The 56,233-nt window shown below is 71.0% G+C and carries 51 protein-coding genes (1 of these 51 only partly in view); 12 read left to right on the top strand and 39 right to left on the bottom strand.

From position 1 onward, the window contains the following. Nucleotides 1-454, top strand: the 3' portion of a protein-coding gene (locus tag ACO0E0_RS04215; RefSeq protein ID WP_422870152.1) for a DNA-formamidopyrimidine glycosylase family protein. The gene continues 326 nt to the left of window position 1, outside the view; 454 of the gene's 780 nt are visible here — the last part of the coding sequence; the start codon falls outside the window, past its left edge; its stop codon occupies nucleotides 452-454. A gap of 73 nt (nucleotides 455-527) precedes the next feature. After that, a complete protein-coding gene (locus tag ACO0E0_RS04210; RefSeq protein WP_422870151.1) occupies nucleotides 528-1,340 on the top strand; it encodes a DUF4184 family protein in 813 nt (270 codons plus the stop codon). A gap of 610 nt (nucleotides 1,341-1,950) precedes the next feature. On the opposite strand, the gene ACO0E0_RS04205 is transcribed toward ACO0E0_RS04210, so the two are convergent. From ACO0E0_RS04205 to ACO0E0_RS04175, 7 genes are all read right to left on the bottom strand, one after another. After that, nucleotides 1,951-4,191, bottom strand: a complete 2,241-nt coding sequence (locus tag ACO0E0_RS04205) for an alpha/beta hydrolase (RefSeq protein ID WP_422870150.1) — start codon at nucleotides 4,189-4,191, stop codon at nucleotides 1,951-1,953. 86 nt (nucleotides 4,192-4,277) lie between these two features. Further along, complete coding sequence (locus tag ACO0E0_RS04200; RefSeq protein WP_422870149.1) at nucleotides 4,278-4,526, bottom strand: hypothetical protein; 249 nt, start codon at nucleotides 4,524-4,526, stop codon at nucleotides 4,278-4,280. Then, nucleotides 4,523-6,556: a bifunctional lysylphosphatidylglycerol flippase/synthetase MprF gene (locus tag ACO0E0_RS04195; RefSeq protein ID WP_422870148.1), complete on the bottom strand. Its 2,034-nt coding sequence runs from the start codon at nucleotides 6,554-6,556 to the stop codon at nucleotides 4,523-4,525. The genes ACO0E0_RS04200 and ACO0E0_RS04195 overlap by 4 nt, the downstream gene beginning before the upstream one ends. A gap of 131 nt (nucleotides 6,557-6,687) precedes the next feature. Next, nucleotides 6,688-7,860, bottom strand: coding sequence for a sensor histidine kinase (locus ACO0E0_RS04190; RefSeq protein ID WP_422870147.1), 1,173 nt, complete (start codon nucleotides 7,858-7,860; stop codon nucleotides 6,688-6,690). Beyond that, entirely contained in the window at nucleotides 7,850-8,485 is a 636-nt protein-coding gene (locus ACO0E0_RS04185; protein WP_422870146.1) for a response regulator transcription factor, read from the bottom strand. The genes ACO0E0_RS04190 and ACO0E0_RS04185 overlap by 11 nt, the downstream gene beginning before the upstream one ends. A 224-nt stretch (nucleotides 8,486-8,709) precedes the next feature. After that, complete coding sequence (locus ACO0E0_RS04180; RefSeq protein WP_422870145.1) at nucleotides 8,710-9,600, bottom strand: hypothetical protein; 891 nt, start codon at nucleotides 9,598-9,600, stop codon at nucleotides 8,710-8,712. 100 nt (nucleotides 9,601-9,700) lie between these two features. Beyond that, a complete protein-coding gene (locus ACO0E0_RS04175) occupies nucleotides 9,701-10,741 on the bottom strand; it encodes a hypothetical protein (protein ID WP_422870144.1) in 1,041 nt (346 codons plus the stop codon). A 506-nt stretch (nucleotides 10,742-11,247) separates the two neighbouring features. On the opposite strand from ACO0E0_RS04175, the gene ACO0E0_RS04170 reads away from it, so the two are divergent. Next, nucleotides 11,248-12,474 (top strand): cobalamin-independent methionine synthase II family protein, encoded by a 1,227-nt coding sequence (locus ACO0E0_RS04170; RefSeq protein ID WP_422870143.1) that lies wholly within the window; start codon nucleotides 11,248-11,250, stop codon nucleotides 12,472-12,474. Between the two features lie 80 nt (nucleotides 12,475-12,554). Here ACO0E0_RS04170 and ACO0E0_RS04165 read toward each other — a convergent pair whose 3' ends face one another. Further along, complete coding sequence (locus ACO0E0_RS04165; RefSeq protein WP_422870142.1) at nucleotides 12,555-13,067, bottom strand: methylated-DNA--[protein]-cysteine S-methyltransferase; 513 nt, start codon at nucleotides 13,065-13,067, stop codon at nucleotides 12,555-12,557. After that, the gene (locus ACO0E0_RS04160) at nucleotides 13,064-14,671 is read right to left on the bottom strand and encodes a DNA-3-methyladenine glycosylase 2 family protein (RefSeq protein WP_422870141.1); all 1,608 of its coding nucleotides are present in this window, start codon (nucleotides 14,669-14,671) and stop codon (nucleotides 13,064-13,066) included. Before ACO0E0_RS04160 ends, ACO0E0_RS04165 begins: the two co-directional genes overlap by 4 nt. A 135-nt stretch (nucleotides 14,672-14,806) precedes the next feature. Between ACO0E0_RS04160 and ACO0E0_RS04155 the strand changes: the two genes are divergently transcribed. Continuing rightward, the gene (locus tag ACO0E0_RS04155) at nucleotides 14,807-15,451 is read left to right on the top strand and encodes an MOSC domain-containing protein (protein ID WP_422870140.1); all 645 of its coding nucleotides are present in this window, start codon (nucleotides 14,807-14,809) and stop codon (nucleotides 15,449-15,451) included. Nucleotides 15,452-15,470: 19 nt separating this feature from the next. Here the strand turns inward: ACO0E0_RS04155 and ACO0E0_RS04150 are convergent, their stop codons facing one another. From ACO0E0_RS04150 to folE, 5 genes are all read right to left on the bottom strand, one after another. After that, nucleotides 15,471-16,034: a DJ-1/PfpI/YhbO family deglycase/protease gene (locus tag ACO0E0_RS04150; protein ID WP_422870139.1), complete on the bottom strand. Its 564-nt coding sequence runs from the start codon at nucleotides 16,032-16,034 to the stop codon at nucleotides 15,471-15,473. A gap of 117 nt (nucleotides 16,035-16,151) precedes the next feature. Continuing rightward, nucleotides 16,152-16,844: an HAD-IA family hydrolase gene (locus ACO0E0_RS04145; RefSeq protein WP_422870138.1), complete on the bottom strand. Its 693-nt coding sequence runs from the start codon at nucleotides 16,842-16,844 to the stop codon at nucleotides 16,152-16,154. A gap of 31 nt (nucleotides 16,845-16,875) precedes the next feature. Further along, complete coding sequence (locus ACO0E0_RS04140; protein WP_422870137.1) at nucleotides 16,876-17,643, bottom strand: pyrimidine reductase family protein; 768 nt, start codon at nucleotides 17,641-17,643, stop codon at nucleotides 16,876-16,878. Further along, entirely contained in the window at nucleotides 17,640-18,575 is a 936-nt protein-coding gene (gene folP / locus ACO0E0_RS04135; protein ID WP_422870136.1) for a dihydropteroate synthase, read from the bottom strand. The genes ACO0E0_RS04140 and folP overlap by 4 nt, the downstream gene beginning before the upstream one ends. Further along, the gene (gene folE, locus ACO0E0_RS04130) at nucleotides 18,572-19,168 is read right to left on the bottom strand and encodes a GTP cyclohydrolase I (protein ID WP_422870135.1); all 597 of its coding nucleotides are present in this window, start codon (nucleotides 19,166-19,168) and stop codon (nucleotides 18,572-18,574) included. The genes folP and folE overlap by 4 nt, the downstream gene beginning before the upstream one ends. A 60-nt stretch (nucleotides 19,169-19,228) precedes the next feature. Here folE and ACO0E0_RS04125 point away from each other — a divergent pair, with 60 nt between their 5' ends. Then, a complete protein-coding gene (locus ACO0E0_RS04125; protein ID WP_422870134.1) occupies nucleotides 19,229-20,092 on the top strand; it encodes an NAD-dependent epimerase/dehydratase family protein in 864 nt (287 codons plus the stop codon). 3 nt (nucleotides 20,093-20,095) lie between these two features. Here the strand turns inward: ACO0E0_RS04125 and ACO0E0_RS04120 are convergent, their stop codons facing one another. From ACO0E0_RS04120 to ACO0E0_RS04095, 6 genes are all read right to left on the bottom strand, one after another. Next, nucleotides 20,096-20,572 carry a hypothetical protein gene (locus ACO0E0_RS04120; protein ID WP_422870133.1) on the bottom strand — a complete coding sequence of 159 codons (477 nt, stop codon included), beginning with the start codon at nucleotides 20,570-20,572 and terminating at the stop codon, nucleotides 20,096-20,098. Between the two features lie 9 nt (nucleotides 20,573-20,581). Continuing rightward, on the bottom strand, nucleotides 20,582-21,112 hold the full coding sequence (locus ACO0E0_RS04115; protein WP_422870132.1) for a DUF1697 domain-containing protein: 531 nt from the start codon (nucleotides 21,110-21,112) through the stop codon (nucleotides 20,582-20,584). A gap of 4 nt (nucleotides 21,113-21,116) precedes the next feature. Next, nucleotides 21,117-23,627, bottom strand: a complete 2,511-nt coding sequence (locus ACO0E0_RS04110; RefSeq protein WP_422870131.1) for a glycoside hydrolase family 65 protein — start codon at nucleotides 23,625-23,627, stop codon at nucleotides 21,117-21,119. Beyond that, nucleotides 23,624-24,397, bottom strand: a complete 774-nt coding sequence (locus ACO0E0_RS04105; protein WP_422870130.1) for an HAD family hydrolase — start codon at nucleotides 24,395-24,397, stop codon at nucleotides 23,624-23,626. The genes ACO0E0_RS04110 and ACO0E0_RS04105 overlap by 4 nt, the downstream gene beginning before the upstream one ends. A 92-nt stretch (nucleotides 24,398-24,489) precedes the next feature. After that, a complete protein-coding gene (locus tag ACO0E0_RS04100) occupies nucleotides 24,490-25,575 on the bottom strand; it encodes a glycerate kinase (RefSeq protein ID WP_422870129.1) in 1,086 nt (361 codons plus the stop codon). Further along, on the bottom strand, nucleotides 25,575-27,008 hold the full coding sequence (locus ACO0E0_RS04095) for an LCP family protein (RefSeq protein ID WP_422870128.1): 1,434 nt from the start codon (nucleotides 27,006-27,008) through the stop codon (nucleotides 25,575-25,577). Before ACO0E0_RS04095 ends, ACO0E0_RS04100 begins: the two co-directional genes overlap by 1 nt. A 1,428-nt stretch (nucleotides 27,009-28,436) precedes the next feature. On the opposite strand from ACO0E0_RS04095, the gene ACO0E0_RS04090 reads away from it, so the two are divergent. After that, a complete protein-coding gene (locus ACO0E0_RS04090; protein ID WP_422870127.1) occupies nucleotides 28,437-30,854 on the top strand; it encodes a hypothetical protein in 2,418 nt (805 codons plus the stop codon). A 1,153-nt stretch (nucleotides 30,855-32,007) separates the two neighbouring features. On the opposite strand, the gene ACO0E0_RS04085 is transcribed toward ACO0E0_RS04090, so the two are convergent. The 4 genes from ACO0E0_RS04085 to ACO0E0_RS04070 all read right to left on the bottom strand — a co-directional run bounded on the left by ACO0E0_RS04085 (nucleotide 32,008) and on the right by ACO0E0_RS04070 (nucleotide 35,443). Continuing rightward, nucleotides 32,008-32,379, bottom strand: coding sequence for a DUF1016 N-terminal domain-containing protein (locus tag ACO0E0_RS04085; RefSeq protein ID WP_422870126.1), 372 nt, complete (start codon nucleotides 32,377-32,379; stop codon nucleotides 32,008-32,010). Between the two features lie 203 nt (nucleotides 32,380-32,582). After that, nucleotides 32,583-33,212, bottom strand: a complete 630-nt coding sequence (locus ACO0E0_RS04080; protein ID WP_422870125.1) for a transglycosylase family protein — start codon at nucleotides 33,210-33,212, stop codon at nucleotides 32,583-32,585. A 432-nt stretch (nucleotides 33,213-33,644) separates the two neighbouring features. Beyond that, nucleotides 33,645-34,445 (bottom strand): glycoside hydrolase family 16 protein, encoded by an 801-nt coding sequence (locus ACO0E0_RS04075; RefSeq protein ID WP_422870124.1) that lies wholly within the window; start codon nucleotides 34,443-34,445, stop codon nucleotides 33,645-33,647. A 176-nt stretch (nucleotides 34,446-34,621) separates the two neighbouring features. Next, entirely contained in the window at nucleotides 34,622-35,443 is an 822-nt protein-coding gene (locus ACO0E0_RS04070) for an aldo/keto reductase (RefSeq protein WP_422870123.1), read from the bottom strand. A gap of 200 nt (nucleotides 35,444-35,643) precedes the next feature. Here ACO0E0_RS04070 and ACO0E0_RS04065 point away from each other — a divergent pair, with 200 nt between their 5' ends. Continuing rightward, nucleotides 35,644-36,315 carry an SDR family NAD(P)-dependent oxidoreductase gene (locus tag ACO0E0_RS04065; protein WP_422870122.1) on the top strand — a complete coding sequence of 224 codons (672 nt, stop codon included), beginning with the start codon at nucleotides 35,644-35,646 and terminating at the stop codon, nucleotides 36,313-36,315. Nucleotides 36,316-36,358: 43 nt separating this feature from the next. Further along, nucleotides 36,359-36,661 (top strand): DUF1905 domain-containing protein, encoded by a 303-nt coding sequence (locus ACO0E0_RS04060; RefSeq protein WP_422870121.1) that lies wholly within the window; start codon nucleotides 36,359-36,361, stop codon nucleotides 36,659-36,661. A gap of 4 nt (nucleotides 36,662-36,665) precedes the next feature. On the opposite strand, the gene ACO0E0_RS04055 is transcribed toward ACO0E0_RS04060, so the two are convergent. The 4 genes from ACO0E0_RS04055 to ACO0E0_RS04040 form a co-directional block, all read right to left on the bottom strand. After that, nucleotides 36,666-36,929: a hypothetical protein gene (locus ACO0E0_RS04055; protein ID WP_422870120.1), complete on the bottom strand. Its 264-nt coding sequence runs from the start codon at nucleotides 36,927-36,929 to the stop codon at nucleotides 36,666-36,668. A gap of 72 nt (nucleotides 36,930-37,001) precedes the next feature. Then, complete coding sequence (locus ACO0E0_RS04050; protein WP_422870119.1) at nucleotides 37,002-37,439, bottom strand: SRPBCC family protein; 438 nt, start codon at nucleotides 37,437-37,439, stop codon at nucleotides 37,002-37,004. A gap of 11 nt (nucleotides 37,440-37,450) precedes the next feature. Then, a complete protein-coding gene (locus ACO0E0_RS04045; RefSeq protein ID WP_422870118.1) occupies nucleotides 37,451-38,944 on the bottom strand; it encodes a phytoene desaturase family protein in 1,494 nt (497 codons plus the stop codon). Between the two features lie 134 nt (nucleotides 38,945-39,078). Further along, the gene (locus ACO0E0_RS04040) at nucleotides 39,079-39,846 is read right to left on the bottom strand and encodes an SDR family NAD(P)-dependent oxidoreductase (RefSeq protein ID WP_422870117.1); all 768 of its coding nucleotides are present in this window, start codon (nucleotides 39,844-39,846) and stop codon (nucleotides 39,079-39,081) included. A 179-nt stretch (nucleotides 39,847-40,025) separates the two neighbouring features. On the opposite strand from ACO0E0_RS04040, the gene ACO0E0_RS04035 reads away from it, so the two are divergent. Beyond that, on the top strand, nucleotides 40,026-41,051 hold the full coding sequence (locus ACO0E0_RS04035) for a LacI family DNA-binding transcriptional regulator (protein WP_422870116.1): 1,026 nt from the start codon (nucleotides 40,026-40,028) through the stop codon (nucleotides 41,049-41,051). A 74-nt stretch (nucleotides 41,052-41,125) separates the two neighbouring features. Here the strand turns inward: ACO0E0_RS04035 and ACO0E0_RS04030 are convergent, their stop codons facing one another. From ACO0E0_RS04030 to ACO0E0_RS04005, 6 genes are read right to left on the bottom strand one after another with little or no spacing between them, the layout of a single operon-like run. Then, nucleotides 41,126-41,752: an SGNH/GDSL hydrolase family protein gene (locus tag ACO0E0_RS04030; RefSeq protein WP_422870115.1), complete on the bottom strand. Its 627-nt coding sequence runs from the start codon at nucleotides 41,750-41,752 to the stop codon at nucleotides 41,126-41,128. Continuing rightward, nucleotides 41,749-41,988 carry a hypothetical protein gene (locus ACO0E0_RS04025; RefSeq protein ID WP_422870114.1) on the bottom strand — a complete coding sequence of 80 codons (240 nt, stop codon included), beginning with the start codon at nucleotides 41,986-41,988 and terminating at the stop codon, nucleotides 41,749-41,751. The genes ACO0E0_RS04030 and ACO0E0_RS04025 overlap by 4 nt, the downstream gene beginning before the upstream one ends. Next, on the bottom strand, nucleotides 41,985-43,310 hold the full coding sequence (locus ACO0E0_RS04020) for an ABC transporter substrate-binding protein (RefSeq protein ID WP_422870113.1): 1,326 nt from the start codon (nucleotides 43,308-43,310) through the stop codon (nucleotides 41,985-41,987). Before ACO0E0_RS04020 ends, ACO0E0_RS04025 begins: the two co-directional genes overlap by 4 nt. After that, nucleotides 43,307-44,224 carry a carbohydrate ABC transporter permease gene (locus ACO0E0_RS04015; RefSeq protein WP_422870112.1) on the bottom strand — a complete coding sequence of 306 codons (918 nt, stop codon included), beginning with the start codon at nucleotides 44,222-44,224 and terminating at the stop codon, nucleotides 43,307-43,309. Before ACO0E0_RS04015 ends, ACO0E0_RS04020 begins: the two co-directional genes overlap by 4 nt. Beyond that, entirely contained in the window at nucleotides 44,221-45,198 is a 978-nt protein-coding gene (locus tag ACO0E0_RS04010; protein WP_422870111.1) for a carbohydrate ABC transporter permease, read from the bottom strand. The genes ACO0E0_RS04015 and ACO0E0_RS04010 overlap by 4 nt, the downstream gene beginning before the upstream one ends. Then, nucleotides 45,195-48,290 carry an alpha-mannosidase gene (locus ACO0E0_RS04005; RefSeq protein WP_422870110.1) on the bottom strand — a complete coding sequence of 1,032 codons (3,096 nt, stop codon included), beginning with the start codon at nucleotides 48,288-48,290 and terminating at the stop codon, nucleotides 45,195-45,197. Before ACO0E0_RS04005 ends, ACO0E0_RS04010 begins: the two co-directional genes overlap by 4 nt. A 123-nt stretch (nucleotides 48,291-48,413) precedes the next feature. On the opposite strand from ACO0E0_RS04005, the gene ACO0E0_RS04000 reads away from it, so the two are divergent. From ACO0E0_RS04000 to ACO0E0_RS03990, 3 genes are all read left to right on the top strand, one after another. Beyond that, nucleotides 48,414-49,886 carry a hypothetical protein gene (locus tag ACO0E0_RS04000; protein ID WP_422870109.1) on the top strand — a complete coding sequence of 491 codons (1,473 nt, stop codon included), beginning with the start codon at nucleotides 48,414-48,416 and terminating at the stop codon, nucleotides 49,884-49,886. A gap of 106 nt (nucleotides 49,887-49,992) precedes the next feature. Further along, nucleotides 49,993-51,252: a Gfo/Idh/MocA family protein gene (locus ACO0E0_RS03995; protein ID WP_422870445.1), complete on the top strand. Its 1,260-nt coding sequence runs from the start codon at nucleotides 49,993-49,995 to the stop codon at nucleotides 51,250-51,252. Between the two features lie 60 nt (nucleotides 51,253-51,312). Next, nucleotides 51,313-52,323: a LacI family DNA-binding transcriptional regulator gene (locus ACO0E0_RS03990; RefSeq protein ID WP_422870108.1), complete on the top strand. Its 1,011-nt coding sequence runs from the start codon at nucleotides 51,313-51,315 to the stop codon at nucleotides 52,321-52,323. A gap of 10 nt (nucleotides 52,324-52,333) precedes the next feature. On the opposite strand, the gene ACO0E0_RS03985 is transcribed toward ACO0E0_RS03990, so the two are convergent. The 5 genes from ACO0E0_RS03985 to ACO0E0_RS03965 form a co-directional block, all read right to left on the bottom strand. After that, nucleotides 52,334-52,969 carry an LppP/LprE family lipoprotein gene (locus ACO0E0_RS03985; RefSeq protein WP_422870107.1) on the bottom strand — a complete coding sequence of 212 codons (636 nt, stop codon included), beginning with the start codon at nucleotides 52,967-52,969 and terminating at the stop codon, nucleotides 52,334-52,336. Nucleotides 52,970-53,006: 37 nt separating this feature from the next. Continuing rightward, entirely contained in the window at nucleotides 53,007-54,272 is a 1,266-nt protein-coding gene (locus tag ACO0E0_RS03980; protein WP_422870106.1) for an aspartate carbamoyltransferase, read from the bottom strand. A gap of 186 nt (nucleotides 54,273-54,458) precedes the next feature. Next, the gene (locus ACO0E0_RS03975) at nucleotides 54,459-54,998 is read right to left on the bottom strand and encodes a DUF805 domain-containing protein (RefSeq protein ID WP_422870105.1); all 540 of its coding nucleotides are present in this window, start codon (nucleotides 54,996-54,998) and stop codon (nucleotides 54,459-54,461) included. A 7-nt stretch (nucleotides 54,999-55,005) separates the two neighbouring features. Next, nucleotides 55,006-55,455, bottom strand: coding sequence for a MarR family winged helix-turn-helix transcriptional regulator (locus ACO0E0_RS03970; RefSeq protein WP_422870104.1), 450 nt, complete (start codon nucleotides 55,453-55,455; stop codon nucleotides 55,006-55,008). Beyond that, entirely contained in the window at nucleotides 55,452-55,808 is a 357-nt protein-coding gene (locus ACO0E0_RS03965; protein WP_422870103.1) for a VOC family protein, read from the bottom strand. The genes ACO0E0_RS03970 and ACO0E0_RS03965 overlap by 4 nt, the downstream gene beginning before the upstream one ends. Nucleotides 55,809-56,233 lie beyond the last annotated feature (425 nt).

The following is a 56,233-nucleotide window of genomic DNA, read 5'->3' as shown; positions in this document are numbered from 1 at the left end:
CGTGCCGCGCGACCAGGAGGACGACATCGTCGGGTACCTCGGCCCGGACCTGCTCGGACCGGACTGGGACGCCGACCTCGCGCTCGCGAACCTCCTCGCGGTGCCGGAGCGTCCCGTCGGGCTGGCGCTCCTCGACCAACGGGTGCTCGCCGGCCTCGGCAACGTGTACCGCGCCGAGCTCTGCTACCTCCGCGGGGTGCTGCCGACACGACCCGTCAGCGAGGTGTCCGACCCGGTCCGGATGATCGACCTCGCGAAGCGGCTCATCATGGCGAACCGGGACCGCAGCGAGCGGATCACCACCGGGAACTCCCGGCCGGGACAGCGCTTCTGGGTCTACAACCGGGCGGGCAAGCCGTGTCTCCGGTGTCGGACCCGGATCCAGCACGGGCAGCTCGGCGACACGGAGCTGAGCCTGCGCGACACGTACTGGTGTCCGAACTGCCAGCACTGACCGGTCAGTCGTCCGGATGATTCCTCGGGGAACCGGGGGGTGTTCGTCAGGGCGCGTGTGCCAGCCTTCGAGCATGCCGTTCACCGTGAGCCACACGATCGTCGCGCTGCCGTTCCGGCGGACGCCGATCCCCGCGGCTGCCCTCGCCGTGGGGTCGATGGCACCGGATGCCGTGCTGTTCGTACCGGCACTGCCGCCGTACGGCGTGACCCACTCCGCGCTCGGTGCCCTGACGGTGTCGCTCCCCGTCGCGGTCGTCGCCCTCGTCGTCTGGACCTTCGGCCTGCGCTGGGCGTGGACGGCGATCCAGCCGAGGGCCGTGCACGATCGGCTCCCACCCGCCTGGGATGACCCGTCGTCCTCGTGGCGGGCGTTCGTCGCGCGGACGCCCGCAGGCCGGGTCGGTGATCTGGCCCTGACGCTCGGCACCCTGATCGTCGGCGTGTACAGCCACATCGCGTGGGACTCCTTCACGCATGCGCACGGGTGGTCCGTGGCGCGCATGCCGTTCCTCCGTGGCGACCTAATCGGGCATCCGCTGTACGACTGGATCCAGAACGCGTGCTCGTTCGGCGGGATGGTCGTGCTCGCGATCGCGTTCGCGCTCTGGTTCCGTCGGACGCCTCCGGTGCCGCACGGCCGTGAGGTGTCACCCCACGCGGCCCGCCGCATCCGCATCACACTCCTGGTCGTGCTGGTCGTCGTCACGGCCGTCGGGGCGAGCCCGTTGCTGCTCATCGGCGCGGGCCCGACCGGGGTGCTCGGGTGGGCGGCCATCCTGGCGATCCGGGCGGCGGCGGTACTGCTCGTCGGGACCGCGATCGTCCTGGGGGTGCGCGAGGTGGTGCGAGCGCGCGAGGTGGTGCGAGCGCACGAGCGGGTCTGACGCGGCTCGGACCCGCCGGTGTCGTCGAGGTCGCACTACACGCCGCGTCGGGGTCGTCGAGGTCGCAGAACACCCCGCGTCGGGTTCGTCGAGGTCGCAGAACACGCCGCGTCGGGTTCGTCGAGATCGCAGAACACGCCGCGTCGGACCCCTGCCACGCGGCGTGTTGTGCGATCTCGATCGATGGGGTCGGGCGGGTCGGGAGTGCCGGCAGCGTCCTCGCGGCGGCGAGCGCGGTCCGGGCGTCGGCGGCCGAGGCCAGGGAGCGGTACATGAGCAGGGCGTCGCCGAACTGCACGCCGTACCCGATCGGGGTCGCCGCTGCGACGAGCGCACAGAGGTGGTCCACACCGCCCCCGGCCGTGCCGCCGATGTACGACGCCGCCGCGGGGGTCATCGGGATGAGCTGGATGCCGATGACCGCCTCGGGCAGCGCGCTGAACCACGTCCCGAAGTCCCGCTTGCCGCCCAAGTCGAGACGGACGAGGTCGTGGTCCTACGCCCGCACGTCCACGCTCCCGCACACCGGGAACGATGCCATCGCGATCGGTGCGGCGATGTCGGCCGCCACGAGGGTGATCGTCGACCGGCACCGGCGGACGGTCCTGCGTCAGCCGACCCGGAGCCCGATCTTCGGGAGCAGCCACTGCATCCCCGCCGCCAGGGCCGGTGCGGCGGTGCCCCAGCTGTGTCCGCCACCGGGGACGACCCACGTGGTGACGTGCATGCCCGCCTTCGTGGCCGCCGATGCCACCTCGGGCGTCGCCGCCCCGTAGCGCGCGTCGTCCTGGCCGACGGCGAAGTACGCGTCCGAGTGGGCGTACGGCGCGTGCGCGTGGAGCTCGTTCGCCGGGATCGCCGCCTCGTACCGCACCCGGCTCCCGCCGAAGCCGTCGCGGATCGTCGTGGCGACCGTGCCGAGGGACGGCGCCCGCTCACCGGACACGTCGATGAGGTGCTCGAACCGCTCCGGGTGGCCGGCCCCGATCTGGATCGCGCACGTGCCGCCCTGCGAGAACCCGCCGATGGTCCACGCTGCCGGGTCGGTCTGCACCGCGTAGTGCGCCGCGACCCAGGCGGGGACGTCCCTGGTCAGGTAGGTCAGGCTGTTGCCGAGCGCACCGTCGACGCACATCGGGTTGTGGTCCGACTGCCCGAGCTGGTCCGGGACGACGACGATCGGGGCGAGACCGCGACCGAGGGCGGCGATCTCGTTCATCGTCGTGTCGAGGTGCCCGAGTCGCTCGAGGTCGTCCGGTCCGGCATCGCGGCTCTGCCCGGAGAGCAGCACGACGACCGGGAGCCGCGGCGGGTGCGCGACGAGGGCGGCCGGCGGGAGCCACACGAGTCCGGGCCGGGCGGCGAAGTGCGAGACGGTACCGGGGATGTCCTCATGGAGCAGCCGCCCGGCCTTCGGCAGCCCGTCCGGCGGCACCCACGAGGAGGCGAGGTCGACGACGCCCTGCGCGGCCGTCCCACCATGACTCACACCGGACGCCGGCGCGGACGCGGGGGTGCCGAGGAAGTCCGCGATCGCGGGGAGCTCGTGCTGGAGGCTCCAGAAGACGGTGTTCCAGTCGTGTCCGCTCCCGGGTGCCTCGGCCCGCTGCACCCGGATGCCGGCACCACGGGCGTCCCGCTCGAGCGCGCGGGCGTTCCTCGTGAACTCGTCGTCGTTCTGGCCGGACGTCAGGATGAGCATGTGGTCCCGGTACGGGCCGTGCGCCTTGAGGAGCGCACCGGGTGCTGCGGCCCGCCAGCGCCGGAGCGAACCGCCGAACGCCTCGTCGGCACTGTTCTGCGGTGTGCGGTCGATGGGGGCGAGCTGGCTCGAGATCGCGAGGCCCGCCGCGAACTCGTCCGGGTGTCCGGCGAGGAACTGCATGGTGCAGGTCGCCCCCTGCGAGAACCCGACGAGGCCCCAGTTCCGTCCGGGTGTGGGGACGTTCAGGTGCGCCGTGATCCAGGCGGGGACGTCCTGGGTGATGTAGGTCCCGGACCGCCCCACCGACGAGTCCACGCACATCGGGTTGTGCCCCGGGACGGCCAGCTGGTCCGCCGCGACGACGATCGGTGCGAGGCCGCCGTGCTGCGCGGCGTAGGCGTCGAGGACCTCGGGGAGGTGCCCGACGGCGAACATGTCGCTCGGCGTCCCCGGCTGCCCGGACAGCGAGATGATCACCGGCAGCACCGGGGGGTGGGCCGTGCGCGCCGCCGGCGGCAGGTACACGACGGCGGGTCGCGCGGGGAACCCCGACTCGCGGCCCGGGATCTCGACGGAACCCACGACACCCTTCCGCGGCATCGTCGTCGGGGGGTGCCAGTCCGTGCCCGACACGACCCGGGCCGTCGGGTCGGCAGCCTGCTCCGCTCCGAGGTGCAGGTCCGGGTACGGGTTCTTCTGCAGCAGGGCGTTGATGGTCGGGTAGGCGGCGTAGTCGACGTTGATCCCGAGCCCGGAGACGACGAGGGCGACGACCATGAGCACGCCCCCGATCACCCGGGGCACGACGCCCGGCCCGGTGACGACGCGGAGGACCCCGAGCGCGACGCCGGCGAACGCGAACGCGACCCACATCCGCGTGACCGTGGTCAGGTGCGTGTCGAACGCGTTCGCGAGGTCACCGACGACCCAGCACGCGAGGAGTCCGACGAGTGCTCCGGCCGCGATGACGACGCCGGAGACGAGGACGGATCGCCGCCGTGCCCCGGGCCGGAGCGGGAGCTGCCGCCCGGGACGGCGCCGCAGCGGCAGCAGGACGGCGAGCAGCACCAGGACCGCGAAGACGACGTCCGCCGGGACGAGTTTCGTCGGCACCTCGAGTCGTGTGCCGAACAACCAGTGGATCATTCCTCAGTCCCAGAGACTCGTGTCGTCGAACAGGTACGCGCGGAGTCCGGGCGAGAGTTCGTCGACCAGGCGCAGGAGCCGGGCGATCACCTCGCACGACCCGCGGTGCCCGCGACGGCACCGTCACCGGATCCGGTCTCGACGCCGCCGCCGATGCCGCTCTCGCCGGCGAACGCCGACTCTGCGATCGTGGCAGCTTCTCGCAGCGAGAGAGCTGGGGAACCGCCGAGCAGGAACCACACGACGGTCCCACGCTCCACCGGACGGGTGGACGATGCGAGGAAGGACCCGAGCCGCGCTCGGACGTGTGCGTCGGGGATGTCGTCGAGGCTCATCCTCGTGCTCCGACGAGGACCGACGCCTCCGGTCCGCGCGTGGCGGCCCGCCGCTGGGTGAGGCGCAGGACGTGTCGGACGCGGAGGTCCGGGACGTAGGCGCGGACGATCGCCGCGGACGCGGCCGGGAGGTGGGCCGCGGACGGGATCGCCATCCAGAGCGTCTCGTGCCGCGGTTCGAACTTGTCCTTGAACCGGCGGAGGGACCTGAAGCCGTAGACCGGCTCGAGGGCTCGCGCAGCGCAGCGCAGGACGACGTCGTGCCAGGACCGCCGGTCGTCGTCCGCGGTCATCAGCGGCGTCCCCGACAGGCTGACGGCAGCCAGGCCGGCGTCCTTGGCGGCGAGCACGGCACTGGCGATGAGGAACTCGACCACGCCCGGCATCGCGTCGTCCGCGCGCCGCATGACGTCGAGGGTGATGCCCACCTGCTGCCCACCGCGGTACACCGGCAGCCAGCTCGTCACCGCGAGGACCCGGCCGCCGTTCCGGTCGTCGACCGCGAGCACGAGGGCGACGTCCTCGTCGTCGAGTTCGCGGACCGACCCGAGCGTGAAGCCCATCTCGGGGAGCTGCCGGCCGTCGGCCCAACGGACGCAGAGCATCTCCACCGCGTCCCGGTGCGCCGGGCTGAGCTCGCGGAACGTCGTCCGGACGGCTCGGATGCCTTCACGGCCCGCCCGGTTCGTCGCCGTCCGGAGGTCCTGGCGGCGCTTGCCGGCGAGCGAGAACTCCTGCGCGTCGATGACCGCTTCCGCGGCGACCGGGGCGGAGGCCCAGCCCTCCGCGTCCAGCAGGTCGCGGACGTGCTCGTGGACGCTGTAGAACACCGGGACCCACCCGTTGTGCTCGCAGTGCGCGACGAACGCGCCGATCACACGCTCCCGGTCGGCGTCCTGACAGGCCGGGTCCGACACGGTGATCGCCATCCCGCCGACCACGCGGAAGGCGACCGCGCCGGAACCGTCCGGGACGAACCAGACGTCGTTGCCGCGCCAGAGACCCATGTGGCCGATCGAACCGGCATCCGTCGTGCGGACCAGCTCACGCAGGGCGCCGTGGTCGTCGTCGCGCGGGAGGAACGCCCGGCGGAGCAGACGACGCCGGGACACGACCAGGGCGATCGCGACCGCGGCCGGCACGGTCCACGCCGCGATGAGCGTGAGCTGCCACTCGATCACCGCCGGGTCCGCGCCCGCCCACTGGAAGTCGTCGTCGAGGATCGGGTCGATCACGAGCTGGGTGGCGAGGACCGCGGCGATCAGCACCTGCAGCGCGATCGAGAGCAACAGCCCGGAGCGCCGTCCTCGGGCGATGAGCACGGCTGAGACGAGCAACAGGATCGCGATGAAGACGGTGAGCCGGTCCGGGAACGCGAACGCCCAGGTCGACAGCACGCCGTCCGGTTCGTGCACGACGAGCGTCGCGAGCGCACCGAGGCCCGCCGCCGCCTGGATCGCCGCGAAGGTGTCGCGTCCGAGGACCCGGCGTCGGGGCGTCACGGTCGCACGCGGGCCGATCGCCGCGCCGACGAGGGCACCGATCGTCACGGCGAGCAGCCTCGCGAGGTCCGACGCGTGGGCGGCGAAGAGCACCATGACGAGGCTCACGGTCCACAGGGAGACGCGGATGTGTCGTCGTCGGCCGGCCGGGAGGAGCGGCGCCGTCGCGGCGAACAGCGCCGCGGCGACGAGCGACGGCGTCCAGACCGGTTCGCCGCTGGCGATGTCGGCGTGCGCCTCGCCGACGGCGCTCCCGACGGCGATCACCCCGATCGAGGCGAGCGACGCCAGCGCCGGGACGAGGACGGCCACGAGGAGCGTGGTGACGATCCCGAGGGCCCGCTCGGCGAACCAGAAGGCGATGACCGTCAGGACCAGGACGACGGGCGGCGCGATCGGCATGTGCAGGTCCGGCTCGCGACTGACGGCGGTCGCCCCGACGACGAGCGCCGTGCCGGCGACCGCGACGATCGTGGTGAGGGGGCGCGCACGGAGCATCGCGACGACGGGCTGCACGGAGAACTGCATGCTCCCATGGAAGGGCACGGGACCGGGCCGGGACATCGCCCGTCGGTGTGATCCCGCTCGCCCGGGTCGACGTCCGGGTCGTCCGATCGGACAGTGCGGTCACCCGATCGGATGAGGCCCGGCCGCGTGGCTCAATGCGGGAGCTCGATCGACACGGCGTACCCGCCGTCGTCGGTGGGCCCGGAGCGCATCCGACCGCCGAGGAGCGCCGCACGCTCGGCGAGGCCGACGAGCCCGAGGCCGGACCCCGGGAGGTCGAGCACGGTCCCGGAGTCGTTCTCGACCGTCAGCGTCACCGTCTCGGCGTCGGACCGCGACCGGATCCGGACGGCGGCCCCGGACGCGTGCTTGCGCGCGTTCGTGAGGGCCTCCTGCACGAACCGGTAGAACGCCCGCTGGATCGGCTGCGGGAGGTCCTCGGGGAGAGCGACGTCGACGTCGACGTCGAGCTCGCTCGCGACGATCATCGCGTCGAGGTCGTCGAGCGTCGGCTGCGGTTCGAAGCTCCGCGCGTCGCCGCCGGCCGCCCGGAGCACCTGGACCATCTCGCGCAGCTCCTGGAGCGTCGTGACGCAGAGGCCCCGGACGGTGCGGGCGAAACCGCGGGTGACCTCGTCCTCGCTCGCGACCTGCATCGCGCCGGCCTGGACCGCGATGAGCGTGACCTGGTGCGAGACGACGTCGTGCATCTCGCGCGCGAGGATCGCCCGTTCCCGCGCGAGCGTGACGACCGCGGCCTGCCGCTGCTCGGTTCGACGCAGCTCCTCGACCTCGCCGAGCCGCTCAGCCAGCCGGACCCGGGCCTGGTGGAGCAGACCGATGGCGACCGGGCCGACGGTGAGCAGCGCGCCGTAGAGGACGTTGATGACGACGGTGTCGAGGCTCGACGCGACGAACGTGTACCCGGCGTAGGCGATGAACTCGCCGAGCGACGCCAGGGCGATGAGCCAGGACCGCCGACTCACCGAGGCGAGCGTCCCGAGTGCGATCACCGACCCGACGACCGCCGACCCGGTCCAGAGGCCGGGCAGGGTGAGGACCCAGGCGACGAACGGCCACCGACGGCGGAGGAACATCGCGAGCACCGCGAGCACCGCACCGATCAGGGACCACGCGTCGGTGTACTGGTACCCGACGAACGCGTCGGCCGCGGCGACCGCCGCGAACAGCAGGTCGGCGACGAGCCCCGACAGCCGGATGCGGCGCACGCGACGCAGGAGCTGGTCGGTGAGCCGCTCGGCCCGCTCGTCGACGGTCCGGAGCACCGACGACGTCGTGGCGCGTGCGCCGGCGTCAGATCGCATCGAGCAGTCCGGCCTCGGCCGCACGGAGCGCGACCTGCACCCGCGACGCGACGCCGAACACGGACTGCAGCGCCCGGAGGTCCTCCTTCACGGTGCTCGTGCTGACCTCGAGGTGCTCGGCGATCTCCGCGTTCGTGGCACCGGTCGCGAGCAGTTGGAGCGTGGCGTTCTCCCGGACCGTCAGCGGGCGTCCCGGTCCCCCGGCCGGCGCGGTGCGGAACAGGGAGCGTCGGTCGATCCCGGACGCCAGCACGACACCCCCGCGAGCGAGCACGACCGCGGCCCGGGCGAGGGCATCGGGGTCCATGTCCTTCAGCAGGAACCCGCTCGCACCGAGGTGCATCGCATCGGAGAGGTGCTCCTCCACGTCGAAGGTCGTGAGCATCGCCACCGGCGGCGGGTCGTCGAGGGCGAGCACGTCGCCGAGGACCTCGAGCCCGTTCCGGCCGGGCATCCGGATGTCGAGCAGCACGACGTCCGGGCGGGATCGGCGGACCTCGTCGAGCGCACCGTCGCCCGTCGTGGTCCGGACCTCGCCGATCTCGGGCGACGCGCGCAGGATCAGCTCGAAGCCGAACCGGACCAGGGTCTCGTCGTCGACGATCAGGACGCTGACCGGCTGCATCGTGGGCTCCTTGGACGAGACGACATCGCCGGTCGGCGGGGCAGGACCGAGGCGAGGGGACGTCCAGGAGAGTAGCCCACGCCCGTGCACTCGCGGGGGATCCTGCGACGAGGCGCTTGTGGCGTCGAGAATGCGGGGACGGGCAGTGCGGGACCGTCCGCACTCCGGGTTCCCGCATCCTCGGTAGGCGCTCCGAACTCGGCGCCCGGGAGACGCCCAGTCGGTCAGGGACCCGTGCGCCGCCACTCGGCCAGGAACCGGGCGCCGGCGTCGTCGTGGATGACACCGTCCGGCGCGGTGAGCACCGGGTACGGCGTCTCCGGGACACCGTCCGCCGGGCGGACGTCGACGTGCGCGACCTCGTGGCCGTTCGCGTGCAGCCAGTCCGCCATCGCGTAGTCGCTCCGCGAGTCGCCGACCGTCCGCCAGACCTGCGGGAGTTCGCCGTCGGCGGCGAGCAGCTCGAGGGCGCGCTCGGCGCCCATGTCCTTGCCGCTCCGGTCGGACTCGACGTCGGTCGAGATGATCGTGGGGTCGATGCGCCAGTCGACCGCGCCGTCGGCATCGGGATGTGCGACGCCGAGCCGCCGGACCCCGAGACCGCGCCGGACGAGTGCGTCCATCGCGAGCGCGTCGAACTCCGGCTGGCGGGCCAGGTACGTCGCGTTCCCCACGTCGACGCGCTGCTCGATCGACACCATCGCGCGCTTGGTCTCGTCGAGGAACATCAGGTCGGCGAACCGGTCCCGGACGAGGTCGCGCATCTCGTCGGTGAAGTCGGTCGGCAGCGCCAGGTCCGGCTCGACGTGGACGTCGCCCATGCCGCCGTCGTGCTGCGGGCCGATCGTGCACCAGACGGCGCCCTTCTCGCACACGGCGTGCACCCGCCCCGCCGCCGACAACCCGCCCGCGATGAGCGGGCCGACGACCTGCTCGCGGATGAACGCGTCGCTCCGGCCGGTGTTGAAGACGATGGGGACGCCCTGGGCGGCGAGCGCGACGAGGTCCGCCACGATGCTCGGGATCGCGATCGTGCGGGACACCGGGCTCGCGATCGGGCCGTCGACGTCGAGCAGGAGACCGAGGCGGGGCACGTGGGTCGTGGGAGAGGGCACGCATGATCTTCGCAGACGGCGAGGTGGTGTCCGGGCTGGGGAGCGAGTGAGGCGGGCGGGGTGCGGCGTCCGGTCCGGTGCGGCGGCGTGCGCTGTCCGGTCAGGTGCGGCGAGCAGCGCCGAAGAACCGGGCGGCCGCCTCGGCGAGCGTCGCGGGGTCCACCAGGTGCGTCTGGCCCTGCAGGACGGTGTGCTCGGATCCCCGGATCGCGTGCACCGTCTCCTGCGCGGCGATCTTCAACCAGTCGGTGCTGTTGCTCCCCGCGACGACGAGCACCGGCCGGTCGATGCCCGCGAACCGCTCGTGGTCGAGGGCGAACCCGTCCATCACCATCGCGTCGTGCGGCAGGGTCGGCGCTCCGGCGAGGAGTCGACGCCACGTCCGGGGCTGCAGCCGCAGGAGGAACGGAGCGATCCGGGGCATGCCGAGCACCTCGACGAGGAAGTACGACACCGCCGCGGCACGACGCCCACGGGCGATGCGGTCCTTGAGCACCACGATGTTCTCGGCCCCCTCCCGTCCGGGCCGGGTGCCGGGACGGTAGGAGGGTTCGTAGAGCACGGCACTGTCGACCGGAGCACCGTCGGCCATGGCGTGCAGGACCAGACCTGCGCCGGCACAGAGGGCGAGGACCCGGACCGTCCCGGATCCGGACGCGTTGCGCCCGAGACGGTCCATCGTGCCCGGGTCATCGAGCGCGCCCGCGTCGTCCGGCGTGGTGGCGTCCTCCGGGAGGTCCGCGACCAGGTCAGCGATCGACGGTGCGGTCGGGGTCGTGGTCGCGCCCGGAGCCGGTGCCGCGCCCGCGTCCGCGGGCAGGGGCGCGCCCGCCTCCGAGCCCGCCTCGGCCTCCGTGGGGTCGCTCGACGTCACCGCGTCGATCACCGCGCGGAGGTCCTCGACCTCCCGGGCGACGGCGTAGGGCTCGGTGTTGCCGCTCTCGCCTCGCCCACGCCGGTCGTAGCGGGTGACCGAGTACGACGTCTCGAGCGACGCCGTGAGACCCACCTGCACGTCCGAGCCGCGGTCGTCGAACGGACCGGCCACCAGGATGAGCACGGGGCCCGCACCGCTCGTGCTGAGAGCGATCTCGGTGCCGTCGGCAGAGCGGACGGTCCGGACGATGGGCGCGGGAGTCATGGCGGTCCTCGGTCGGGGGCTGCGACACGCGGGCCGGCGAGTCGAACTGGATCGAGTGTGACACCGGGTGCGAGCGTCGTCATCACCCAGAACAAGGGGTGGACGTTTCCTGAACAACGTTCTGCCCCGGAACGGAGAGGGCCCGGGCTTCCGATCCACCCGAAGGATCGGAAACCCGGGCCAGAGCTCGGACCCCCACCCCTGGGGATCCGTGCCGGGAAGTCCCACCCAGTGGACTTCCGACTCGCATGAGCATCCCACGCTCGTGAAGGAGTTCGGAGGAGCGGCCGCCCCCAGTTCGGGCGGCATCGCACCCCACTTCGGGGGTGTCCGGAGGGGTCTGTCGCATCGGTCCGACGGGAGCCGACGGCCTCGGCGCGACCTCGGGCGTCACAGAACCCCGATGCTGGGCGCCGGGCGTGCGATCCTTGACCCCGGGCGCACATGCGAAGCCTCGCGCGCAGATCGACACGCACTCGCACATCGACGCACGAAGGGGCAGCAGCATGCCGTTCGAGAACACCGACCACATCCAGGCCACCACCGCCGGATCGCTCCCGCGGACGCCGGAACTCATCGCCGCGAACGCCGCGCGACCGCTCGCCGCCGACGGGTTCACCCTCGAGACGACGGACGAGGTCAGGGCGCTGACGAGTGCCGCCGTCGACGACGTCGTCGCTCGGCAGACCCGTCTCGGCATCACGCAGCCGGGTGACGGCGAGTTCGGCAAGGCGATGTCGAACGCGGTGGACTACGGCGCGTGGTGGGGGTACTCGTTCCAGCGTGTGCGTGGCCTGTCGCTGACGGACGCCAACATCTTCACCCAAGAGCCCGTCCGCTCCACCCCGGGCGACATCCGGCTCACGAGCTTCCCCGATCGCCGCGACTGGACGATCTTCCGCGAGGCGTACACCGACCCGGACAGCGGCATCGGCACGGGCAAGAACGCGACGGCGTTCCCGACCACCACCGGCCCGATCGTCTACACCGGCCACGAGGCGGCACGGACCGATGCTGCGAACCTGCGCCACGCGCTCGAAGCGGCCGGCGCCGACAACGGGTTCATCACGGCGCTCTCTCCGGGATCGGCGGCCCGCGTCGCGAACGAGCACTACGCGACCGAGGAGGAGCACATCTGGGCCTGGGCCGACGCGCTCCGCGAGGAGTACCGGATCATCCTCGACGCGGGTCTCGTGCTGCAGATCGACGACCCGTCCATCGCCGAGAACTGGGACCAGATCAACCCGGAGCCGAGCGTCGGGGACTACCGCGCGTTCACCCGGATCCGCGTCGAAGCCCTGAACCACGCGCTCCGCGGCCTCGACCAGTCCCGAGTCCGGTTCCACCTGTGCTGGGGGTCCTGGCACGGTCCGCACACCACGGACATCGAGCTGCGGAACATCGTCGACCTGATGCTCGAGATCGATGCCGGTGCGTACTCGTTCGAGGCAGCGAACGCCCGGCACGAGCACGAGTGGACGGTCTGGGAGGACACCACCCTGCCCGATGGCAAAGTGATCGTCCCCGGGGTCGTCGGGCACGCCACGAACGTGGTCGAGCACCCGGACCTCGTCGCGCAGCGCATCGAGCGGTTCGCGTCGGTCGTCGGCCGCGAGCGGGTCATCGCCGGGACGGACTGCGGGCTCGGTGGCCGCATCCACCCGCAGATCGCCGCCGCGAAGCTGGAGACACTCGGCGAGGGCGCCCGCCGCGCCTCGGCAAAGCTCTTCTGATCGAGGGTCGTCGACCGGACGGTGGGACCGACCGGACGGTGGGTCCGACCGCCCGCACGCGTCCGCGTGACCCCGGGCGGTCAGACGAGTGCCGGCTCGCGGACCGCCTCACGTTCCAACAGCGACCGCTTGACGTCGAGCCCCCACGCGAACCCGCCGAGCGTCCCGTCGCTCCGCAGCACCCGGTGGCACGGCACGAACAGGGCGGGTGCGTTCCGCGCACAGACGCTCGCGGCAGCGCGGACGGCGTCCGGGCGGGCCATCTTGGCCGCGAGCTCGGTGTAGGTCACGACGCTGCCGGCCGGGATCGACCGCAACTGGCGCCAGCCCTCGGCGAACAGCTCGGTGCCGAACTGGCGCACGGACACCTGCATCACGGGGTCGAGGTCGCCGTCGTAGTAGGCGGCGACGGCGTCCGCGGCGGCGATCTCCCCCGGGACGACGACGCGCGGACGGTACCGCTCGGCGAGGCGGGCGAGGATGCGCGCCGGGTCGTCCGTCCAGCCGGACGAGATGACCCGGCGGTCGTCGTCCTCGAGCACGGTGAACGGTCCGTCCGGGGTGTCCAGGGTTGCGATCCGACTCTCGATCATGGGGTGGTGCTCCGTTCCGTCGATGTTGTGCGCCCCGCCACGCGTCGCGCGGCCGGTCCAGCGGCTGCCGCGCGCCAGAGGTGCATGGTCAGGTAGCTCCGCCAGGGAGCGACTCGGGACGACCATACGGAGAGGGCACGTTGCTCGGACGGGATGCCGAGCGCCTGTGCACCGTTCCGCACGGCGACGTCGTTGGGGAGGACGAGGTCAGGATGGTGTCGGACTCGCATGGCAACGTAGTCGGCGGTCCAGGGGCCGATCCCCTTGATCGCCGTCAGTCGCGACCGGAGGGAGTCCAGGGTGTCCGACGCATCGACCACGAGCGAGCCGTCGGCGAGCGCGCCCGCCACCCGTCGCACCGTCTCGATCCGGCTCCGCGGCCCACGGAGCACGTCGTCCGCTCGTGCCGCCAGCACGTCCATCGTCGGGAACGAGCGCATCCCCGGCGCGATCGCCTCCGGGACCGGCACCCCGATCTCGTCGACGATCCGTCGCAGTGCGGTCGTGGCCGCCGCCACCGTGACCTGCTGTCCGACGAGCGCGCGGACGACGAGCTCCTCGGCATCGACGGCACCCGGCAGGCGGACACCCGGGACGGCGGCGACGGAGCGGCTGAGCTCCGGGATGCCCCCGAGCACGGTGTCGACGGCCACCGGGTCCGCGTCGAGGTCGAACAGTGCCCGCACCCGGGCGACGAGCGTCGGCAAGTCCGTGAGCGCACTGGTCCGGACCCGGAGGTCCAGCCCCGTCCCGCGCCCGTCCGGACGCGCCACCGCGGCGGTGGCGCTGAACCAGGCCGGGCCCCCCGGGAGTCGCAGCACCCGCTCGTACCGCGACCCACCGGGTGCGGCCCCGCCGGCGATCGCGACCTCCATCCCGGGGACCGCGCGCGCGGCGAGCCAGGCGAACACTCCCTCGGCGTCGAACGGCGGCCGCGCTGGCAGGTGGATGTGCAGCGTGCCGTCCTCGGTCGGGATCGCCGCGCGGCGCGCGCGCAGCTCGGTCGGGGTGACGCCGAAGACCTCACGGACGGTGTCGTTGAACTGGCGCACGCTCCGGAACCCGGCGGCGAACGCGACGTCCGCCACGGGTAGGCCCGACGACGTCAGGAGCGTCCGCGCGTGCTGGGCGCGATGCGCACGGCTCAGCGCCTTGGGTCCGGCGCCGAGCTCCTCGACGAGCATCCGCGTCAGGTGCCGTGGGGAGTACCCGAGGCGTTCGGCGAGCCCCGCGACGCCGTCGCGCTCGACGACCCCGTCCACGACGAGCCGCATCGCTCGTCCGACGACGTCCTCACGGATGTTCCACTCTGGGCTGCCCGGGGTCGCCTCGGGAAGGCATCGCTTGCACGCGCGGTACCCGCTGAGGTGCGCTGCGGCACTGGTCGCGTAGAAGGTCACGCCGTCGGAGCGGGGTGTGCGGGCTGGGCAGCTCGGGCGACAGTAGATGCCGGTGGAGTGCACTGCGGTGACGAACTGGCCGTCGAACCGCGCGTCACGAGAGGCCGCGATCCGGTACCGAACGGCATGGAGGGACGACCCCCCACCCACTCGGTCCTCGCGTCCGTCCCGTGGCCCGGTCGATGCCACGTGCTCGATCTCCATACCCCGAGCATCGCATGCGCCGAGGACCCGGACTGGCGGGAATCGGCCATCGCGGTGGCAGAGTCGACGCCGACCGGGATGCCGAGCAGCACGTACCGGCCGAGACCCTCCGCGGCCATGAGTACGGTGGACCCCGTGACGGACCCCGTGACGGATGCCGACCAGCCGGACGCGACCCCGATCCTCCCGTTCGTGTACCGGGTCCGCGTCGAGATGCTCCTGGCCTCACCCACGCATCGCTACGAGGGACGCCCCGCGGACGGTCCGGCTCCCCGCGCCGGCATCGAACTCCACGACACCATCCGGTTCCGCGCCGGACTCGGCATCGTCGGCGACCGGTACCACAACGCCCCCGCACACCGTCGCGCATCCGTGACCGTCATCGGCGCCGACGCCCTGGACGCGGTCGCGGGGGAGCTCGGCCACACCCTCGACCCCGCCGCCACCCGACGCAACATCCTGCTCCGGGGTGTCGACCGCCCCCTCGACGTCGACGCGCTCCGCGGGGTGACGTTCTCGATCGACAGCGGAACCGGGCCCGTCCTGCTCCAGGGCAACCGGCCGGCGAACCCGTGCGCCTGGATGGACCGTGAACTCGCTCCCGGGGCGTTCCGAGCGATGCGCGGCCGCGGCGGGGTCCGGTGCGAGCCGCTCTCGGACGGATCGCTGTCGCTCGGCGATGCCGAGCTGCGGACGGGCGTCGAGCTGCGGACGGACGTCGAGCTGCCGGTGCCCCCTGGAACGACGTCCGCGCCGCCGTCCGACATCAGCGTCGACTGAGCGGACACCGTCGTCGAGGTCAGGCGACGGGGACGAGTGCTGCGGCGATCGCGTCGACGAACGCGGGCAGGTCGTCCGGGTTCCGCGACGTGATGATCGTCGACCCACCGGTGCTGTCGACCTCGACCTCGCGGTCCACCCACTCGGCACCGGCGTTCCGCACGTCGGTCTGCAGCGACGGGAACGACGTGATGGTGCGACCGGGCAGCACCCCCGACTCGATGAGCAACCACGGACCGTGGCAGATCGCGGCGATCGGCTTCCCGGCGTCGGCGAACGCCGCGACGAGTGCGATCGCGCCCGGCTCCTGACGGATGGTGTCGGCGTTGATCGTGCCGCCGGGGACCACGAGGGCGTCGTAGTCGTCTGCTGCGGCCTCGTCGAGCAGGATGTCCGGCGTCACCGTCTGCCCGGGGTCCTTGTCGCCGACGAGCGTCTCGATCGGGTCGGTGGTCTTCGCGGCGATCGTGATGGTCGCGCCGCGGTCGGCGAGGTCCTTCGTGGGGACGACGATCTCGTCCTGCTCGACGCCGTAGTTCGTGGCGATGACGAGGATCTTGAAGCCGGTGAGTTCGGTGGGCATGGTGTTCCTTCCGATCGGGGTGCGCGGGCGGCGCGCGATCCATGGTCGGCGCTCGACCGGAGGTTGTCCGCGAGTCGGAGCGCGCACGGAGGTTCGTGTCCCCCGGCACGCGTCCGGTCATCCCCGGATCCGTACCCGACCGTCCGGCTCGATGGTCGCGGAGACGCCGTCGTACCCCGGCAGCCGTTCGAGGCCCGCGGTCTCCGCGGACGTCAGCGTGCCGACCACGACGACCTGCGTGCCGGCGGCGATCGCGGACGCGACCCCGGCCGGCGCGTCCTCGAATGCGATGCAGTCCGCGGGGTCGAGGCCGAGCAGCGCAGCCCCCTGCAGGTAGCAGTCCGGCGCGGGCTTGCCGCGCGGGACGTCCTCGGCGGTCACGACGACGTCCGGCACGCGGATCCCGGCCGCCTGCATCCGGCTCACGGCGAGGTCGCGGGGCGCACTCGTGACGAGGGCGACCGGGACGCCGAGGTCCGCGAGTGCGTCGACGAACGCGGCGGCGCCCTCGATCTCCACGATCTCGCCCGCGCCGTCCGGACCGCCGACGTCGCTCGTGCGGCGGACCTCGTCGGCCACGAGTGCGTGCGCGACTGCGAGCCGATCGTCCTCGGACAGGTCCGGCAGGAAGTGCGTGACGGTGTCCATCGTCTGCCGGCCGTGCGAGAACGCCAGGATCGTCGCCGGGTCGATGCCGTGGTCGGCGCCGAAGCTCCCCCATGCCGCCTCGACGATCGCCGTCGAGTCGACGAGCGTCCCGTCCATGTCGAAGAGGATGCCGCGGGCGGCCCGGTCGATGCGAGAGGTCACGCCGGTCACGCTACCCGAGGACGGTTCCCGCTCAGCGCGCCCGGACGTACCGCGTCAGCAGGACGTCGTCGGACCGGAGCACGTGCGCGAGCCGCATCGCACGGAGCTCGGAGGACCCACCCGTCGCGATCCGTGGCCCGGCACCGCCCTCGAGGACCGGGCTCGTCGTGAGGCACAGCTCGTCGACCTCGTCCGCGGCGACGAGCATCCCGAGCAGACTCGGCCCGCCCTCGCAGTGCACCCGCCGGAGTCCTCGATCGGCGAGCACCCGACGGACGACACCAGCATCGACGGTGTCATCGTCGTCAGCCGAGCCGCAGTCGACCACATCAGCCACCGCTGCCAACGCCGCCCGTCGTGCCGGGTCCGCTCCCGACCTCGTGAGCACGATCGGTCGCACCGGCGCCTCGGTGAACACGCTGCTCGTCGGGTCGAGCGCGAGGCTGCCGCTGAGGATCGCGAACACGGGGTGGTCCGGCAGGTCGTGGTCGCGACGCCAGGCGACGTCGGCGTCGTGCAGCCGCATCGCTCCGTACCCTTCCGCCCGGACGGTGCCGGCGGCCACGAGGACCACGTCCGCGATCCGGCGGAGCAGGTCGAACACCCGCAGGTCGGCGTCACCGCCGAGTGATCCGGACACCCCGTCGGCCGTCGCGGACCCGTCCGCGGTCGCGACGAAGTTCACACGGAGCCACGAGGGACGATCGGGCTGGTCGTAGAGCGCGACGAGTGCGTCGTCGTCGAGGGGCCCCGGGACGGCCGGCGCCGGCGAGAGCTGCTCGATGCGGGACGCGCTCACGAGGTCGGCCCCGTGTTGTGCACCTGCTCGACCGGTGCCCGCCACCCGAGGACCGCCTCGACCATGCGCATCGCGTCGACGGACTCGCGGACCTGGTGCATGCGGACGATCCGCGCGCCGAGCATCGCGCTGACGGTCGCTGCGGCGATGCTCCCGCTGAGCCGTTCCGCGCGCGCCCGCCCGAGGGACTCCCCGACGAAGTCCTTGTTCGACACCGCGGCGAGCACCGGGTACCCGAGTGCGGCGACCTCGCCGAGCCGTCGGGTGATCTCGAGCGTCTGCACCGTCGACTTGTTGAGGTCGTGTCCCGGGTCGACGACGATCCGCGCGTCCGGGATCCCGTGCGCGTGCGCGAGGTCGATGCGGCGGCGGAGGAAGTCGACGACCTCGGCTCCGACGTCGTCGTACCGTGGCGGTTCCGGCAACCGCTGCCGGGGCGGGGCGATGCTGTGGGTGATGACGACGGTCGCGTCGCTGTCGGCGACCACGTCCGCCATCCGCGGGTCGGCGAGTCCGGTGGTGTCGTTGACGACGCTCGCGCCGGCGGCGATCGCGGCGGCAGCGACCTCGGGCCGGAACGTGTCGACCGAGATCACGACGTCGGACCGTCCGGCGAGGGCGGCGATCACCGGGACCACGCGGTCGATCTCGTCCGCTGCGGGCAGCTCGGGGCCCGGCGCGAACTTCACCCCGCCGATGTCCACCCAGTCGGCGCCCTCGTCCGCAGCACGGACCGCGGCGTCGACGGCGCGGTCGAGCGCGAAGGTCGCGCCCCGGTCGTAGAAGGAGTCCGGCGTCCGGTTGACGATCGCCATGACGGCGATCCGCCGGTCGAAGTCGAACGTCCGGCGGCCGATGGCTCGGACGGGGTCCCGGAGTTCCGGCAGACGGAACCACGGATCGACCTGGAGGCCCGGGGTCGCGTCCGTCATGCGGCGTCCGTCGACCGCGGGGCACCGATGAGCGCGACGACCTCGGCACGCCGGAGCGGCTCGTCGAGGAGTCCACGCGACGCCATGGTCACCGTCGAGCTCGAGGACTGCCGCTCGCCACGGGTCCGGACGCACCCGTGTTCGGCGTCGAGCACGACGAGGACGCCCCGCGCGGCGAGTCCGTCCGCGATCGTCGTGGCGAGCTCCTCGCCGAGCCGCTCCTGCAGCTGCGGGCGGGAGGCGACCGCGTCGACGACCTTCGACAGCGTGCCCAGGCCGATGATCCGCTCGCCCGGGACGTACGCGAGATGTGCGACCCCGAGGAACGGGAGCAGGTGGTGCTCGCAGACCGACCGGAACCGCAGGTCGCGGACGACGACGATCTCGCCGAGGTCGTCCGGGCCGGCCGGGACTGCGCCATCCCGCACGATCGTGGTGGCGTCGATGCCGAGTCCGGCGAAGAACTCGGCGTACGCGTCGGCGACGCGGCTCGGGGTGTCGGCGAGGCCGGGGCGGTCGACGTCCTCACCGATGCCGGCCAGCAGCTCGCGGACGGCGGCTTCGAGTCGCGCGCGGTCGATGTCGGGATGCACCCGTTCATCATCCTCGTCCCGACGGCGGATCGGTCCAGGGACGGGCCGTACGGTGGCGGGATGAGTGTCTTGATCGCTGGCTGCGGCGACCTGGGGATCGAGGTCGGACTCCGGTTCGCGGCGGTCGGCCGCCGTGTCGTCGGGCTCCGGCGTCGCCCCGAGCTCGTGCCGGCGCCCCTCGAGGGCCGCGGGGTCGACCTGCGCCGCGCCGCGCCGGAGGTCGATCCGGACGTCGAGGTCGTCGTCGTCGCGTTCGCCGCCGGGAGCCGGGACCCCGCGGAGTACCGCGCGACGTACGTCGACGGGCTCCGCAACGTGCTCGACGGCGTCGAGGCGTCGGGGGCCGCACCGCGGTTCGTGGTGGTGTCGTCGACGGCCGTGTACGACGTCGACGACGACAGCGTGGTGACCGAGGCGACCCCGGCGACGGGGCCGACCCCGACCTCGGCGGTGCTCGTCGAGGCCGAGGCCCTGCTCCGCGACCGTGCGCCGGGTGCGACGGTCCTGCGGCTGTCCGGCGTCTACGGGCCCGGTCGGGAGCGACTCGTCGACACGGTCCGCGACGGTTCCGCGCGCCTCGTCGGGCCCGGACGGTCCCGGCGCACGAACCGGATCCACCGCGACGACGCCGCCGCCGCGATCGTCCACGTCGCCGCACTCGACGACCCGGCACCGCTCTACCTCGGCACGGACGACGAACCGGTCCGGCTCGACGACGTGCTCCGGTTCCTGAGCGCCGAACTCGGTGCGCCGGAACCGCCGCTCGCGGACGATCCCGCCGCGCCGGTGATCGCGATGTCCGGCCGGTCCGACAAGCGGCTGTCGAACGCTCTCCTCCGCAGCACGGGCTTCGAGTTCAGGTACCCGACGTACCGGGAGGGCTACCGCGCCGTCATCGCCGGGGAGGGCACGGCCCACCGCTGATCGTCAGGCGTCGCCGTGCCCCGGGACGGTCTCGCCGACGGCCGCCGGGGTCGCCTCGTGGTGCGGTGCGCCGTGCGTGCGGCGGTCCTCCTTCATCCCGGCCTCGTACAGGTGGCGACGTCCGTCTGCCAGGGTGACCCGGGCCTCCCGTTCGGCCGCGCGCAGCGCCGCGTAGTAGCCGTCGTCGTAGTCCTCGACGATCTGGAACGTCCACCGGCCGCTGATCGCGTTCCGTCCGACGACGTCGCGGTCGATGCGGTCCGCGACCTCGGCGTGCCCGGCCTTGCGGAGCAGGTCGACGGCCTCGCCGATCGCGAGGTCCGCGGCACCCGTCAGGCGGTGGAACCCGTAGAGCAGCCCGCGGGCGTGCTCGACGGTCTCGAGTCCCTCGGAGAGCTTGCCGAGCGCCTCGACGGTCGCGTCGTCGACGCCGTCCGGGATCTGGTGGGCGTGGTCGGGTCCGTCGAGTGCGTTCGTCATGCCGTCTGTCTACCCGCGGGGTCGCAGCATCTTCCGCAGGGTGTTCGCATTGCGCGTCGTGGTCGTGGACCGGTACCGCGCCCGGGCGGCGGTCCTCGCGAACGGCGTGTCCGTGCTCGACCCCTTCGGGCACGCCCAGTACACGACGCCGTCGCCGGGGGCGATCCGCTCGACGTCGGCCGGCGGCACCGTCAGGAGTTCGTCGCGCGACGCGGGGTCGGAGGTGAACACGACGTAGGCGTGCGTCTCGCTGTCCTCCGGGAACGGGTAGGCGTCGACGAGTCCGGCGAGCCGGTCGTGCTCGACGAGGACGATCCAGGCGTCGTACCCGAACCGCTCGGCGAGGGCACGCTCGATCCTGCTGCGGACCGTGGGACCGTCGGCGGCGTCGCCCTCGTCCGTGAACACCACGTTGCCGGACGCGAGCACGGTCCGGACGTCCGTGTACCCGAGCCCCCGGAACAGGGCGGCGAGGTCGGCGCTCCGGATCGTGACGCCGTTGACGTTCACACCGCGGAGCAGCGCCACCCACCGTGTCATGGGTTCAGCTCGTCTGGGCGTCCTGGTCGACGTCCCGGTCGAGGGAGATCGTCGGCAGCGACGCGGTGATCACCGACCCGTCCGCGCGGAGCGTGCCCTGGATGTCGCTCGTGGTCGGGGCGTGCCCCTGCATCCGCGGTCCCTGGTGCATGAGCGGCACGACGGTGGGCTCTCCCGGACCGACCTCGAACTCCTCGTTGTGCACCCACACCGTGACACCGGCGCCGGTCTCGACCGTGAACGTCATGCGCGCCTGTTCGAGCAGCACCCGCACGCGCGACCCGTGGATCGTGAGGCGGTACGTCAGCGCGTTCCACTCCTTCGGCAGACGCGGGTTGAACGTGATCCGTCCGCCGTGGTCCCGCATGCCGCCGAACCCGCCGACGAGCGCGCTCCAGATGCCACCGGTCGACGCCACGTGCACGCCGTCCGCTGTGTTGCCGTGCAGGTCCGCGAGGTCGACGAACAGCGCCGACATGAAGTACTGGTTCGCGAGGTCGTGGTAGCCGACCTCGGCCGCGATGATCGACTGGACCACCGCGGACAACGTCGAGTCCCCCGTGGTGAGCGCGTCGTAGTACTCGAAGTCCCGACGCTTCTCCGCCGGGGTGAACTCGTGTCCCTGCAGGTAGAGCGCGAGGACGACGTCGGCCTGCTTCAGCACCTGGAAGCGGTAGATGACGAGCGGGTGGTAGTGCAGGAGCAGGGGCCGCTGCGACGCCGGGGTCTTCTCGAGGTCCCAGAGTTCCTTGTCGAGGAACTGCGCGTCCTGGGGGTGGATGCCACGGTGCGGGTCGAACGGGATCTCCATCGCCTCGGCCGCGTCCTGCCACGAGTCGATCTCGGACTCGTCGAGCCCGGTCCGGCGCACCATCCGCTGGAACTCGACCGGGTCGTCGGTCTGCAGCTCGCGGCACGCCGTGACGGCGCTCCACAGGTTCGCCCGGGCCATCACGTTCGTGTAGAGGTTGTCGTCGACGACCGTCGTGTACTCGTCCGGACCGGTCACGCCGTCGATGTGGAACTTGTGGTCGCCGTTCGAGCGCCAGAAGCCGAGGTCCTCCCACAGCCGGGCGGTCTCGACGAGCACGTCGATCGCCCCGCGCTTGAGGAACTCCATGTCGCCGGAGGCCCGCACGTACTGCATCAGCGCGTGGGCGATGTCGGCGTCGATGTGGTACTGGGCGGTGCCGGCGGCGTAGTAGGCGGAGGACTCCTGGCCGTTGATCGTGCGCCACGGGAACAGCGCACCGCGCTGGTTCAGCTCGCGGGCCCGCTCCCGCGCAGCGTCGAGCATGTTGTACCGGAACCGCATGACGTTCCGCGCCACGACCGGGGCCGTGTAGCTGAGGAACGGCATGACGTAGACCTCGGTGTCCCAGAAGTAGTGGCCGCCGTAGCCGGATCCCGAGACGCCCTTCGCCGCGACCCCGTGCCCGTCGGTCCGCGCGGTCGCCTGCGCCAACTGGAAGAGGTTCCACCGGATCGCCTGCTGCATCTCGGGTGCGCCGGCGACCTCGACGTCGGACCGCCGCCAGAAGTCGTCGAGCCACTCGCGCTGTCCGGCGAACACCTGCTCGATCGGCGTCTGCGCGGCGCGGTCGAGGGTCCGGTCGCACCGGTCGCCGAGTTCGCGCGCCGGCACACCACGGGACGTGTGGTACGTCATGGCCTTCACGAGCCGGATCGGCTTGCCGACCTTCGCGGTCACCCGGTAGACGTGCTTGGCGAGGTCGTCGTCGATCTGGGACGAGACGTCCCAGTGGTTCTCGGTCTCGAGCCGGTGCTCGACGCCGACGCAGATGGTCATCCCGGACTCGGCGGTCTGGTAGCCGAGCAGCGAGCGTGACCCCACCGACCGCTTGAGCTTCGGCAGGAGCACGCGGTGCTGGAACGCCTCGGCCTGTCGCGGGTCGAAGGTCGCCGCGGCCGCCCGCATCCCGGCGTGGTACTCGTCGGAGACGTCCTGGCGGTTCAGGATCTGGCTGGAGAGCAGGATCGACGCGTCGTGGTCGAGCATCGTGACCTCGTAGTCGATGACCGCGAGGTGCCGGTCGGCGAAGGACACCAGGCGCCGCGACCGGATGAGCACGCGCTTGCCGGACGGCGTCGACCACTCCGTCTCGCGGAGCAGGTAGCCGTCGCGGAAGTCGAGTCGACGCGTGTACCGGAGGATGTCCGCCTCGGACAGGACGAGCGGCTCGTCGTCGACGTAGAGCCGGATGACCTTGGCGTCGGGGGCGTTCACGATCGTCTGCCCCACCTTGGCGAAGCCGAACGCCTCCTCGGCGTGACGGATCGGCCAGGTCTCGTGGAACCCGTTGATGTAGGTCCCGTAGGAGTGGCCGCCCCGGCCCTCGTCGAGGTTGCCGCGGAGCCCGAGGTACCCGTTGCCGACGGCGAACACCGTCTCGTCGACACCCTGCGCCTCCTGGGCGAACTCCGCCTCGACGAGCGCCCACTCGTCGACGGGGTAGCGGGTGCGGTCGAGGGGGTCCGAGGTGATGGGGTTCATGCGTCGTTCCGTGAAGGGATGGTCGTCGGCAGGGATGCGGTGAGCTCGTCGAGGTCGTCCACCACGACGTCGGCACCGTTCTCGATGAGGGTCGCGGCCCCGACGCCGCGGTCGACGCCGACCACGAGTCCGAACGCCCCGTTGCGGCCGGCCTGGACGCCGGAGATCGCGTCCTCGACCACGACGCACTCGAGCGGCGTCAGCCCGAGTCTCGTCGCGGCGTCGACGTAGGTGTCCGGAGCCGGTTTGCCCGGCAGCCGCTCCGCCCGGGCGACCGCACCGTCGACGATGACGTCGAACCGGTCGACGATGCCGGCGGCGGACAGCACGGCGCGGGCGTTCGCCGAACTCGAGACGACGGCGACCTCGACCCCGGCGTCGATCGCGGCGAGGAGGAACGTCAACGAACCCGGGTAGGGCGCGACGCCGTTCTCGGTCAGCTCGGCGGTGAACGCGGCGTTCTTCCGGTTGCCGAGTCCGCACACGGTCTGGTCATCGGGCGGGTCGTCCGGCGTGCCCTCGGGGAGGGTCACCCCGCGGGACTCGAGGAGGGACCGGACGCCGTCGTACCGCGGCTTGCCGTCGATGTACCGGAAGTAGTCGTCGTCCGTGTACGGGGCCAGACCCCGGTCCGCGAGGAAGGGCGTGAACAGCCGCGACCAGGCACGTTCGTGCACCAGTGCGGTCGGCGTCAGCACACCGTCGAGGTCGAACAGGAGCGCGCGCTGGTCAGCGAGGGGCGCAGGAGTCCGCCGTTCCGGCGAGGTCATGGGCGGGGCCTTCCAGGGAGGCGAGGTGATGACGGTCGGTGCTGCTCCCCGCAAGTGTAGGTCCATCCGGGGTATGTCGTGTCATGGCCGACTCAGGCGCGTGACCTCGCCAGGGCGGCCCCGGCCTCCCGGCCGAAGTGGACCGTGTCCGTGAGCGCCGCACCGGGGTCCCCACGCTCGGCGGCCGCGAGGTCACGGAGCGACACGGCGGCGGCGAAGCCGTCCGTCGCGGCCTCGATCGCGCCGGCGACGAGCGCCACCGGACGGCCCGCGGCGAGCGCGCGGACGGTCGCGGGGACCTTGCCGGCCGCGGACTGGAGGTCGAAGCGACCCTCTCCGGTGATGACGAGGTCCGCGTCCGCGACGGCGTCGGCGAGGCCGAGGGCCGATGCGACCGCTGGTGCCCCGGGTGTGATGTGCGCACCCCAGGCGAGGAGCCCGAACCCGGCACCACCGGCTGCGCCGGCACCGGGGCTCGCCGGGTCGATGTCCGGGAACCGGGCCGCCCACCGTGCGAGACGTCCCTCCGCGGCGATGACCTCCCCGGGCTCGACGAGGCCTTTCTGGGGACCGAAGACGGCGGCGGCCCCGGTCGGGCCGAGGAGCGGCGAGTCGACGTCGCCGAGGACCTGCACGCCGCGCGGGGGCAGCGCACGGAGGTGGGACCGGTCGACGCCGCCGACCGTGTCGAGCGCCACCGACCCGGTCGCCCCGGCGCCGGAGGTCGTGCGGAGTCCGAGTGCCCGCAGCAGCCCGAGTCCGCCGTCCGTCGACGCGCTCCCGCCGATGCCGAGCACCAGCCCGTCGACCCCATGGTCCAGCGCGGCGGCGACCGCCTGCCCGAACCCGATCGTGTGCGCGGTGCCCGGGCGGAGCGGGTCGAGCAGCGTGATGCCGCTCGTCGACGCGAGTTCGACGACCCCGCGTCCGTCGCGGAGTCGGAGCCAGCTCGTCGCGACGGTGCGATCGTCCGGGCCGCGGACCTCCACGGGGATGCGGGCGGCGTCCGGGTACGCGGTGGCGAAGGCGTCCAGCGTGCCCTCGCCGCCGTCGGCCATCGGCACGCGGACCACGGAGTCGTGCGGACGTACCGACGTCCACCCGTCGGCGATCGCGGTGGCGATGACGGCCGCCGTGGCCGTGCCCTTGAACGAGTCGGGTGCGACGACGACGCGCATCAGTTGATGCAGCTGCCGTCGGTGCCGTACGACTCGCCCGGCTTGGACACCGTCGACGTGGGCTGCGACGGCGCGGTCCCGGCGCCGGCCGCGGACCCGGCCGTCGGGGCTCCGGAGGCACCGGGCGCGCTCGGGGCCGGGACGCGCACGCCATCCGTTCCGAGCAGCAGCGTGACTGAGTCGACCGTCGCCGTCTGCACCGGGCTCGACCCGGGGACCGCGGCGACGACCGCCTTGGCCTGCGCCTCCATGCCTGCCGGGTACTCGACGACCGTCCCCGTGGCGGCGCTGCTCGATCCCGGCGTCCCGCCGACGAACCCGAGTGCGGTCAGCGCCGTCGTCGCGGCGGTCGCGGCGCCCGTGACCCCACTGGCGTTCAGCACGCGGACGGTGACCTCCCCGCGGTTCGCGGCGGTCGCGTCGGCGTAGGCCGGGGGCGGTCCGACGAGGCTCTGCAGGAACGCCGGCATGCTCGCGGTGTCCACGATGTCGACGGAGAGTCCGCCGATCGTGCCGAAGGTCACCGGGATCGTCGCCGACCGGATGTTGGCCGGCCGGAGGGTGCGGAGCTGCGCGGCGAGGTGGACGAGGTCCAGGTCCTCGTCCGTCGTCAGTGAGCTGCCCACCGCGTCGAGGACCTTGGTGAACCTGACCGGGTTGAGCAGGGTGCCGGCCGACACGATCTGCTTCGCCTCCTGTGTCAGGAAGTACTGCTGCCGGGCGGTGCGGTCGATGTCGCCGTTCGGCAGACCGTGCCGCTGACGGACGAACGACACCGCCTGCTGCGGGTTGAGGTCCTGTGGTCCGGCCGGCAGGTCGATGCCGGAGTAGTGGTCCTCGACGGCATGGTTGAGGCACACGTGCACGGGTCCGAGCACCTGCACGATCCGGTAGAACTTGATGAGCGACACCTGCACGTAGTGGTCGATCGTCAAGCCGGTGAGTGTCTGGACGGTCTGGGTGAGCAGTTGCGCTCCCCCACTGTCGCCGCCCCCGGCCGCCCCGAGCGAGAACGCACTGTTGATCTTGCCCTTGCCATGTCCGGGGATGTCGACCCAGGAGTCGCGCGGGAGCGACACCATGGTGGCGTCCTCCCCGTCGGCGTCGACGTGCAGCACGATGATCGTGTCGGTGTTGCGTCCGCCGCCGTCGGACTCGGTGCTGAGCTGCGCGAGTTCCTCGGGGGTCGCGTCCGCTGGTCGTTCGTCGTCCCCGACGAGCAGGATGTTCATCGCCCGTCCGTCGACGTCCTCCGCGCCCGTCCCGGACGGCTTCGAGAGGGCGTCGATCCGGGACACGCCGGACGTGAAGCGGGTGTAGCTGTAGGCCGAGTAGCCGCCGACGAGTGCGACGACCGCGACGAGCACGCCGGCGATCACGGGGAGGACGACCCGGGTGTGCGCGCGCCTGGCGTGGCGGGGGGCGTACTGCATGCAGACACCGTAGACGACGTGGTGCGCACCGGGGCCTCGGAACGAGGCTCCCTCTGCCGACCACGTCACGGACGGTTCATGGCCTGCTTCGTTCACGCGCAGGGTCAGAACAGCAGTTGGACTGCCCGTAGGGGTCGTAGGAATAGGTGGTCTGGGCGGCGCCGTTGTTGGGGACGAGGCCGATGTGGTGACGCCGGTCGAGTCGGTTGGGGTGGATTCCCCTCGCGGTCGCGTCCCTGCCCGAGATCCCCGTGAACCCCGCTCAAGAAAGCACTCCCACAGTTCCGAGGGTGACGGCGGATATCAGGATGATCCAGAACACACCCGCGGAGAGCCCTCGAATCCGATGGCTTCGACGTCTCTGACGCAACGCGCTGTTTCCGTCGATGAGTACGAGCATCAGGCCGGCGTATATGAAAGTGAACTTCACCTGAAAGCACCCCCGCCAGTACAGAAATGCCATCCGACACGGAAATGGATCGTTCGATCGCGGCGGCTGTTCCCATGTTCCCGATGTTGACTTCGCCTGCAACTGGAATCGCGTCCGGCGGCGGTGAAAACGCGGCGTAGGTCCCGGTTGCCGCACCGGCCATGGTGTCAGCCGTCGCTACCGCTATCCGAGTGGATGACGGGTCTCTCCGGTCACTACCTTTTGGTTTCATGGCGCTGCCGCTGATCGAGAACGAGAAAACCAAGCGCGACAGTCAGTGGAACTGTTGGGAGGTACAGAACCTCGTACCCAAGAGCAATGAAGAGCACAATCACCATCGCGACCGATGCGGCCACAACTACCATGAACGTAACTCGAATGCCGGTAGGAAATTGCCGGCCACCACGACCAGGCAAGAACCCGGTTGCGGTCCCGACGCCGCGAATGCCGCGGCGCCCCATCAGCAACAACAGGCGAAGTGGGGGAGCGGGCCTCGTCGTACGTCACCTCGGGCCATAGTGTTGAGGTTTCCGGTGTCGACCCAGGCGGGTCGAACGTGTGTGGTGACGTCGTCATCTGGCTCCGGGTCTGCTGATGGGCGATGTCAGCGTATGCGATAGTGAGCACTCCTCTGCGCCGCCCCGAATGTGACGAGGCGTAACGTCCGGCAGCGAGTGACCCTCGAACTCCTTTAGGAGGCTGGCGCCGGGAGGCCGTCTCGGCGCCACGGCATCACCGAAACGATCTTCTGGGTCTACTGTTGCGCCTTCGGCGCTTGCGACCCGATCACGGCGTGGTGGTGGGTCGTCGGTGTGGTCTGGCTTCCGTTGGGTCGCGTTGACCGTGATCGCTTTCTCGGACTACCGACACGGTCGAGGCCGCTACGTCGGTCGATACCGCGTCTCCGATGGCCCCTGAACAGGGGGGTGTCTTCCTGAACATTTTCCAACACTCTTAGTCCACTGCCACGCCTGAGTGGCCCGAACAGGGGGAGTGGCATGCGCCATCAGATGACCATGTCAGTGACGCGGTGGGCGTCCCGGAGCCTGATTATTGCCATCGCGGTGATCGCGGCACTCCTTGCGGCGCTCCTGACAGCACCGGGCGCGCGGGCACTGAACGACACTGGTGACGGTGGCGTGTACGTGCCAACATCCGGCCGAATCCTCGAGACACGAAACGGGACGGGTGGCTTCTCCACACCGTTCCCGGCCGGGACGTGGCGGACGGTCAGGGTCGCAGGGCTCGCCGGTGTTCCGGCATCGGGTGCAGGCGCGGTTTCGATGGTGATCACTGCGGCAGCTCCGACTGGTCTCGGACAGCTCGTCGGCCGGCCGGACAGCAACACAGCGTCCACGCTGCTGCTTACTTACGCCGGCGGCAACCTCGGGACCACGTCGAACACTGCCGTTCTCGCTGTTGGAGCGGACGGCACGATCCAGCTGCAGGCGAACCAGCAGACCGACCTCATCATCGACGTGCAGGGGTACTACACCTCCAACGCCGGCGGCACCGCAGCTGGCGGGTTCGTCCCCCTGCCCGGCAAGCAGATCGTCGACACACGCTCCGGTCAGGGCGCACCCAAGAGCCCCCTCTCGCCGGGACAGTCCTTCACCGTGCAGGTCACCGGCAGCAACGGCATCCCTGCAGGTGCGTCAGCACTGGCGGCGAATTACGACGTCATCAATAAGGGCACGAACCAAGGCTTTATCACCCCCTACGCCACCGGAACCACCCGCCCGGCGACGTCGCTCAACTACCCGGGCGTGCAAAACAGCTCCACATCGATGAGCGCGCAAGTCGCACTCAGTAGCGACGGGAAGCTCACCGTCTACAACGCATCCGGCGCAGCATCCACGATCGATGTGATCGTCGTCATCCAGGGGTACTTCACCGCGACCGGCGCGGGGGCAGCATTCACACCGGCAACGGGTCGGGTTTACGACACCCGGACGGCAAAGACGACAGTCGCCTCCAATGGAGCTCTCAGCATCCCGGTTGCTGGGAAGGGCGGCGCACCCGTGATGGGATCCGGGCTGCAGGCCGTCGCGGTCACTCTCACGGCGATCCACGCCGCCAACTCCGACGGTTGGGCAGGGGTCTGGGCAGACGGCACCACCGAACCCAACCCACTAACCTCGATCAACTACACCCCGAACTCGATCCGCAGCAACACCGTCACCGTGCAAGTCGGCGCGAACGGTGCGATCAAGATCCGCAATAACAGCGCCGACCCCACCGACTTCGTCATCGACCTCCAAGGGTGGTATAGCAATCCGCTTGCGCCAGTTCTCAGCTGCCCCGCACCATATGCAGCCGGTTCCTGGATTAGGACCGTTCCCTCTGACGACATTCCGTGCAGTCTGTCAACCACGGCGACGGACAGTCGTGATGACTCAAACGTTACCGTCACCGTCGACGGCGACATGCGCGCTCCCGTAAGTCGATCTGACTCGCAAGCTACAACTGCCACCGTCAACGTCGACGGCGATGCAGGGGCGCACGTTATCACTGCATCGCAGCGGAACCCTGACGGAACGACTTCGGATGTCACCTATGCCTTCGGCATTGGCGACTGGGCATCGGCAACAATCACCCCGTTCCTTCCAGACGGCGCTTCCACTTCGACGACGCCGACACTTGGAGTCGAAGCTCTATCCGACCGCATCCCAACGGATGCCACGGTCGACTTCACGATCTTCGATGCAAATGGCGTTCAGATCGCTGACTCAGGCACGACAAGTCTCTCGTGGCCCGTCCCATCCGGGTCATTGCAGATCAGTTCGGATTACACGTGGTCCGCCACTGTTACGGCACCAAGCGGCGGCGACGTGACTGCATCCACAGTGCTGACGCCACGCTGGAGCTTCGACACCGGCGGCGTGATCACCACGCCAAACGCTGAGACTGAAAACGGTGACAGCGCTAACCAGCCCAACAATGGAACGCCCGCTACTACGACCATTACAATCGATGGAACATCGAATGCGAGCAACGGTGGCGCGTTACGGGCAGCATCTAGCACGAGTTATCACGTCGTTTGCACAATGTCTACCGAGAACGTTCATCAGTCCAAAAAGGTTGGACCGACTGAGTTCAAGACTCGCGTTGGGTGCGTCGGCTCCGGCTTGTCATCGGTGATGGTTAGAGTCCGAGGCGGCATATACTTCTACCCAGCCGCATCAAAAACCACCGTTCCCGGGAAGCAGCAGATACGTGCGAGTTCCGATCAGACGAGAGCCGTCACCGTTCGTCTAAACAAACCACTGCAAGAGACCTTCTACACCCCACGTGTTGGTGAGAGCGCCGGGCACGGAACCGGATTCTGGATCGGTACCGCAACAGCGGTAGCAACCGCGCCAACGCAGTCCGCAATTGGCGTATCCAGTAAGCAAGTTTTTGCTTCATTTAACTAGAATCGATGAACCTTGAAAATCGACGTAGTTGACCCACGCATGTATACTTTCGAGCAAGACAGCGTAGTTTTTGTGGTGACCTTGTTTCGAGCAGAGTCAATCGATCTCCACGTTTTCGATCTACCGCATTGGCAATCAACATCATGGAACACTGAAACATATCGCCTCCAAAACACGGATATCGCCGCAGTGCAGCGGTGGATCAGTGCACAAATGAAGTTGGACGCTACTGCCCTGGCGAGTATCTCCGCCGAGGTCGAACGTGAGTTAGACATTGGGTTGAATTCAGGCCTCCTCAACCTTCATGGAACCAATCTGAACGCGTTGAATGCAAATTCAACGCCAGCAGTTCGATCTATGATCGATTCCAGGAACGTTGCGCGCTCTCACGTCAAAAATTTATGACCAGAGATCGCCGCAACGCTGGCCGTTCAATTTGATGAGCGTAACAATCAACGTTATCGAAGAATGCTGAAAAAAGTTAGACGTGTCATCCGCTATAGCATTGCTGCCACGCTGACCGGCCATGCCGCGTCGGTACAGATCGCCACTGACACGGAGCGGGTTCGGGTGGCCTCCGGTCCGTCGGACTGCCGGAGGTCAGCCCGCGGCTGGGAGATGTGGCATTTGTTCCCGCCAAGTCACGCAAGCACCCAGACCGACTCGATGACGAGCCCGGCACAGATGACGGCCCAGGCTCAGGCCCACCCGCGAGATTTTCTTTGTGGTGGGGCGAGCCCCTCCAGCGCGAGCGGAAGTGCAAGCTGATCCAAGACTCACTGCGGCGTGCTCTGCTCTAGGCTGCCCGGCCGAGCCGCGTGCATAGCGTTCCCGTATCGCTCGAGGCGGCGCCAGCGCCCGGTGTCTTGGTACGCGATGCATGCGGCGCCGGAGCTCGAGACCAGGAGCGCGAGGAAGGCGATGAAATCGCCCGTAGCGTCACTCGCCCTCGGACGGATCGCTGGATGCCGCTCTTGCATCCTCGGTCGATTCACGGAGCGCTTGAGTGAGCTCAGCTTCCGTCGGAAGGGCGGCCTGCACGGATGGCGGCAGCAAATCGTAGCTCGCGACGCCGATCCGGGTCTGGTGTGCGCCGAGGGTGTAGCGGGCGACGGCGTCATTCTTGTCTGCGACCAGCAGTAGGCCGACCGTGTCAGTGTGCTGGGGTGCGGAGCTTGTCGCCATCAGAGGCGAGGAAGTCCAGCGCGTACGGGTCTTTCGTGACCTGCCGCGCCGGATCCGAGTCCCCCGGCGGGAGCACCTCGGCGGAGTTCGTCGGCACCGTCTGCGGGCGCGTGTGCGCGTCGGCGCGGATCTGATGCTCGAGCACGTTCCGCGACCATCCGTGCGCGGCCGTCCGGCTGGCGTAGCAGTCGCGGAGTTCGTGGTCATTGAGCCGGTCGAGGAGGACAGTGATGTGCCCCCAGGGCAGTTGTCCAACGGGCTGTTGGACAACTGCGTCCGCCGGCCACTCCCCCGCGAACCGGCGCGTGTAGAACAGGTTCGCCCGCGAGAGCCCCTTCATGTCAGGGAGCTCCGCCCCAGGCAGATGCTGACCACAACTCGCGTCGCGCCCAGCTCTCACTCGGGTTGTGATCCCGACCCTTCGAGACATCTCATCGACGAGCCTCACACGGAACGTGCCCACCAGTCGCGAGCCCGGAGGCCACGGCTGGTGGGCATGCCCCGGCAGAGGCCGGCAAGGGCCGAGAGCCCGCGGCCGCCGGACTAGGCCGGCAGCTGCAGGACCTGGCCCGCGTAGATCAGGTTCGCGTCGAGCACGGTGCTGCGGTTGGCTGCCTGGAGCTCCTGGTAGCCACCGCGCACCCCGAGCTTCGTGGCGATCGCACCGAGCGTGTCACCGGACACGACCGTGTAGGTCTGGCCGCTGGTCGGGATGGCCGCCGCCGGGGCCGGAGCTGCCGGACGGGTCGCCGGGGCCGGAGTCGCCTGTCGGGCCGCCGGAGCGGGAGCCGCCTGGCGCGTGGTCGGGACGGAGGCGGTGGGCTGCGCCGCGCCGCTCGCACCGACCTTCGCCGAGCAGGTCGGCCATGCGCGCCACCCCTGCGCGGCGAGGACCCGTTCGGCGACGGCGATCTGCGTCGACTTGCTCGCCTGCGACGCCGAACCGGTGCCGCCGTACGCCGCCCAGGTGGACGGCGAGAACTGCAGGCCACCGGAGTAGCCGTTCCCGGTGTTGATCGCCCAGTTGCCGCCGCTCTCGCACTGCGCGACTGCGTCCCAGGTCGACTCGGGTGCTGCGCTGGCGGGAGCCGCCGTGAGACCGACACCCGCTGCTGCGATGCCGGCGAACGCGAGCCCACCGAGGATGGTCCGCGTACGAGTCTGCTTCTTCATGTGATGATCCCTTGTTCCGTCGAGGCCGCTGGCGTCGTCGAAGCGACACGGACTGCCCGCCTCGTACCGGTCGCGGTCGAGGTACGGTCCCCGCCGCGGGGCAGTGTCGCGCGCGAGCGGGGCCGGTGGTGCCGAACCGCCAGAGCGGCGGTGCACCGTCCTCCCGCACCCGAGACGGGGGCTGCCGGGAGGAACGGGGATGACCATAAGCAACGCCTGCACCTGCCGCAACCGCGACCGTCCGGTCTACCCGCCGGCGGCCGGGCGGCTGCCGCGAACCTGTACGGGCCGATGCCCATGGGCGAGGCGAAGCACCCCCCGTTCGGGGGTCGACATCACAGTCCGCTGTGAACCGCGGGCCAGGACGGACGGGAGGCACGTGGCGGCGCCGCCACGTGCCTCCCGTCCGTCTGTCCAGCGATCAGGGGAGCGTCACTTCCAGATGGACACCCAGTCGACGTCGACGTGGCCGCTGCTGCTCTGCGGAACGGGTCCGAGGATCGCGGTCTCCGCCTGCAGCGCGACCCGCATCGGGCTGCGCGGTACGGCACGTGTCGTCTGGGACACGAGCGTGTCGTCCCAGTAGAAGCGGACGATGCCGTTGTCCCACTCGGTGGTCGCGACGTGGTAGCTCGTGGTGTCGGTGGACGTGTGCTTCTCGACCGAGTGGTCGAACTGGAGCATCCCGTTCACCATCGAACCCGGGATGCCGGAGGCGGGGCGGGGCGTCTCGCCGAGGTCGCCCTCCGGCCAGTCGATCTCGCCCTTGTTCCAGTCGTCGCGGTCCGGCCAGAGCATGCCGACGAACTTGTAGCCGGTCGTGTCCGTGGTCTTGTACCGGACGGAGACCCGGCCGGTCGTCATCGTGGACCACCCGGCGGGCATGACGGTCGCTCCGAGCGGCTGCCCGTTCTCCGAGTGCACCCAGTAGTCCAGGTTCCCGTTCTTGACGCTGAGCACCTTGTTCGGGGCGTAGATCCCCCGTCCGCTGGTGTCGTGTTCGCCGTTGTAGGCGGTCAGCGCGGGGTACTTCTGCAGCACCGAACCCAGTGGGGCGGCGGTGTTGAAGTCCTCGCGGTAGCTCTGGTGCCACGTGCGGCCGTTCGACCGGACGTCGCCGACCGGCATCGAGCTCGACACGGCGGATGCCGGCGAGGGCGGTTGCGCGATGCCGATCGCGAGTGCTCCGGCGGCGATGAGGGCGAGGGGTAGTGCGATGGTCTTGGTGGTCATGCCTGACGTTCCTCCCTGGTCTCCGCGGATGGGAACCAACCGCGGACCGAGGAACCATAACCCGTCCCGTGGCCCTCGAACAGGGGCCTGTCCAGGTCCGTCGACGGACGTCGGACGACCGCGGGGGGACGGACCGATCGGTCCGTCCCCCCGCGTTCCGGCGCTCGGCGAGCCGCTCAGGACTCGGTGTCCACCAGCCCGTCGAGGAACTTCAGGTCCTCGGCCGAGATCGTGAAGTCGACGTCCGCGTTCTCCGCGATGCGTGACGGGGTCGTCGTCTTCGGCAGCGGGAGGACGTCCTTCTCGAGCAGGTAGCGGATGCAGAGCTGCGCGACCGACTTGTCGTACTTGTCGGCGATGCCCTTGACGTCGGCGTTGTCGAGGATCGCGCCGGTGGCGAGCGGCGAGTAGCCCTCGACGAGGATGTCGTGCTCCTGGCAGTACGCCGTCGTCTCGTCCTGGGTGAACCCGACGAACCAGCGGATCTGGTTGACGTGCGGGGTCACCGTCGCGGTCTCCATGAGTGACTCGATGTCGGCGACGTCGAAGTTCGAGATGCCGATCGACCGCGCGCGACCCGAGGCGTGGATCTCCTCGAGCGCCTTCCACGCCGCCTGGTTGCCCTCGCGGTGGTCGGAGTGCATGTCGGACCAGGGCCACGGAGCGTGGATGAGGTACAGGTCGACGTGGTCGAGCTCGAGCGCGGCCATCGTCGTCTCGAAGCTCGCGAGCGCCTCGTCGTGGTCCTTGACCTCGGCCGGGAGCTTCGTGGTCACGAAGATCTCGTCGCGGGGGATGCCGCTGTCACGGATCGCGCGGCCGACGCTGGCCTCGTTGCCGTAAGCACGGGCGGTGTCGATGTGGCGGTAGCCGACGCGGAGCGCCTCGGCGACTGAGTCGTACGCCTCGTCGCCGTCGGGGATCTGCCAGGTGCCGAACCCGATCTTCGGGATCTCGACGCCGTTGGAGAGGCGGAAGGTGTCAGTGAGGGCGGGCATGCGGAGGTCTCCTTGCGTGGTGGAGGGGGTCGGTACGGCGGACCGGTGGGGTCCGCCGCCGACGCTACGCCGCCGCGGTGCAGGGACGCCCGCTACGGTGGGTGGCACCTCCACCGGATCAGGTTGGAGGTACGGGGGCGGCCGGCACACGTTCGGGTCGTGGACCGGCCGCACCCGGCTCACGAGTACCGTCGGGTCCCATGACCACCATCGCCATCATCGGTGCCGGCCAGGACCTCGGCCTGACCGTCGCCCGCCGCTTCGGCCACGAGGGCTTCTCCGTCGCCCTCGTCAGCCGCAACCAGGACCGTCTCGACGCCCTCGCCACGACGCTGCGGGACGAGGGCGTCGAGGCGGAGGGCTTCGCCGCGAACGTCCGCGATCCCGCATCCCTCGAGCACGCACTCGTCACGGCGTCGGAGCGGCTCGGACTCGTCGAGGTCCTGCAGTACAGCCCCCTACCGGCCAAGGAGTACATGCGGCCGGTGCTCGAGACAACGGCGGCGGACCTCGTCGGCCCGGTCGAGTTCTCGGTGTACGGCCCCGTCACCGCCGCACGACAGGTGATCCCGGGGATGCGCGCGATCGGCCACGGCACCATCCTGTTCGTGAACGGCGCGAGTGCGGTCCGTCCGCGCGACCGGGTCACCGGGACATCCATCGCGTTCGCGGGCGAGAGCGCGTACGCCGAGTTGCTGCACGAGGCACTCGCGCCGGAGGACATCCACGTCGGCCAGTTGATCATCCCCCGCGGCATCGGCGGCGGGGAGCCGTCGCACGAGCCGGACGTGCTCGCCGAGACCCTCTGGCGGATGCACACCGAACGCGGCGAGTTCCGGGTGTACGCAGCGGACCTCGACGACCCGGCCTGAGCCTCCACTCGCCCGCCCCCCGTCGGAACGATATCGTCGGCAGATGGAACTGCGGTTCTCCGGGGTGGTCTGGTGGTGGCGCGGTCCGGCGCCGTTCCACTTCGTGACGGTGCCGGCCGCGGAGAGCGCCGACCTCGCAACGATCGCGCCGCTCGTCAGCTACGGGTGGGGCATGGTGCCGGTGACGGTCCGGATCGGGGGGACCTCGGCGACGACGGCGCTGTGGCCGAAGGACGGCGGGTACGTCGTCCCGGTGAAGAAGGCGCTGCAGGACGCCGAGGGCATCGAGCTCGGTGACGTCGTCGACGTGACGCTCGAGGTCGGCCCGGTCCGGCCCGCGCCGTGAACGGTCAGCTCCAGACCCGGACGACGTTCCAGGCGTCGCCGTCGCGCACGACGTCCACGACGAGGACCGCGCCGTCGTCCGCGGAGGCCTGGAAGCGCCAGCCGAACGTCCGCTCGGGTGCGTGCGTCAGCGGTGCCGGCAGGTAGTCCGGCGTACCGGTGAGCCTCGTGGGCTGGTCGGTCACCCGCCACCGGCGCCCCTGCCACACCATGCGCGAGGGCTCGCCCTCCGCCCACCAGACGGTCACCGCTTCCGACGCGATCATCATCCCTGCTCCTCGTCGCCGTTCGAACACATGTTCGAATGGTACGTCAGGATCGGGTCGACCACCACACCGGGATCAGCGCGCGCCGCCCTCCGCGAGCCACGCGAGCCGGCGCAGCGCCTCCCAGTTCCGGAACTGGACGAGCGCGGACATCACCCCGGCCGGGACGTACTTGCCGGGCCCGGAAACGGGGTGCTCCACCATCCTGACGACGCACCCCCGCCGGTGCGGCTGGACGTCGATGACGACACGGGCCTCGCCGAGCGGCCAACCGCCCGCGCGGAACTCCGCGTGCCGGGGCGCGTCGAACGCGACCACCGTCGTGACGTCGTCGAGGACCAACGGCCAGACGCCGAACGAGTGGTGGATGCGTGCGTCGACCGCAGGCCAACGGCCCTCCACCCGGCGGATCCTGGACGCACCGACGACCCAGCTCGGGAACAGCCACCCGTCGGCGAGCACGGCGAAGACGGCGTCCGGGGACGCCCGGACGATGCGATGACGCGTGAACACGGCCCCTCCTCTCAGTGTGTGCCGGCCGGTGCGGCGGCGGCGGTCATGGGGGCATCGACCGACAGGTCCGGCAGGTCGAGGCCGAGCTCGTGCCGGAGCGCGCTCCGCGCGGCGTACGCCCCGCCGAGTCCGTGCACGCTCGGTCCGGGCGTCGTGGAGGCGGATCCCAGGTAGACGCCCGGGATCGGCGTGCGCCACGGATCCGCCGAGAACGTGGGTCTGGCGATCAGCTGCAGCACGCTCGGCGCACCCGTCGCGATGTCGCCCCCGACGTAGTTCGGGTCGTGGCGTTCGAGCTCCGTCGCGGTCCGGGAGGTCGACGCGAGGATGGTGTCGCGGAACCCGGGGGCGTACCGCTCGATCGCGCGGGTGATGGTCTCGGTCTGGTCGACGGTGCTCCCGTGCGGCACGTGCGAGTAGGCCCAGAGCGCCGCCTGGCCTGCCGGTGCGCGCGTCGGGTCGACGACGCCCTGCTGCACCACCAGGACGAACGGGTCGTCGGCATGCCGTCCGCGCGCGACCGCCCGCTCGGCGGCCTGCACCTCGGCCCGTGTGCCACCGAGGTGCACCGTCGGGGACCGGCGCACGGCCTCGTTCGTCCACGGCACCGGCTGCGAGAGGGCGAAGTCCACCTTGGATGCGGCATTCCCGTACCGGAACCGCCGGAGGGCGCGCCGGTAGGCCGGCGGGAACGCGTCGCCGCTGATGTCCGCGAGCGCCCGGGCGCTGACGTCGAGCACGACGATCCGGGCGTGACGCACCTCGTCGAGGGAGCGGACGTCGACGCCGGTCTCGATGCGCCCGCCGTGTGCGACCACGTCGGCGGCCATCGCGTCGGCGATGCGTTGGCTGCCGCCCTCCGGGACCGGCCACCCGCGGGCGTGGGCGTGGACGGCGAGCGCGAGGCCGGCGGCCGCCGCGGACAGGGTCGGCATCGGTCGGATCGCGTGCGCCATGACGCCCGCGATCATGGCCGGCGCCTCGTCCGAGGACCACCGGGCGTTCCACCAGGGCAGACCCTGGTCGAGCATCGCCATCCCGAACGACGCCGCCGTGTACGGGTGGTCCGGGACGCGCAACAGCGGCGACATCGAGAACGCCGCGAGTTCGTCGTCGCGGTCCACGAGCCCGCCGAGCAGACGCCGGAAGGCCGGCCCGTCGGCACCGAGTCCTGCGACGGTCTCCGCCAGCGAGCGGTGCGCGATCCCCGCACGACCGCCGTCGAGCGGGTGCGCGTAGCTGATGTCCGGCGTGATCATCCGGATCCGGCGGTCGAGCTGGAACCGGCGGAAGAACCCGGACACCGCCCCCATCGGGTGCACCGCCGAGCAGACGTCGTGATGGAACCCCGGGAGTGTCAGCTCCTGCGTCCGCGCGCCGCCGCCGATCGTGTCGGACCGTTCCAGCACCCGGACCGCGAGCCCGGCCCGGGCCAGGACGACCGCGGCCGCGAGTCCGTTCGGGCCGGCGCCGACGACGATCGCGTCGTCCCTCGACGGGGCCACCTCAGCCACGCTCCCACGGCGCAGGGCACGCATCGACGATCCCGACGACGGTCTCCGACGGCACGGCTCCTCCTCCACCCGGGGCAGGGACACCGGGACGTTCCACGGTAGTCCCCGCACCGCGTGGACGATGGTCAGAGACCGACGCTGCCCTGCGAGATCCCGCCGTCGATCGTGACGGTCGTGCTCGTCATGTACGAGGCCTTGCCGGACGCCAGGAACACCACGACGTCCGCGATGTCCTTCGGCTCGGCGAGTCGACCGAGCGGGATCGCCGCGTCGAGCTGCTTGAGCTTGTGCGCGTCGGACGTCGTCGCGGTGTTGATCGGGGTGTCGACGGCGCCCGGCGCGATGTTGACGATGCGGACTCCGTGCGGGCCGAGCTCGACGCCGCCGCTCCGCGCGAGCATCCGCATGCCGCCCTTCGAGATGCAGTACGCCAGGTTGCCGGGCATCGGCCAGTCCTCGTGGACGCTCGAGATGTTGAGGACGAGGCCGCCCTCGCCCTGTGCGATGAACTGCTTCGCCGCGTGCTGCGTGGCGAAGAAGGCGCTCTTCATGTTGACGGCCATGACCTTGTCGTAGCCCTCCTCGGTCTCCTCGAGCAGCGACTTGCGGTCCTCCATGCCGGCGTTGTTCACCAGGACGTCGAGCCGCCCGAAGGTGTCGACCGCGGTCTGGACCATCTTCTGCAGGTCGGCGGCACTGGTGATGTCCGCGTCGACGCCGACCGCCTTGCCGCCCGCGTCCTCGATCTTCGCGATCAGGGCGTCGGTGGCGTCGGCGTGCGCGACGTAGTCGATGACGATGTTCGCGCCCTCGGACGCTGCGGCGAGGCAGATCTGCTCGCCGATGCCACTGTTGCCGCCGGTCACGACGATCGTCTTGCCGTCGAGGAGCATGGGGGTTCCTTCCGTCGCGCCCTGGGACGGTGCGCGGGCCGGGTGGCCGCGACCGCAGGGACTCCTCGATGATCCACCCGGGGTCCTGTACGGGTGCGAAGCATCGGGCGTGCTGCCGGGGCGGCCAGGCACCGGGCGACGTCGCCGGGCGGTGACATCGTTGGCACTACCATCGGAGCATGGCGTCTCCCGGGTCCCCGACCAATGACGGTCCGCGCCGCCGGCCGCGCCTGCAGGACATCGCGGAGGCCACCGGGGTGAGCATCAAGACCGCGTCGCGAGCGATCCGCGGCGAGGGCCCGGTCCGCGACGACACGCGCGCGCGGATCATCGCCGAGGCCGACCGGCTCGGGTTCCAGCTGAACGACATCGCCGCGGGACTGCGTCGGAAGGACCAGTCCATGGCGACCGTCGGGGTGACCCTCGGCGACTTCGCGAACCCGTTCTTCGCACCGATGCTCCGCGGGATCCACGGTGTCGCCGCGCAGCACCAGCACCTGGTCCTGTCCGGGGACGCCCAGAACGACGCCGAGCTCGAGCACTCCGTGATCCGGCAGTTCTTCGCGCACCGGGTCGCCGGGCTGATCGTCGCGCCACTCGGCGCCGACCTCGGCTACCTCGCGGACGAGGCGTCCTACGGTGCCGCGATCGTGTTCGTCGACTCGCCCCCGCCGGGACTCGACGGCCTGCTCGATGCGGTGACCACGACGAACGAGGCGACCACGCGGGACGGCATCGCGATGCTCCTCGCCCGCGGCCACCGGCGCATCGGGTACCTCGGACACCCTCGGTCCGGGAGCGGGGCACTCGAGCGGTGGCACGGCTACCGGGCGGCGCTCGAGTCCGCCGGACTCGACGTCGACCAGGACCTCGTCCGCGACGGCCTCGTCACCGACGCCGACGCGACGGCGGCCGCGGACTCGATGCTCGCGATCGCGGACCCGCCGACGGCGGTCTTCACCGACAACAACCGTCTCTGCACGGGGCTGCTGCTCTCCGACGGCTACGCGGCGAGCCGGGTGGACGTCCTCAGCTTCGACGACTTCCCGCTCGCACCGAAGTTCGGCGTCAGCGTCATCGACAGCGACCCGTACGAGGTCGGTCGGGTCGGCGCGCAGCTGCTCTTCGACCGCCTCGCCGACCGAGCCCGTCCCGCGCAACGCGCGGTCGTCCCGGCCACCCTCCGAGTCCGCCAGCCCGTCTGACCGCGACGGACCGGTGACGGGAGGCGCGGATCCTGGCCGACCCGCGCCTCCCGTCCGTCGGACGGTCCGGTCGGTCAGTCCACGAGACGCAACCACGCGTCGGCGAGCGCCGCGTGCCCGGCCGGTGTCGGGTGGACGCCGTCGGCGGCCCAGTACTCCGGACCGGTCGTGGCGGCGAGCTGCGCGAACATCCCGTCGGCGGCGAGGAGGTGCGCCCCGTACTTCCGCGCGAGCTCCCGGACCACCTGGATCTTCGGGTCGAGGTCCTCGCGCTGGACTCGCTGGCCGTCGTTCACCGGCAGCAGGAACGGCTCGATCAGGAGCAGCTGCGCGCCGCGTTCCGCGAGCGGGGCGAGCAAACGGTCGATCCCCGCACCGAAGTCGGCGGCCGGGATCTCGTAGCCGTCCTCGGCGTAGTCCTTCCACCCGACGTCGTTCGCGCCGATGAGCAGGGAGACGACGTCCGGACGGGTGTCCAGGACGTCGTGCTCCCAGCGGGGTTCGAGGTCCATCACCTTGTTCCCGGAGATCCCGGAGTTCAACCAGGTGATCCGACGTCCCGGGTGTCGGAAGCCGAACTCGCCGGCGACCCGGAGCGGGTACCCGAAGCCGAGTCCCTGCTCGCTCTCGAGCCGCTGGCAGTCGGTGATGGAGTCCCCCGCGAACATCACGGTGCTGTCCGGGGTGAGGGTGATCGTCATGCGTGGTCCTCTCGGTCGTCCGGCGTGGAGGTGGCCACGCCGATGGTGGTGTCGCTCTGGCCGTGGTACGCGAACCACGATCCGCGGTGGAACACGAGCCCCTCGACGAAGGTGACGTCGTCGACGAGTCCGTGACGGTCCTCCTCGGTGGTCGGCGCGACGGGGTTGCGTGCCGAGGGGACGAAGGGCCCGAAGGGGTGGTCGACGCGCGGGAGCGTGCTGGGGTCGATGCTCATCCCATCAACCTCCGGATCCCGTCCGCGGTGTCCGCGACCCCCTGCTCGACCGACCCGTGTCCGGAGAGCATCGGGTTCCACTGGGTGGTCACGATGTCGGTGGCGTTCGTCGCCCACGGGTCCAGGAACGCGGTGATGAACTTGTCCTTCGCCGCGAGCTCGTACTTCGCCGTGGCGGCGATGCTCGTCGAGGCAGGGTCGCCCGCAGCGGTCAGGCCCGCGTAGTACCCCTCCGTGCCGGGCATGTAGGCGATCGGGGCCACGGGCACGGCGCGCATCGCGTCGTTGAAGCCGGTGGACTCCAGGTACGAGATCGCCTTCCACGTCGCGTCCGGGTGCTGGAGGGTCGAGGGCGAGCAGATGCCGTTCGTCTCGATCGGCTGCACGTCCTCGGTCGTCCCCACCGGCCACGGGGCGTACCCCCAGTCGAACTTCGGCTTGTTCGGCGCGATGAACTGCTGGACGAACTGTCCGGCGAACATGAGCGGGATGGCCCCGTTCGAGAACGCGGCGGGGGCGTTCGTCGCGTCGTAGTCCGGGTTCGTCATCTCACCCCTCGCGATCGCGTCCCGGAAGCGCTCCGCGCCGGCATCGAACGTCGCGTCGGTGGCGACCGAGGTCGCGTGCACGAAGTCGTCGACGAAGGGCTTGCCGCCGTTCGCCACCGAGTAGGCCGACACGCCCTGCGGACTGTCGAGGAGGGGCCACTGGGTCACGAGCGGTGTGGTCCCGGGGTCGGCTGCCTTGAGCTTCTCCATCGCGGAGAAGAGGTCGTCCCACGTCCATCCCGGCGCGGGGACGGGGATGCCGTCCTTGCGGAACGTGTCGGCGTCGTAGAAGAACCCGTACGTGTTCGCGAGGGTCGGGATGCCGGCGATGCGGCCCTTCGGCGTCGTCCAGGATGCGAGCGCACCCGGCGAGAACGACGATTCCTGGAGCCCGTCACCCGCGCGGAGCTTCGACGTCCAGTCGTGGAGCAGCCCCTCGTCGGCGAGGTTCTGCGCCTCGGCCGTCGTGCACCAGAAGAAGTCCGGGGCCTTCCGCGCGATCATCAGGCTCGCGAGCTTCTGGGCGTAGTCCGCGTTCGGTGAGTCGCTCCGCTCCACCCTGATGCCCGACTCCTTGGTGAACTCCGCCATCGTCTTGTCGAAGGCGGCGTTCGTCGGGATGGACTCCCAGGTCATGTACGTCACCGCCGCCGGGTCGGAGGCGGAGCCCGGCGTACTGCACCCGGTCAGCCCGAGCGCGCCCACCGCGAGGGCGGCGAGAGCGGCGATCCAGCGGGTCCGCACGACCCGTGTGGTGTTCCGTCGTCCGGTCATTTCGAGATCGTCCCCAGCGAGCCGATGCCCTCCATGAAGTACCGCTGCGCGAGGAAGAAGAGCGCGAGCGGCGGCAGCATGAACAGCAGGTTGGTCGCCATGTAGTAGTTGTACTGAGACCCCGCGGTGTCGCTGAGGAAGGACGCCATGCCGAGCGAGAGGGTGAACTTCGACGACGTCGTCAGGTACACGAGCGGGTTGAGGTAGTCGTTCCACGCGAGCTGGAACGACATGATCGCGACCGTGATCCACACCGGTTTCGTGATCGGCAGCATGATCTTCGTGAAGATCGTCCAGTGTCCGGCGCCGTCGATGAGCGCCGATTCGTCGATGTAGCGCGGGATCGACTGGTAGTACTGCCGGGCGAGGAACACGAAGATCGGACTGCCGAAGAACGCGGGCAGCACGAGGGGCACCCAGGTGTCGATGAGGCCGAGCGAGATGTACAGGTGCTGCAACGGGATCAGGCCGACGATGCCCGGCACGAACAGGCTCCCGGAGATGAGTGCGAACCAGAGTCTGCGCCCGGGGAACTCGATGCGTGAGATCCCGTACCCGACGATCATCGAGCTCGCGACGGCGCCGAACGTCGAGATCACGGTCACGATCACGGTGTTCATCAGCAGCCGGTAGAAGTGGATCTGCGCCGGACCGGTGACGAAGTTGCCGACGTCGAACTCCTTGGGCAGGAAGGTCGGTGGCAGCTGGTTGATGTCGCCGTTCGACTTGAGCGCGATGCTGATCATCCACACGAGCGGGACGAGCATCGTCACGGCGAGGAGCCCACAGAGCACGTACCAGGCGATGCGCGACAGGAGCAGCGGGACGCGCTGGTTCAGCGGGACGTGCCGCGATGCCGGGATGTCGTCGACGGTGGACCGCACCACCGTCGGACGGTCCGTGACGGCGCTCATGCCTCACCGCCGGCGGAGAAGCGCCCGCGGGTGAGTCGGAGCATCACGAGCGTGACGACCATCACGATCACGAACAGCACCCACACCTCGGCCGTCGCGTACCCGAGCTGCGGCGAGGAGATGAAGTTCGCGAAGCCGTCCGTGTAGATCTTGTACATGAACAGGTTCGTCGACACCCCCGGGCCGCCCTTCGTCAGGATCGCGACCTGGTTGAAGGTCTGGAACGCGGCGTTCAGCTGCAACACGAGCTGGAGCAGCAGGATCGGGCCGATCATCGGCAGCGTGATCCGGAAGAACCGCCGGACCGCGCCGGCGCCGTCGACCTTCGCCGCCTCGATGAGCTCGACGGGCACCGCCTGGAGGCCGGCGAGGAAGATGATCATCGTCCCGCCGACCCCCCAGACGCCGACGATCAGGATCGACGCGAGGGCCACCTTGGAGTCGCCGAGCCACATGCTCGTCGGCAGGTGCAGGAACCGGAGCACCTCGTTCGCGAGGCCGTACGTCGGGTCGTAGATGTACTTCCAGAGCGTCAGGACCGCGACCGCGGGCAGGACCACGGGCAGGTAGAACAGTGTGCGGAACAGCCGCACCCCGCGGAGCGACCGGTTCACGACGACGGCGAGGCCGAGGCCCGCGGCGATCGTCACCGGCACCGAGATGACCACCCAGAGGAGCGTCACCTCGATCGACGGCCAGAACTTGGTGTCCTGCGTGAACATCCGGACGTAGTTCTGCACGCCGATCCACCGGGCGGGGGTCAGCCCGTTCCAGTCGGTGAACGAATGGTAGAGCGACGTCACCATCGGGTAGCCGACGAAGAGCACCAGACCGATGATCGCGGGCAGGATGAACAGGTAGCCGACGACGGTGTCGTGCCGCCGTCGTCCCGTTCGACGTGGCGGGGCGTCGCTCCGCCGTCCGATGGACGTCGCGGCCGCCGCCGGTGGGGCGGCCGCTGTGGTGTCGGTCATCCGATCTCCTCCTCGAGCTCGGCGCTCCGGCGGATCCGGAGCGTGATGATCTGGAACGGGCGGAACTCGAGCGTCGCCGAGCGGACGGCGTCCGACAGCGGCGAGCGCTCGCGTTCGAGCAGGTCGACGATCGACGCGCCCGCTGCGTCGACGTCCCAGTGCACGGTGGTGGTGGCACGCGTGCCGAGTGACTCGTAGAGCCGCACGACGAGGTCGCCCGAGCGGTCCTCGGCGAGCTTCACGGTCTCCACGACGACCGCCGTGCCCTCGACGCGGACGACCGGCGCCACGGGCCCGGATCCCGACCGCACCCGGGGCGGCAGGTTCAGGCGGTGGCCGGCGGCGATCGCGTCGCCGACGGACGCGTCGCTCACGAGTCGGTACGCGAACCTGTGTCGTCCCTGGTCCGCGTCCGGGTCCGGGTAGCGGGGCGCCCGGAGCAGGGACAGACGGACGTCGGTCCCCGGCAGGCCGCCGTCGACGCCGTCACGTCGGCGGACGTCGTGCCCGTAGGTCGAGTCGTTCGCGACGGCGACGCCGAACCCCGGCTCGCCGACGTGCACCCAGCGGTGGGCGGCGATCTCGAACTTCGCGGCGTCCCAGGTGGTGTTCTGGTGCGTCGGCCGCTCGACGTGCCCGAACTGGATCTCGGACGTCGAGTGGTCCGTGCGGACGTCGAGGGGGAACGCGACCTTGAGGAACCGTTCCGCCTCGTGCCAGTCGACCTCGGTGACGAAGTCGATCTCGCCCGCACCCAGCCGGAGCGTCGTCCGCTGGACCGACGTCGACCGTCCGAAGGACCGCTGGACGACGACGGTCGCCGAGCCGTCCTCGGTCCGCTCGACCCGGAGGTCGTCGACCTCGTCGAGCACGCGTCCGGTCGCGAGGTAGTGCTCGTCGACGTCCCAGGCGTCGAACGCGTTCGGCAGGTCCTGGTGCAGGACGAGCTCGCCGACGCGGGCGCCGGACGCGACCAGCTCGCGACCGCGGCGGAGGTCGCGGACGCTCACCGCGCCTCCCGTCCGGTCCACCACCACCCGGAGTGCGCCGTTGTCGAGGACGGTGGACCCGCCCTCCTGGCGCACGTCGACGGCCTGGAGGCCCGGGTCGACCCCGACGACCGCCGCACCGAGCGCGGGCACCCCGTCCGTCTCCACCGAGCCGGCGTTGAACGTCAGTGCGGCGTCGCCGGTCCCCGCGAGGACGGTGAGCGCGGCGTCGATGACCGCTCCGAGCTCGTCGCGGACCGCGGCGTACGCCTCGGCGGCCTGCCGGTGCACCCAGCCGATCGACGACCCGGGCAGGATGTCGTGGAACTGGTGCAGCAGCACGGTCTTCCAGAGCCGGTCGAGCGCGTCGTACGGGTAGGGCACGCCGTGCCGGAGCGTCGCCGTCGTGCTCCACAGCTCGGCCTCGCGGAGGAGGTGCTCGCTGCGACGGTTGCCCTGCTTCGTCATGGCCTGCGAGGTGTACGTGCCCCGGTGCCCCTCGAGGTAGAGCTCCCCGACCCAGGTCGGCGCGTTCCGGTACTCGCGCTCGGCGGCCTCGAAGAACGACCGCGGAGTGGCGTGCTCCACGACCGGTGAACCCTCGAGGTCCGCCTGTCGACGTGCTCGCTCCATCATCACGACCGTCGGGCCGCCGCCGCCGTCGCCGTGGCCGAACGGCACGATCGACATCGTCGCGTCACCGTGGTCGCGGAAGTTCGACGACGCGTGCTGCAGCTCGCGCGGCGTGAGCTCGGACAGGTAGCTGTCGACCGGCGGCAGGTGGCTGAACAGCGTCGTGCCGTCGATGCCCTGCCAGCGGAACGTGTGGTGCGGGAACCGGTCCGTCGGGTCGCCCCAGGACAGCTTCTGGGTGAGGAACCAGCGGTAGCCGGCGAGCGCCGCGATCTGCGGGAGCGCGGCGGTGTACCCGAAGGAGTCCGGCAACCAGACCTCCTCCGGCTCGTACCCGAACTTCTCGGCGAAGTACCGCTTGCCGTGCACCATCTGGCGGACGAGCGCCTCGCCGCCGGGGAGGTTCGTGTCGGACTCCACCCACATGCCGCCCGCCGGGATCCACTGCCCCCGGGCGACCGCGGCGGTGATCCGGGCGAACAGGTCGGGGTGCGCACGCTCGATCCAGGCGTACTGCTGGGCCTGGGAACAGGCGAACCGGAACTCCGGGTAGCGGTCCATCAGGTCGAGCACGTTGGCGAACGTCCGCGTGCACTTGCGGACGGTCTCGCGGGTCGGCCAGAGCCAGGCGGAGTCGATGTGCGCGTGGCCGATCGCCGCGAGCCGGTGGGCGCTCGCGTCGGCGCGTGCGGCGAGCTCCGGGGCGAGGACGGCCCGGGCGGCCGCGGCCGTGCCGCGGACGTCGTCGAGGTCGAGGGCGTCGCACGCCAGGTCGAGGGCCCGGAGGAGGCGTACCCGCCGGGGTCGGTCGGCGGGCAGCTCCTCCGCCCAGCCGAGGAGGACCTCGAGGTCGATCTCGAGGGCCTGCGTCTCCGGGTCGAGCACCGCCAGGTCGGCACGGACGAGCTCGTACAGCGGCGGACCGTCCGGAGCGATCCCGTCGCCGAGGTGCGTCGGCCGGAACTGCGCCGCGGCGACGTCCGGGTTCGCAGCGGCCTCGACCCAGAGCTCCACGTCGATGTCGTCGGTGGCGAGCGGCACCCACCGGGACCGCGGGTGGATGCCCTTGACGATGCTGCCGTCGGCCCGGTGCACGAGACCTTCGCACTGGAACCCCGGACCGGAGTCCGGCTCGAAGCCGATGTCGACGAGGGCGACGAGCGTCGGTCCGGCCGCGCCGAGGCGGTCACGCGCGGTCTCGGCGGCGGCGAGCTCGTCCCGCCACGCCGCGGGGACGCTCCCGGTCAGGTGCAGCCAGCTCGTGGTCCACGCCGGTCCCCACGCGTCGCCGACGACTGCCGGACGGAACGCGTCGGTCGGAGCCGTCGCCGTGGCGAACGGCTCGGGCTCGCCGGGCAGGTCACGGATCGTCATCGCGAGCGGGCTCGTCACCACCTCGACGGCGGGGCGGATGCGCTCCCGGAGGACACGCGCGGCTCGGTCGATCACGCGCTGGGGGTCGCTGTGCATCGTCGTCACGGCTCCTCGTCGAGTCGGGGTGCGGTCGGTGGTCCCGGCCTGGAAAGCATCATGACAACGTTGACGCAAGATGTCAACGTTGTCATGGAACGGCTGCGTCGTCATGCTGGGGTCATGGACGTGCACATCACCTCGACGACGCGACCCTGGCTCGGTCCCCTCGTGGACACGGCGGTCCGGACCCTCGACCGGAACGTCGTGCAGGACGACCGCGGGACGTACATCCGCGCCGGCGACGGGTACGTCGACCCGTGGACGCGGGACGCCGCGCTCAACAGCTGGGGCGCGGCCGCGGTCCTCCGTCCGGACGCCGCCCGGGCCACGCTGCTCCGGGTGTGCGAACGACTCCCCGACGGGACGCTGGTGGTCGCCCAGGACGACCAGTGGTGGGACCGGATGGTGTGGGTGGTCGCCGCGCGGGACCTCGCCCTGACGACGGGCGACCGGACACTGCTCCGGACGGCGTTCGACGTCGGTCTGGCCACGTTCCGGATCCAGCACCGAGAGCGGTTCCGGCCGCGGTGGGGGCTGTACGCCGGACCCGCGCTCATGCAGGACGGGATCTCCGGGCTCCCGACGCCGCCCGCGACGACCGACGAACCGACGTCGTTCGTGCTCGACTACCCGGATGCGCACGAGGTGATGACCCTGTCGACGAACGTGCTGTACGTCGCCGCGGCCCGGGCGCTCGCCGCGACGGCGCGGGAGCTGGCCGGCGCAGACGGGCTGGGCGGAGCGGACGGACCGGCCGGCGCCAACGGACCGGCCGGGGCCGGCGGGCGGCCCGGCGCAGACGGGCTCGCCGGCGCGGACCCGGACGCGCTCGACGCGCACGCGGACCGGCTGGTCGCGGCGATCCGGCGGCACCTCGGCGACGGCGACACGTTCGGCGCGTTCGTCCACGGGGTCGGTGCCGCAGCCGGGACGCTCGACCACCACCGCGAGGCCGCTGGTCTGGCCCTCGCCGTGCTGTACGACGTGGCCCCGCCCGGCACGGCGCACGACGTCCTCGCGTCGGTCGGTCGTGGGCGCGCCGGCGCCGTCAACGTGGCGCCGCACTACGCGGACCGCTACTCCGACGCGCATCCCGGGCGACACAACGCGATGTGCTGGCCGATGGTGATGGGCCTGGTCGGTCTCGCCGCGGCCGCCGCCGGGGACGCGGCAGGGGTCGCGCGGACGCTCGATGACCTCCGCGCCCTGGTCGACCGGAGCGGCGGACGCTTCGACGAGGTCCACGACGCACGCACGGGCGAGCCGTCCGGCGGGTGGCAGTGCGGGTTCCTGTGGGACAGCGAGCCGAACCAGACGTGGTCCGCGACGTCGTTCCTCCGACTCGTGCACCACGGCGTCCTCGGCCTGCGCGCCGATCTGGACGGTCTGCGACTCGCGCCCCTCCGCCCCGCGGGCGGTGAGGTCGTCACCGCGACGGGCGTCCCGTTCCGCGCGGCGAGCATCGACCTGACGATCGAGGCCGGCGAGCGGGACTCGGTGTCGGTCGACGGCGACGACGTGACCGACCGGGCCGTGCACCTGCCGACCGGTACGACGGGGCACCACGTCGTCCGGGTCGTGGTCGCGTCGTGAGCGACGGCGCCGCGGCGAGTTGTCACGAGTAGACCGGCGTGGGAGCATTGCTCCGTCCGCACCGGAGCGACCCGCTCCGGTGCGCGTTCCCCCATCGGAAAGGTCCCTGATGATCTCCATCGGCATGATCGGCGCCGGCCAGTTCGCCGGCCAGTTCGCGAAGCTCTTCAAGCTGCACCCGGACGTCGACGCGGTGTACGCGACCGACCTCCTCGAGGAGCGTGCGAACGACCTGGTCACCGCCGAGCACCTCGACGGGGCGTTCCCCGACCTCGACGCCGTGCTCGCGTCCGAGGACGTCGACGCCGTCGCGATCTTCACGCAGCGTTGGACGCACGGCCCGCTCGTCGTCAAGGCGCTCCGCGCGGGCAAGCACGTGTACTCCGCCGTGCCCATGGCGTTCACGGTGGACGAGATCGCCGCGATCATCGACGCGGTCCGCGAGACCGGGCTGACCTACATGATGGGCGAGACGAGCTACTACAACCCGGCGACGGTGTTCGCGCGCGGCCAGGTCGCCGCCGGTGCGTTCGGCCGGGTGTTCTACGCCGAGGGCGACTACGTCCACGACATGGACCTCGGGTTCTACGCCGCCTACCAGTACAGCGGCGGCGCGGAGTGGAAGCAGACCGCCAGCTACCCGCCGATGCACTACCCGACGCACTCCATCGGCGGCGTGCTCGGCGCGATCCCGGGACACGCGGTCAGCGTGAGCTGCATCGGCGTCCGGGACGACCGCGGCGACGGCGTGTTCGACAAGGACGTCAGCCAGTTCGACAACGACTTCTCGAACGCCTCGGCGCTCTTCGAGCTCGACAACGGCGGCGTCATGCGGATCAACGAGATGCGCCGGGTCGGGTACCCGTCGCACATCCGCGAGTCCCGGTTCCGGTACTTCGGCACCGAGGGCAGCTTCGAGCAGCTCGCCGAGGTCTCGGTCTGGCAGGACAAGGAGGCCGCGCACGACATCAGCGACAAGATCGACACGAAGCCGACGATGGCCCTCGACGACCCGCGCCTCGCCGACGTCGACCCCGCACTCCGCGACGCGTTCGTGTCCGGGTACGCCGAGGTGCACGACATGGACCGGCTCCCGCGCGAGTTCATCGGCGTCCCGACCGGACACGAGGGCAGCCACGCGTTCCTCGTCGACGACTTCGTCCGTGCGGTCGTCGACGGCACGATGCCCCCGGTGAACGCATGGACCGCAGCACGGTTCACGCTCCCCGGGATCATCGCGCACCAGTCGGCGCTGCAGGGCGGTGCGCGCCTGGACGTGCCGGACTTCGGCGACGCGCCGGTGCTCGACGGGGCGTCCCCCGCGACCCCCACCGCGACCGCCACCGCCGCCGCCACCACCGAGTAGCAACAGCGCACCGGGTGCCGGTCTCCGGGCCGGCACCCGGGACCGCCCCGGGAGGCGAACGTGAACCAGACCCCCGCGCGGGTCACCCGGACGGACGTCGCCCGGTACGCCGGCGTCAGCACCTCCGTGGTGAGCTACGTCGTCAACGAGGGACCGCGACCGGTCGCCGCAGCCACCGCGACGCGCGTCCGCGAGGCGATCCGCGTCCTCGGGTACCGACCGAACGTCAGTGCGCGGGCGCTCCGCACCGGGTCGACCAGGATGCTCGGCCTGGTCGTGCCCGAGCTCGACAACCCGCTGTGGTCCGAGATCGCGACCCAGGTGGAGCGCGCCGCCGGGGCCCGCGGGTACGAGGTCCTGATCTCGAGCAGCGACGGCGACCCGGTCGTCGAACGGGACCGGATCCGGACCCTGTCGGCCCGCCAGGTCGACGGCCTGATCGTCACGAGCGTCGAGACGCGACCGGACCTGTCCGCCGTCGCCGACCCCGGCGTGCCGATGGTCCTGCTCAACACGTTCTCCCTCGTCCCCGACTTCGCGAGCATCGGTGTCGACGCCCGACGCGGTGCACGCGAGGCGACCGGACACCTGGTCGAGCACGGCCACGAGCGCGTCGGGCTCGTCATCGGTCGCGGCGGGACGAGCACCGAGGCGCGTGAGGCAGGGTGGCGCGACGCACTCCGGGCGGTGGAGCTGCCCGACGGGCCGATCGCCCGCACCACGTTCGACCGGCCCGGCGGGTACGCGGCCGGGCTGCGGATGTTCGGCGACCCCGACCACCCCCGCGCGGTGTTCGTCAGCTCGGACATGCAGGCGGTCGGTCTGCTGCGCGCGCTGGACGAGCTCGGGCTGTCGGTGCCGGACGACGTCGCGGTCGTCTCCTTCGACGGCACCATCGAGGCCGACTACACCACCCCGCAGCTCACCGTCGTCCGCCAGCCGGTGCCCGCGATGAGCGCCGCGGCGGTGGAGTGGGTGCTGACGACGGGCGGACAGGACACGGCCCGTCGGCAGCTGATGGCTCCGGAGCTCGTGCTCGGCCGGTCCTGCGGGTGCGACGTCGCCCGCTGAGGACGGACCGTCAGGACGCCGGCGGCACGCTGCCGTGCATCACGACCTTGCCCGCCGAGTCGTCCCAGGCGAAGGTCGCGTCCGCCGTCCCCGACGGGTTCGCGTTCGCGTCGTTCCCCTCGGGGTAGCGGTAGGTCACAGCGATCGCGGCATCCGAGGTGCGGACGACCTTCGGCTGGAACGGGTACTGCTCGGCGGTCGCGGTGCCGAGGAACGCGCCGTCGTGGAACAGCAGGATCGCGTTCGGTGAACTCGGGGTGCCGTCGGACACCGACACGACCGCCCAGGACAGCGCGGAACACGGGGCGTAGCCGGAGACGTCGGCGTTCGCGGCGTCCCAGTGCGCACTCGGGAGGCTCGGGATCGGGTCCGGGATCCGGAGGATCGCGTGCTGCACCGCGGTCGACGCACTCGACGTCCCGCATCCGCCTGCCGCTCCTCCTGTCGCTCCTCCTGTCGACGACGTCGCCACGGCACTCGGCGTGGTGGACGGGACGGCGGACGACGACGTCGCGTGTCCGAGGGACCGTGTCGTCGACGTGGGACGCTGCGGGTCCGGTGCGTGGGACGCGGCCGAGCAGCCGGCGAGCAGCAGGGCGGTCGCGCCGACGGTGACGACGATGATCCCGGATCGATGGTTCCACATGTGAACCATGATGCACCGCCGGCCGTACCGCCGGCCGTCAGGCGTCCGAGAGCAATGGCAGGTCGTCGACCCCGTACCGGGCCGGGACGAACCAGGTGGTCGGCCGGGTGTCCTCGTCGACGAGGTGGGAGACGCCGAGCGCCTCGGCGAAGACCGCCATCCGGACCGCGATCCCGTTGTCGGTCTGGCGGAAGATCGCCACCCGCGGATCGCCGGCGAGGTCCGTCGCCAGGTCGGCCGCACCCGGCCGGCTGTCCCGCGGCAACGGGTGCATCACCAGGGCGTCGGCGGCGACGTGGCGGTCGAGGAACGTGCGGTCGATGCGGTAGCCGCTCAGGTCCGCCTCGTCGCGCATCCGTTCGCGTTGGATACGGGTCGTGTAGACGACGTCGGCACCCGTGACGGCCTCGGCCGCCGACGGCGACGTGACGACGCGGTGCCCGAGGATGCGGAGGTGGTCCTCGAGTTCGGCGGGGAGCTCCAGGGACGGCGGGGCGTACAGCCGGAAGGTCATCCGTTCGTGGAGCGCGAGGAGTCGCACGAGCGAGTGCACCGTACGACCGTTGCGGAGGTCGCCGAGCACGGCGATGGTCGCGCCGTCGATCTGCTTGCCGAGGAACGAGAACTCCCGCTGCACCGTGTAGACGTCGAGGAGCGCCTGACTCGGGTGTTCGCCGATGCCGTCGCCGGCGTTCAGCACCGGCACGTTGCTCGCCGCCGCGAACTCCGCCACCGAGCCCTCGTCGGGGTGGCGGACGACGATCGCGTCGGCGTACCCGGCCACGACGCGCGACGTGTCGGCGATCGACTCGCCCTTGGCCATCGACGAGAACGTCACGCCGGTCGTGTCGAGCACCGCGCCGCCGAGACGCGCGAAGGCGGCACCGAAGGACAGCCGCGTCCGCGTGCTCGCCTCGAAGAACATGTTGGCGAGCACCGCGCCCTCGAGCACCCGCGTGACCTTCTGCCGGGCGGCGAACGGCTGCATGACGTCGGACACCCGGAACAGTCGCTCGAGGCCGGCGCGGTCGAACTGCGACACCGACAGCAGGTGCCGCTCGCCGCCGAAGCCGGGGCTCGACGCCGGGTCGATGGTCGCCGCCGCGAGGCCCGCTTCGTGAAGCACGTGCTCGACGAGGAGCCGGACGTTGCCGGGCATGGTCCGCGCGTCGACCGAGGTCGAGGGGATGAGCCAGGAGTCCAGGGTCCGCCGCTTGACCTCGAGCCGGGCCGCGAAGGCGTCCCGTGTGAGGGCCAGTCGGCGCATCGCGTCCCGCAGGACGATCTGCTGCGCAAGAGCCATACCTCGATGATACCCACATTGTGGGCATCGAGCCATACCCACGTCGGCATCCGGCCCACGTCGGCATCCGGCCCGGTGGTGACCGGTCTGCCTGCCGGACGGGAGGTGCGGCGTCGGCCCGGACCGCGCCTCCAGTCCGTCAGGCGGTCGCCCGCGCCCCCCGGCGCAGGTCGGCTCTCGCCGGCATCACGAGGTGGGACGGTCGAATCGCTGCCCCTCCGGGTTCGACGGCAGGATCGTCATGACGAGGACGGCGATGCCGCCGAGGAACGGGATGAGCGCGAGCAGGACCCACCAGCCGCGCAGGTTGACGTCGTGGAGGCGACGGACCTGGATGGCGATGGTCGGGATCAGGACCGCGAGGTACCAGACGACGAGGATGATGCCCGCCGGGGACTGGGTCTCGACGCCCGCCGATGCACCGGTGCTCGTCGCGGCGGCGTGCGTGGAGTAGTCACCGGTCGCCGCCGCGATGACGCCGACGATGGTCGAGAGCACGGCGACGACGATGACGTTCCAGAGGGACCACCACCAGTACTCGCTGCGGCTCGCACGCCCGGAGAACGCGGCGTACTTCTTCCAGAACCGGGTGAAGGCCCGGGGGAACGAGATCCCGTACCAGGGCGCCCAGAGGGGCGGTTCACCGCCCGGGGCGCGCGGTGTGCCGTACTGGGCCGGCTGGCCATCGTCCCGGCGGTGCCGGTCGGTGACGAACTCCCCGTGCACGTCGGGCCTAGCTCATCAGCCGCGCCCGGAGGCGTTCGAGTGTGCGCTCGGTCGCTTCGAGGTCCGAACGATCCACGTGGCTCAGCAGTCGCGCGGCCCACGCCGCGCGACGCGGTTCGATCGCATCGAGGGCGTCACGGGCCGTCTGCGTCAGCGCGAACAGTGGCGCGCGGGCATCGTCGGGATTGGCCCGCCGCTCGACCATCCGATCGCGTGTGAGACGGCCGATGCTCTCGCGCGCGGACTGTCGCGTCAGCCCGCGGCGACGCGCGATGTCGGCCACACGCAAGGGCCCGTCGGCCAGAGCACCGAGGACGAGCCACCGGGCAGCGGTCAGTCCGTCCGGCGCGGCGAGGAGGTCCCCGGCACGAGTGAGGTCAGCCGCCGCGAGGAAGATCGAGTTGACGAGGCGGCTGACGGACTCGTCACCGTCCGTCGGCCCCCCGACGGTCGTCATCGCTGGCTGAGACACACGACATGCCCGTCCGGATCCCGCACGACGGCCATGACCTCGCCCCAGGGCTGTGCCTCCGGCTCATCGAGGACGATGCCGCCGTGCTGGCGCCATCGGTCGACGGTGGTGTCGAGGTCTGCGACCGTGAACCCGAGCGACACGGCGGTGTCGCTGGGCTCGGTGGCGCGCTCGTGGAGGAGCAGTTGATGGCCGCCGGCCAGGTCGTAGGTGCGGAACCCGCCTTGTGCCGAGATCAGTGGCAGGCGGAGGAGCTGGCCGTAGAACTCGTCTGCCCGGGCGAGGTCGCTCGTGCTGACGATGACACGACGGAGGGTTGCGAACTTGTCATCGGTCATGACTCCTATCGTCCGATATTGACAGGTGCCTGTCAACCCTACAGCACGCCTTGTGCGCGCTGTCTGCTCTCGCTCTCCGGCGTGGGCGCAGCTGGAAGCACCGCCGATCCGGGGCGGCTCGGGCTTGCGACGTGGCGATCGACGGAGCTGATCAGGGAGCGGTCGACCCCGCGATCACGGCCGAGCGATGGCGTCGACGCGTTCGGGAGCCGATCGGTGTACGAGACGACGTCAGAGTCCTCTCCTCGCCTGCCATCGGTTGACGAAGAACACGACCAAGCCGATCACTGCCAGGCCGGCACCCACGAAGAGCTGCTCGGGCCCATGGTGTCTGGCGAGGTCGAAGACCCCTCGAACGACCAGGACCACTCCCACCACGACACCCACCCAAGGGAGAACGTCCCGGAGGGGGTTTGGTCGCAGCG

The sequence above is a fragment of the Curtobacterium phyllosphaerae genome, from assembly GCF_049341865.1.
GTDB classification, from domain to species: Bacteria; Actinomycetota; Actinomycetes; order Actinomycetales; family Microbacteriaceae; genus Curtobacterium; species Curtobacterium phyllosphaerae.
The sequence above is the reverse complement of the archived record's forward strand: the minus strand, read 5'-3'. Positions and strand labels throughout refer to the sequence as shown.

Bases quoted from the DNA above. Each gene is read 5' to 3' on its own strand.
- ACO0E0_RS04210 (WP_422870151.1), top strand. From the start codon at position 528: ATGCCGTTCACCGTGAGCCACACGATCGTCGCGCTGCCGTTCCGGCGG.
- ACO0E0_RS04000 (WP_422870109.1), top strand. From the start codon at position 48,414: ATGGACGTGCACATCACCTCGACGACGCGACCCTGGCTCGGTCCCCTC.
- ACO0E0_RS04005 (WP_422870110.1), bottom strand. From the start codon at position 48,290: ATGCACAGCGACCCCCAGCGCGTGATCGACCGAGCCGCGCGTGTCCTC.
- ACO0E0_RS04010 (WP_422870111.1), bottom strand. From the start codon at position 45,198: ATGACCGACACCACAGCGGCCGCCCCACCGGCGGCGGCCGCGACGTCC.
- ACO0E0_RS04100 (WP_422870129.1), bottom strand. From the start codon at position 25,575: ATGCGCGTCGTCGTCGCACCCGACTCGTTCAAGGGCACGGCCACGGCG.
- ACO0E0_RS04160 (WP_422870141.1), bottom strand. From the start codon at position 14,671: ATGGAGATCGAGCACGTGGCATCGACCGGGCCACGGGACGGACGCGAG.
- ACO0E0_RS04085 (WP_422870126.1), bottom strand. From the start codon at position 32,379: ATGAAGGGGCTCTCGCGGGCGAACCTGTTCTACACGCGCCGGTTCGCG.
- ACO0E0_RS04125 (WP_422870134.1), top strand. From the start codon at position 19,229: ATGAGTGTCTTGATCGCTGGCTGCGGCGACCTGGGGATCGAGGTCGGA.
- ACO0E0_RS04080 (WP_422870125.1), bottom strand. From the start codon at position 33,212: ATGAAGAAGCAGACTCGTACGCGGACCATCCTCGGTGGGCTCGCGTTC.
- ACO0E0_RS04020 (WP_422870113.1), bottom strand. From the start codon at position 43,310: ATGACCGGACGACGGAACACCACACGGGTCGTGCGGACCCGCTGGATC.
- ACO0E0_RS04170 (WP_422870143.1), top strand. From the start codon at position 11,248: ATGCCGTTCGAGAACACCGACCACATCCAGGCCACCACCGCCGGATCG.
- ACO0E0_RS03980 (WP_422870106.1), bottom strand. From the start codon at position 54,272: ATGGCTCTTGCGCAGCAGATCGTCCTGCGGGACGCGATGCGCCGACTG.
- ACO0E0_RS04190 (WP_422870147.1), bottom strand. From the start codon at position 7,860: ATGCGATCTGACGCCGGCGCACGCGCCACGACGTCGTCGGTGCTCCGG.
- ACO0E0_RS04055 (WP_422870120.1), bottom strand. From the start codon at position 36,929: ATGATGATCGCGTCGGAAGCGGTGACCGTCTGGTGGGCGGAGGGCGAG.
- ACO0E0_RS04115 (WP_422870132.1), bottom strand. From the start codon at position 21,112: ATGACACGGTGGGTGGCGCTGCTCCGCGGTGTGAACGTCAACGGCGTC.
- ACO0E0_RS04090 (WP_422870127.1), top strand. From the start codon at position 28,437: ATGCGCCATCAGATGACCATGTCAGTGACGCGGTGGGCGTCCCGGAGC.
- ACO0E0_RS04185 (WP_422870146.1), bottom strand. From the start codon at position 8,485: ATGCAGCCGGTCAGCGTCCTGATCGTCGACGACGAGACCCTGGTCCGG.
- ACO0E0_RS04025 (WP_422870114.1), bottom strand. From the start codon at position 41,988: ATGAGCATCGACCCCAGCACGCTCCCGCGCGTCGACCACCCCTTCGGG.
- ACO0E0_RS04030 (WP_422870115.1), bottom strand. From the start codon at position 41,752: ATGACGATCACCCTCACCCCGGACAGCACCGTGATGTTCGCGGGGGAC.
- ACO0E0_RS03970 (WP_422870104.1), bottom strand. From the start codon at position 55,455: ATGACGACCGTCGGGGGGCCGACGGACGGTGACGAGTCCGTCAGCCGC.
- ACO0E0_RS04165 (WP_422870142.1), bottom strand. From the start codon at position 13,067: ATGATCGAGAGTCGGATCGCAACCCTGGACACCCCGGACGGACCGTTC.
- ACO0E0_RS04120 (WP_422870133.1), bottom strand. From the start codon at position 20,572: ATGACGAACGCACTCGACGGACCCGACCACGCCCACCAGATCCCGGAC.
- ACO0E0_RS04105 (WP_422870130.1), bottom strand. From the start codon at position 24,397: ATGACCTCGCCGGAACGGCGGACTCCTGCGCCCCTCGCTGACCAGCGC.
- ACO0E0_RS04065 (WP_422870122.1), top strand. From the start codon at position 35,644: ATGACCACCATCGCCATCATCGGTGCCGGCCAGGACCTCGGCCTGACC.
- ACO0E0_RS04175 (WP_422870144.1), bottom strand. From the start codon at position 10,741: ATGACTCCCGCGCCCATCGTCCGGACCGTCCGCTCTGCCGACGGCACC.
- ACO0E0_RS04035 (WP_422870116.1), top strand. From the start codon at position 40,026: ATGGCGTCTCCCGGGTCCCCGACCAATGACGGTCCGCGCCGCCGGCCG.
- ACO0E0_RS03985 (WP_422870107.1), bottom strand. From the start codon at position 52,969: ATGTGGAACCATCGATCCGGGATCATCGTCGTCACCGTCGGCGCGACC.
- ACO0E0_RS04150 (WP_422870139.1), bottom strand. From the start codon at position 16,034: ATGCCCACCGAACTCACCGGCTTCAAGATCCTCGTCATCGCCACGAAC.
- ACO0E0_RS04205 (WP_422870150.1), bottom strand. From the start codon at position 4,191: ATGATCCACTGGTTGTTCGGCACACGACTCGAGGTGCCGACGAAACTC.
- ACO0E0_RS04040 (WP_422870117.1), bottom strand. From the start codon at position 39,846: ATGCTCCTCGACGGCAAGACGATCGTCGTGACCGGCGGCAACAGTGGC.
- ACO0E0_RS04060 (WP_422870121.1), top strand. From the start codon at position 36,359: ATGGAACTGCGGTTCTCCGGGGTGGTCTGGTGGTGGCGCGGTCCGGCG.
- ACO0E0_RS04110 (WP_422870131.1), bottom strand. From the start codon at position 23,627: ATGAACCCCATCACCTCGGACCCCCTCGACCGCACCCGCTACCCCGTC.
- ACO0E0_RS04200 (WP_422870149.1), bottom strand. From the start codon at position 4,526: ATGAGCCTCGACGACATCCCCGACGCACACGTCCGAGCGCGGCTCGGG.
- ACO0E0_RS04075 (WP_422870124.1), bottom strand. From the start codon at position 34,445: ATGACCACCAAGACCATCGCACTACCCCTCGCCCTCATCGCCGCCGGA.
- ACO0E0_RS03965 (WP_422870103.1), bottom strand. From the start codon at position 55,808: ATGACCGATGACAAGTTCGCAACCCTCCGTCGTGTCATCGTCAGCACG.
- ACO0E0_RS04015 (WP_422870112.1), bottom strand. From the start codon at position 44,224: ATGAGCGCCGTCACGGACCGTCCGACGGTGGTGCGGTCCACCGTCGAC.
- ACO0E0_RS04070 (WP_422870123.1), bottom strand. From the start codon at position 35,443: ATGCCCGCCCTCACTGACACCTTCCGCCTCTCCAACGGCGTCGAGATC.
- folP (WP_422870136.1), bottom strand. From the start codon at position 18,575: ATGACGGACGCGACCCCGGGCCTCCAGGTCGATCCGTGGTTCCGTCTG.
- ACO0E0_RS04195 (WP_422870148.1), bottom strand. From the start codon at position 6,556: ATGCAGTTCTCCGTGCAGCCCGTCGTCGCGATGCTCCGTGCGCGCCCC.
- ACO0E0_RS04095 (WP_422870128.1), bottom strand. From the start codon at position 27,008: ATGCAGTACGCCCCCCGCCACGCCAGGCGCGCGCACACCCGGGTCGTC.